Annotated in this window: 49 protein-coding genes, 1 tRNA gene and 1 pseudogene; 35 read left to right on the forward strand and 16 right to left on the reverse strand. The window is 51.4% G+C overall.

Going from position 1 to position 57,671, the window contains the following annotated elements:
• Window positions 1-1,254: hypothetical protein (locus ACLHIL_RS05315; protein WP_411296917.1), on the forward strand; the 1,254-nt coding region annotated here is incomplete at its 5' end.
• 157 nt (window positions 1,255-1,411) lie between these two features.
• On the opposite strand, the gene ACLHIL_RS05320 is transcribed toward ACLHIL_RS05315, so the two are convergent.
• On the reverse strand, window positions 1,412-2,638 hold the full coding sequence (locus tag ACLHIL_RS05320; protein WP_411296918.1) for an Nramp family divalent metal transporter: 1,227 nt from the start codon (window positions 2,636-2,638) through the stop codon (window positions 1,412-1,414).
• Between the two features lie 750 nt (window positions 2,639-3,388).
• Here ACLHIL_RS05320 and ACLHIL_RS05325 point away from each other — a divergent pair.
• Window positions 3,389-3,991 carry an OB-fold protein gene (locus tag ACLHIL_RS05325; protein ID WP_411297004.1) on the forward strand — a complete coding sequence of 201 codons (603 nt, stop codon included), beginning with the start codon at window positions 3,389-3,391 and terminating at the stop codon, window positions 3,989-3,991.
• A gap of 249 nt (window positions 3,992-4,240) precedes the next feature.
• Here the strand turns inward: ACLHIL_RS05325 and ACLHIL_RS05330 are convergent, their stop codons facing one another.
• Window positions 4,241-5,281 carry a LacI family DNA-binding transcriptional regulator gene (locus tag ACLHIL_RS05330; protein WP_411296919.1) on the reverse strand — a complete coding sequence of 347 codons (1,041 nt, stop codon included), beginning with the start codon at window positions 5,279-5,281 and terminating at the stop codon, window positions 4,241-4,243.
• Window positions 5,282-5,458: 177 nt separating this feature from the next.
• On the opposite strand from ACLHIL_RS05330, the gene ACLHIL_RS05335 reads away from it, so the two are divergent.
• Entirely contained in the window at window positions 5,459-6,847 is a 1,389-nt protein-coding gene (locus ACLHIL_RS05335) for a sugar porter family MFS transporter (protein ID WP_411296920.1), read from the forward strand.
• Between the two features lie 29 nt (window positions 6,848-6,876).
• A complete protein-coding gene (locus ACLHIL_RS05340; protein WP_411296921.1) occupies window positions 6,877-7,833 on the forward strand; it encodes a carbohydrate kinase family protein in 957 nt (318 codons plus the stop codon).
• 409 nt (window positions 7,834-8,242) lie between these two features.
• Here ACLHIL_RS05340 and dcd read toward each other — a convergent pair whose 3' ends face one another.
• Complete coding sequence (gene dcd / locus ACLHIL_RS05345; protein WP_411296922.1) at window positions 8,243-8,845, reverse strand: dCTP deaminase; 603 nt, start codon at window positions 8,843-8,845, stop codon at window positions 8,243-8,245.
• Between the two features lie 147 nt (window positions 8,846-8,992).
• Here dcd and ACLHIL_RS05350 point away from each other — a divergent pair, with 147 nt between their 5' ends.
• Both ACLHIL_RS05350 and ACLHIL_RS05355 read left to right on the forward strand, forming a co-directional pair.
• Entirely contained in the window at window positions 8,993-9,184 is a 192-nt protein-coding gene (locus ACLHIL_RS05350; RefSeq protein WP_411296923.1) for a hypothetical protein, read from the forward strand.
• Between the two features lie 485 nt (window positions 9,185-9,669).
• Window positions 9,670-9,743: transfer RNA gene (locus ACLHIL_RS05355), tRNA-Gly, on the forward strand.
• Between the two features lie 207 nt (window positions 9,744-9,950).
• Here ACLHIL_RS05355 and ACLHIL_RS05360 read toward each other — a convergent pair.
• Window positions 9,951-10,149, reverse strand: a pseudogene (locus ACLHIL_RS05360) (phage tail protein); the annotation flags it as partial.
• 114 nt (window positions 10,150-10,263) lie between these two features.
• On the opposite strand from ACLHIL_RS05360, the gene ACLHIL_RS05365 reads away from it, so the two are divergent.
• Window positions 10,264-11,205 carry a restriction endonuclease gene (locus ACLHIL_RS05365; protein ID WP_411296924.1) on the forward strand — a complete coding sequence of 314 codons (942 nt, stop codon included), beginning with the start codon at window positions 10,264-10,266 and terminating at the stop codon, window positions 11,203-11,205.
• Between the two features lie 1,029 nt (window positions 11,206-12,234).
• Here the strand turns inward: ACLHIL_RS05365 and ACLHIL_RS05370 are convergent.
• The 10 genes from ACLHIL_RS05370 to ACLHIL_RS05415 form a co-directional block, all read right to left on the reverse strand.
• On the reverse strand, window positions 12,235-12,492 hold the full coding sequence (locus ACLHIL_RS05370) for a hypothetical protein (protein WP_411296925.1): 258 nt from the start codon (window positions 12,490-12,492) through the stop codon (window positions 12,235-12,237).
• Window positions 12,489-12,719, reverse strand: a complete 231-nt coding sequence (locus ACLHIL_RS05375; protein ID WP_411296926.1) for a hypothetical protein — start codon at window positions 12,717-12,719, stop codon at window positions 12,489-12,491. The genes ACLHIL_RS05370 and ACLHIL_RS05375 overlap by 4 nt, the downstream gene beginning before the upstream one ends.
• Window positions 12,720-13,426: 707 nt before the next feature.
• Entirely contained in the window at window positions 13,427-14,995 is a 1,569-nt protein-coding gene (locus tag ACLHIL_RS05380) for a M81 family metallopeptidase (protein WP_411296927.1), read from the reverse strand.
• A 418-nt stretch (window positions 14,996-15,413) separates the two neighbouring features.
• Complete coding sequence (locus ACLHIL_RS05385) at window positions 15,414-16,073, reverse strand: response regulator (protein WP_411296928.1); 660 nt, start codon at window positions 16,071-16,073, stop codon at window positions 15,414-15,416.
• The gene (locus tag ACLHIL_RS05390) at window positions 16,070-17,233 is read right to left on the reverse strand and encodes a sensor histidine kinase (RefSeq protein ID WP_411296929.1); all 1,164 of its coding nucleotides are present in this window, start codon (window positions 17,231-17,233) and stop codon (window positions 16,070-16,072) included. Before ACLHIL_RS05390 ends, ACLHIL_RS05385 begins: the two co-directional genes overlap by 4 nt.
• A gap of 23 nt (window positions 17,234-17,256) precedes the next feature.
• Entirely contained in the window at window positions 17,257-17,541 is a 285-nt protein-coding gene (locus ACLHIL_RS05395; RefSeq protein WP_411296930.1) for a ferredoxin family protein, read from the reverse strand.
• 30 nt (window positions 17,542-17,571) lie between these two features.
• Window positions 17,572-18,870: an FAD-dependent oxidoreductase gene (locus ACLHIL_RS05400; RefSeq protein ID WP_411296931.1), complete on the reverse strand. Its 1,299-nt coding sequence runs from the start codon at window positions 18,868-18,870 to the stop codon at window positions 17,572-17,574.
• Window positions 18,871-18,962: 92 nt separating this feature from the next.
• Window positions 18,963-20,435, reverse strand: coding sequence for an FAD-dependent oxidoreductase (locus ACLHIL_RS05405; protein ID WP_411296932.1), 1,473 nt, complete (start codon window positions 20,433-20,435; stop codon window positions 18,963-18,965).
• 24 nt (window positions 20,436-20,459) lie between these two features.
• A complete protein-coding gene (locus ACLHIL_RS05410; RefSeq protein ID WP_411296933.1) occupies window positions 20,460-21,377 on the reverse strand; it encodes an electron transfer flavoprotein subunit alpha/FixB family protein in 918 nt (305 codons plus the stop codon).
• A gap of 17 nt (window positions 21,378-21,394) precedes the next feature.
• Window positions 21,395-22,126, reverse strand: coding sequence for an electron transfer flavoprotein subunit beta/FixA family protein (locus ACLHIL_RS05415; RefSeq protein ID WP_411296934.1), 732 nt, complete (start codon window positions 22,124-22,126; stop codon window positions 21,395-21,397).
• A gap of 972 nt (window positions 22,127-23,098) precedes the next feature.
• Here ACLHIL_RS05415 and ACLHIL_RS05420 point away from each other — a divergent pair.
• From ACLHIL_RS05420 to ACLHIL_RS05555, 28 genes are all read left to right on the forward strand, one after another.
• Window positions 23,099-25,378, forward strand: a complete 2,280-nt coding sequence (locus ACLHIL_RS05420; RefSeq protein ID WP_411296935.1) for a Cna B-type domain-containing protein — start codon at window positions 23,099-23,101, stop codon at window positions 25,376-25,378.
• Between the two features lie 782 nt (window positions 25,379-26,160).
• Complete coding sequence (locus ACLHIL_RS05425; protein ID WP_411296936.1) at window positions 26,161-26,508, forward strand: hypothetical protein; 348 nt, start codon at window positions 26,161-26,163, stop codon at window positions 26,506-26,508.
• 109 nt (window positions 26,509-26,617) lie between these two features.
• Entirely contained in the window at window positions 26,618-28,636 is a 2,019-nt protein-coding gene (locus tag ACLHIL_RS05430; RefSeq protein ID WP_411296937.1) for a hypothetical protein, read from the forward strand.
• Window position 28,637: 1 nt separating this feature from the next.
• Window positions 28,638-29,267 carry an ABC transporter ATP-binding protein gene (locus ACLHIL_RS05435; RefSeq protein WP_411296938.1) on the forward strand — a complete coding sequence of 210 codons (630 nt, stop codon included), beginning with the start codon at window positions 28,638-28,640 and terminating at the stop codon, window positions 29,265-29,267.
• Window positions 29,268-30,019: 752 nt separating this feature from the next.
• Window positions 30,020-30,523, forward strand: coding sequence for an adenylate kinase (locus ACLHIL_RS05440; RefSeq protein WP_411296939.1), 504 nt, complete (start codon window positions 30,020-30,022; stop codon window positions 30,521-30,523).
• A gap of 186 nt (window positions 30,524-30,709) precedes the next feature.
• Window positions 30,710-31,333 (forward strand): methyltransferase family protein, encoded by a 624-nt coding sequence (locus tag ACLHIL_RS05445; protein ID WP_411296940.1) that lies wholly within the window; start codon window positions 30,710-30,712, stop codon window positions 31,331-31,333.
• Window positions 31,334-31,674: 341 nt separating this feature from the next.
• On the forward strand, window positions 31,675-32,703 hold the full coding sequence (locus tag ACLHIL_RS05450) for a LacI family DNA-binding transcriptional regulator (protein ID WP_411296941.1): 1,029 nt from the start codon (window positions 31,675-31,677) through the stop codon (window positions 32,701-32,703).
• Window positions 32,704-32,710: 7 nt separating this feature from the next.
• Window positions 32,711-33,610 (forward strand): carbohydrate ABC transporter permease, encoded by a 900-nt coding sequence (locus tag ACLHIL_RS05455; RefSeq protein ID WP_411296942.1) that lies wholly within the window; start codon window positions 32,711-32,713, stop codon window positions 33,608-33,610.
• A gap of 1 nt (window position 33,611) precedes the next feature.
• Window positions 33,612-34,439: a carbohydrate ABC transporter permease gene (locus tag ACLHIL_RS05460; protein WP_411296943.1), complete on the forward strand. Its 828-nt coding sequence runs from the start codon at window positions 33,612-33,614 to the stop codon at window positions 34,437-34,439.
• 19 nt (window positions 34,440-34,458) lie between these two features.
• The gene (locus tag ACLHIL_RS05465) at window positions 34,459-35,730 is read left to right on the forward strand and encodes an ABC transporter substrate-binding protein (protein WP_411296944.1); all 1,272 of its coding nucleotides are present in this window, start codon (window positions 34,459-34,461) and stop codon (window positions 35,728-35,730) included.
• A gap of 55 nt (window positions 35,731-35,785) precedes the next feature.
• Entirely contained in the window at window positions 35,786-36,955 is a 1,170-nt protein-coding gene (locus ACLHIL_RS05470) for an ADP-ribosylglycohydrolase family protein (RefSeq protein ID WP_411296945.1), read from the forward strand.
• Window positions 36,952-38,301, forward strand: a complete 1,350-nt coding sequence (locus ACLHIL_RS05475; RefSeq protein WP_411296946.1) for an ADP-ribosylglycohydrolase family protein — start codon at window positions 36,952-36,954, stop codon at window positions 38,299-38,301. The genes ACLHIL_RS05470 and ACLHIL_RS05475 overlap by 4 nt, the downstream gene beginning before the upstream one ends.
• The gene (locus ACLHIL_RS05480) at window positions 38,294-39,178 is read left to right on the forward strand and encodes a ribokinase (RefSeq protein WP_411296947.1); all 885 of its coding nucleotides are present in this window, start codon (window positions 38,294-38,296) and stop codon (window positions 39,176-39,178) included. The genes ACLHIL_RS05475 and ACLHIL_RS05480 overlap by 8 nt, the downstream gene beginning before the upstream one ends.
• 16 nt (window positions 39,179-39,194) lie before the next feature.
• Window positions 39,195-41,183: a formylglycine-generating enzyme family protein gene (locus ACLHIL_RS05485; protein WP_411296948.1), complete on the forward strand. Its 1,989-nt coding sequence runs from the start codon at window positions 39,195-39,197 to the stop codon at window positions 41,181-41,183.
• Window positions 41,180-42,388, forward strand: a complete 1,209-nt coding sequence (locus ACLHIL_RS05490) for a CaiB/BaiF CoA transferase family protein (RefSeq protein WP_411296949.1) — start codon at window positions 41,180-41,182, stop codon at window positions 42,386-42,388. The genes ACLHIL_RS05485 and ACLHIL_RS05490 overlap by 4 nt, the downstream gene beginning before the upstream one ends.
• Window positions 42,388-43,227: an HpcH/HpaI aldolase/citrate lyase family protein gene (locus ACLHIL_RS05495; RefSeq protein ID WP_411296950.1), complete on the forward strand. Its 840-nt coding sequence runs from the start codon at window positions 42,388-42,390 to the stop codon at window positions 43,225-43,227. The genes ACLHIL_RS05490 and ACLHIL_RS05495 overlap by 1 nt, the downstream gene beginning before the upstream one ends.
• Before the next feature lie 531 nt (window positions 43,228-43,758).
• Window positions 43,759-44,346 carry a DUF1349 domain-containing protein gene (locus tag ACLHIL_RS05500; protein WP_411296951.1) on the forward strand — a complete coding sequence of 196 codons (588 nt, stop codon included), beginning with the start codon at window positions 43,759-43,761 and terminating at the stop codon, window positions 44,344-44,346.
• A gap of 135 nt (window positions 44,347-44,481) precedes the next feature.
• On the forward strand, window positions 44,482-44,820 hold the full coding sequence (locus ACLHIL_RS05505; protein WP_411296952.1) for a hypothetical protein: 339 nt from the start codon (window positions 44,482-44,484) through the stop codon (window positions 44,818-44,820).
• Entirely contained in the window at window positions 44,810-45,247 is a 438-nt protein-coding gene (locus ACLHIL_RS05510) for a hypothetical protein (RefSeq protein WP_411296953.1), read from the forward strand. The genes ACLHIL_RS05505 and ACLHIL_RS05510 overlap by 11 nt, the downstream gene beginning before the upstream one ends.
• Before the next feature lie 2 nt (window positions 45,248-45,249).
• Window positions 45,250-46,302: a peptidoglycan-binding protein gene (locus tag ACLHIL_RS05515; RefSeq protein WP_411296954.1), complete on the forward strand. Its 1,053-nt coding sequence runs from the start codon at window positions 45,250-45,252 to the stop codon at window positions 46,300-46,302.
• Window positions 46,303-46,531: 229 nt separating this feature from the next.
• Window positions 46,532-47,218 carry an ABC transporter ATP-binding protein gene (locus ACLHIL_RS05520; RefSeq protein WP_411296955.1) on the forward strand — a complete coding sequence of 229 codons (687 nt, stop codon included), beginning with the start codon at window positions 46,532-46,534 and terminating at the stop codon, window positions 47,216-47,218.
• Complete coding sequence (locus ACLHIL_RS05525; protein ID WP_411296956.1) at window positions 47,215-48,297, forward strand: ABC transporter permease; 1,083 nt, start codon at window positions 47,215-47,217, stop codon at window positions 48,295-48,297. Before ACLHIL_RS05520 ends, ACLHIL_RS05525 begins: the two co-directional genes overlap by 4 nt.
• Before the next feature lie 534 nt (window positions 48,298-48,831).
• Window positions 48,832-49,176 (forward strand): hypothetical protein, encoded by a 345-nt coding sequence (locus ACLHIL_RS05530; protein ID WP_411296957.1) that lies wholly within the window; start codon window positions 48,832-48,834, stop codon window positions 49,174-49,176.
• 7 nt (window positions 49,177-49,183) lie between these two features.
• Window positions 49,184-49,954, forward strand: coding sequence for a hypothetical protein (locus ACLHIL_RS05535; protein WP_411296958.1), 771 nt, complete (start codon window positions 49,184-49,186; stop codon window positions 49,952-49,954).
• Window positions 49,947-51,002 (forward strand): peptidoglycan-binding domain-containing protein, encoded by a 1,056-nt coding sequence (locus tag ACLHIL_RS05540; protein ID WP_411296959.1) that lies wholly within the window; start codon window positions 49,947-49,949, stop codon window positions 51,000-51,002. Before ACLHIL_RS05535 ends, ACLHIL_RS05540 begins: the two co-directional genes overlap by 8 nt.
• Window positions 51,003-51,695, forward strand: a complete 693-nt coding sequence (locus tag ACLHIL_RS05545) for an ABC transporter ATP-binding protein (protein WP_411296960.1) — start codon at window positions 51,003-51,005, stop codon at window positions 51,693-51,695.
• A complete protein-coding gene (locus ACLHIL_RS05550) occupies window positions 51,695-52,783 on the forward strand; it encodes an ABC transporter permease (protein WP_411297005.1) in 1,089 nt (362 codons plus the stop codon). Before ACLHIL_RS05545 ends, ACLHIL_RS05550 begins: the two co-directional genes overlap by 1 nt.
• A gap of 589 nt (window positions 52,784-53,372) precedes the next feature.
• Window positions 53,373-54,647 carry an MFS transporter gene (locus tag ACLHIL_RS05555; RefSeq protein ID WP_411296961.1) on the forward strand — a complete coding sequence of 425 codons (1,275 nt, stop codon included), beginning with the start codon at window positions 53,373-53,375 and terminating at the stop codon, window positions 54,645-54,647.
• 323 nt (window positions 54,648-54,970) lie between these two features.
• Here ACLHIL_RS05555 and ACLHIL_RS05560 read toward each other — a convergent pair whose 3' ends face one another.
• Both ACLHIL_RS05560 and ACLHIL_RS05565 read right to left on the reverse strand, forming a co-directional pair.
• Window positions 54,971-55,753, reverse strand: a complete 783-nt coding sequence (locus ACLHIL_RS05560) for a response regulator (RefSeq protein WP_411296962.1) — start codon at window positions 55,751-55,753, stop codon at window positions 54,971-54,973.
• A 67-nt stretch (window positions 55,754-55,820) separates the two neighbouring features.
• Window positions 55,821-57,548 (reverse strand): sensor histidine kinase, encoded by a 1,728-nt coding sequence (locus tag ACLHIL_RS05565; protein ID WP_411296963.1) that lies wholly within the window; start codon window positions 57,546-57,548, stop codon window positions 55,821-55,823.
• Window positions 57,549-57,671: the final 123 nt, after the last annotated feature.

Consider the following 57,671-nt stretch of genomic DNA (forward strand, 5'->3'; position numbering starts at 1 on the left):
CCGTCGGAGCATAAGCCGGGGTTGTCGTTGGTGAAGTCGGCGGATAAGTCGGTGTTGGTTGCTGGGGAGACGATTACGTATTCGTTTGAGGTGACGAATACGGGTAATGTCACGGTTTCTGATGTGGTGTTGTCTGATCCGATGGTGGGGTTGACGTTTACGAAGGCGTTGGATCCGACGGTGTTGGCTCCTGGTGGTAAGGCGTTGGCGACGGCGACGTATGTGGTGTCGCAGGCTGATGTGGATCGTGGTGTTGTGACGAATACGGCGTCGGTGTCTGGTTTGCCGCCGAAGGTGGGGGAGAATTCTCCTGCTCGGGTTGAGGCTTCGGGGTCGGTGTCGGTGCCGTCGGAGCATAAGCCGGGGTTGTCGTTGGTGAAGTCGGCGGATAAGTCGGTGTTGGTTGCTGGGGAGACGATTACGTATTCGTTTGAGGTGACGAATACGGGTAATGTCACGGTTTCTGATGTGGTGTTGTCTGATCCGATGGTGGGGTTGACGTTTACGAAGGCGTTGGATCCGACGGTGTTGGCTCCTGGTGGTAAGGCGTTGGCGACGGCGACGTATGTGGTGTCGCAGGCTGATGTGGATCGTGGTGTTGTGACGAATACGGCGTCGGTGTCTGGTTTGCCGCCGAAGGTGGGGGAGAATTCTCCTGCTCGGGTTGAGGCTTCGGGGTCGGTGTCGGTGCCGTCGGAGCATAAGCCGGGGTTGTCGTTGGTGAAGTCGGCGGATAAAGAATCCGCTGGAATCGGAGATACTATTACCTACACCTTTACTGTGAAGAATGAAGGTAACGTGACGGTCCATGACATTGCCATCAAGGACGCAATGCCAGGAGTGAAGTTAGCTGAGCTGCCTAAGACGACGTTGGCACCAGGAGAAAGCGTAGAGACTACGGGAACATACGTGGTCACTGCAGACGATGCCTCCAAAGCCTCTCTAGTTAATGAAGCAACAGCCGTCGGTTCACTTCCGGATAGTTCTACGTTGACGGTTACTTCTGAAGTGGCTAAAGCAACTGTCAAGATCGTTGTTCCGCCACCGGCACCAACCCCAGGTAAGCCAGATCAGCCGGCTGTGCCAATTAATCCTCCGGCTAAGCCAGTTCCCGCACCTGGTGGCTCTGGTGGCAGCCTGCCGGATACCGGTATGCATCTGGGCAACCAGTTGCGCAATGCCTTGCTGCTATTGTTTAGCGGTATTGCAATGTTGTTTGCTGGTAAACGACGTCGGAAGGATACGGAGGTATAGCTTGGGCAATGCGCTCGCGAGGAATATCTGCTCGCTCAAGAATTAAGAGCTGATGCAGAGCCATTCCGTCACGAGCTCATCCCAGGGATCCATTCATTAAAGAATGATTGTGGGGTTCGCATATAACTGCGAACCCCACATCTGTATCTAATAATGATCAGGCCTGCCCGGTTAACGTCAGTACCACAAGAGCGAGATTTAAGCTCACAATTAACGCCGCAATAAGACTGGACACTATGCGTAGGACCCGCCCGTCAGCATATCCGCCCATCACATCTCGTTGCCGCGTGTAGTATGCCAAGGGAACAATAGCGAGTGGTATTCCAAAGGAGAGCACTACTTGGGAGACTACGAGAGCCCAGGTTGGTTCTGCGCCCCACCACAAAATGGCAAGCGCGGGGATAATCGTGATGGCTCGTCGTGCCACAACAGGAACTCGGATATGTAGCAACCCTTTCATAATCTCCGATCCGGCGTATGCACCGACGGAGGTGGACGCTAATCCGGAGGCGAGCAACCCGATAGCGAAAATAACGCCGATCCCTGGCCCAAGGGCGGCAGTAATGGCAGCATGCGCCCCGTCAATCGTATCGGTATCAGAACGACCTGCTAAGGCACTCGCAGCTAAGAGCAACAACGCGATATTCACAGCGCCGGCAAGTAAAAGTGCCCACAATACGTCCCAGCGGGATGCGGATAATAGCCGACGTTTTTCTCGGTCTGTTCGAACTTGCCCGTGGCGATCGTTGACGAGTGAGGAATGTAGATAGATGGCGTGCGGCATGACGGTTGCGCCCAGCATAGAGGCAGCCACTAAAACGGTGTCAGTCCCAGCAAAACGCGGAATAAGCCCGTGGATTACCCCATTCGGCGAAGGGGGCGCGACAAAGAGTGCAGAGACGAACCCTAAGGTAATAATCACCAGGAGAGCGATGATGATGCCCTCAAAAAGCCGTTGCCGCCGTCGGTCCTGAACAATGAGCAAGGCGATAGAAACAGCGGCTACTATCACGCCACCCCATAAAAGTGGCAGATTGAATAACAGGTGTAGGGCAATAGCTCCGCCAATGACTTCTGCCAAATCAGTTGCCGCAGCGACGAGTTCGGCTTGTGCCCACATAGCTAGTCGAGCCGGTTTGCTGAGTCGAGCACCTAAGAGCTCTGGCAGGGAAGATCCTGTGACGATGCCGAGTTTGGCGCTTTGGTATTGCACGATGACGGCCATTGCGTTAGCGAGGACGAGCACCCATACGAGCAGGTAGCCGTAGCGTGCGCCGGCGGTGATATTGGCTGCGACATTGCCAGGATCGACGTATGCCACTGCTGCCACGAATGCTGGTCCGAGCAGAGTCCACAATTTTCCATGCTGAGCTGGGCGAGACACGGTGCTGACTTTCTAAGTAAACAACGACCGGAGGGGCGGTACTCCGATTCCCTCATTGTAGCCGCGCTCCTGCATAGAATAAATTCCTCAGGGCCCGGATGTATGGATTTGAATTGATGGCGGGATTTCACGCCAGACTATGGAGATGAGGGGATATCTGCACGCGGGCGGGGTGCATCGTGGCAGGAGCAGGAATGGTGTAGTGTGCTCTGTGCTCTGTGCTCTGTGCTCTGTGAATTATTGCGTTTAGGTGTGTGGACGGCAAACGTGCGGAAACTAAAGAGGGCACAGAAAAAGAAGCCGGAAAGCAGAATCTGAAAGCAGAATCTGAACGTAGCTTCCGTGCGAGGACGTAGAGCGAAATGGTTAGTCCGTGTGCTCTGTGCCTCTTTTCTGTTCCCCGAAGTTGTGCCGGTACGCGAGAGGCCTGCCCTTCTATCGCCTGACGATTATTGCTGCGGGATGAAAGCACATAGCCTGCTGTGGGTAGCACAAAGAAGGCAAAATCCTAGGAAAGCCCAGGGAAAGCCATGAAATCAAGGAAATAAGAAAGACGGGGGGAGCGAGAAACTCAGGTGGGAAAAGAGAGGAACAAAGAGTAACGGAAAGCAGGAAAGCTAAGAATCCGCGAGCGCATAATACGGACTAGGAGAAGATGAGATGGGAGGAGATGGCACGAACTTCCTATGCTCATATCTCTTAGATCGGTTATAGTGATGGGGAAATGTTCGCACTGTTAAGGAGAGTGTCATATATGGCTACCCCCCCCTCGCAGGTCAGCAGGTAGCGCCTGAAGTTACGGCATCGAATACGGAGGCCAAGAAGCCGTTTTATAAGAAATGGTGGTTTTGGCTGATCGTGGTCATTGCGGTAGCGGTGATTGCCACGCAAATGAGCGGCGGATCGAAGTCCGAGGATCAATCCGGCGCAAGTAGCTCATCGACGAGCCAGACAAGCCAAGATAGTGGATCGGCAACGTCAGAAGATCAGGGTGCGTCAACGGAAAGCGAAACGGAAAGTGAGCAGAAAGCAGCCGCGCCTGAGTTAACCGTCACGGTGACTGATCTGACGAAGGCCTATCAAGAAAACGAATTGGCTGCCGATAAACAGTACAAGGATAAAGTTATCCAAGTCACCGGAAAGATGGACCAGGTGACGGATATTCTCAACCACAAGACTCTGTTTTTAGGTAGCGGCGAGCAGTTTGCAATTCATGGCGTCTCGTGCCCAATTTCCGATGAGCAGATTGATAAAGCGGCAGGATTGAGCAAAGGTGCAGATGTAACTGTTATCGGCACAGTAGATGGATTTGATCAGCTCAATGTCGAGTTGTCGGACTGCGTTATTCAGTAACGGCTAAAAAATACACCTCGGTGCGGTTATCTGTGCGATGTATGGGTACTGCTGAAATCGTGTGCGCGCGAGGAATAGTTAGCGCAGGCGGCAGATAGGTAGCGCAGATATTGCGGTAATGACGGAAGAGGTCTGCTGATTGGCTGCTTCTTCGGGCATTGCGCGTATAGATAGCCGTGTTGGGGCAAATATCGTCGATGTGGGGGTGCAAAACGTTGCGCCCCCACATGTGTTCCTCACATTTATTTTTTATCCCGCCAAAGGCGAGGTTGGCTGGGCACGAACTTCGCCAGATCCGCGCGGGATGAGATGTACTGGTAGTTCAATAAGCTCTGGCTTGCCGGTTACTGTGCCGTCAAGGCGGTCGAAGATTCGCTGTGCTGCCAGAGTGCCAATTTTGGATACGTCTTGAGCGACGGCGGTTAGCGGGGTGGGGAATAGGTCGGCGTATTCAATATCGTCGAAGCTAACGATTGCTACTTGGTCATTTAATCCCAAGCTGGTAACGAAGCGCATTGCTTCTGCGGCCAGGTTGTTTCGGGCTGCGAGGAATGCGGTAACAGGTTCTGGGGCGTGAACCAGGGCGGTGATTTGTTTGCCCAGCCCAGACAGGTTGCGAATATTGGTCAGGTGATAGCTGGGATTTGGCGTGATACCGGCTTCCGTCAGGGCGTCAAGGTAGCCTTTCTGGCGCTCTTGTGCGGTTTGGATGGTTGATAAATCGCCGATGAATCCGATTCGGCGGTGGCCGTGTGCAAGTAAATGTTTGATGGCGAGTTTTGCTCCGGCATAGTTTTGGCTAACGACGGCGTCTGCGATGAGAGGGGTGGGCTGACGATCAATAAATACGACGGGGATTGTATTGGCAACGCCGGTGAGCCACTCTTGATTTGCCCCGACGGAGGCGATGATGAGTCCGTCAATTTGGCGTTGCATGAGACGTTGAACATAGTCTTGTTCGCGTTCGATGTCATCTTCGGTGCTCACTGCCAGAACCATGACGTTGCGTTCATGGGCAACCTGTTCGATGGCGGCGTGAATAACTGAATCGAATTCGTTGGCGACGGAGGAGATGACCAGGCCGATGGATTGGGTTCGCCGGTCGGCTCTGCGCAGGGATCGTGCGGAAAGATCGGCTTGGTAGCCGAGTTTTAGGCAGGCTTGTTTTACTTTTTCTGCGGTATCCTTGCCGACGCCGTATTCCTTGTTAATTGCCCGAGAGACGGTTTTGACGCTCACTCCGGCTAGGGCGGCTACCTCTTTGATGGTAACGCGCTGTTGACGATTCATATCTCAAGTATGCCGTGAAAAAGATTTTAATGAAACTTTGCTATTGACAACGTTTACCATCGTCAGTATTGTTAAGACAACGTTGTCAGATAACGTTGTCTGATCCGTTAACTCCGTCGCACAGCCTCGTATGTGCCACATAATCCATAAACAATCGCACTCGCGAGAGGAAATAAAATGAGCGAAACCAAAGCCGCTCCGGCAAAGGCGAGTTCGCTAGTAAAACGTAGCGCCATTGTTGCCGCTATCGGTGGCCTCATCTTCGGTTTTGACACGGCAGTCATCTCCGGAACAACCACCGCACTTGAAGCCAAGTTTGACTTAAGCTCGTCGGGCCTTGGCTTTACTGTCGCCATTGCAACGATCGGTACCATTCTCGGTGCTTTAGTTGCTGGCAATCTCGCAGATCGTCTCGGTCGGCGCAAGGTCCTATTCATTATCGGATGTCTATATCTTCTTGGCGCGTTGGGAACTGGTTTAGCTCCTACGCATGTCGTACTGCTGATCTTCCGTTTTATTGGTGGTATTGGCGTGGGTATGTCCAGTGTGGTTGCCCCGATCTACACGGCAGAGATTTCTCCTGCCGCAGTTCGCGGTCGCCTCGTTGGGCTGGTTCAGTTCAATATTGTGCTCGGTATTCTGGTTGCCTATGCTTCCAATGCTGGTATCCGTAAGATCTTTGACGATGACGTTGCCTGGCGCTGGATGCTCGGTGTGATGGCGATTCCGGCTGTGATCTTCCTCCTCCTGTTGGCTTTCGTGCCGGAAACTCCGCGCTGGTTGTTTGATAACGGTAAAGACGCAGAGGCGACGCGCGTCAGCCGGGCATTGTGCAATTCCCAGGAAGAATCCGATATGCAGATCGCGGAAATTCGCAAGCAAATGGCAGAGGACGCTGCCGTTGCGGGTGCGCATATCCCGTTCTTCACCAAGCGTTACCGTAAGCCAATCCTTATGGCTTTCCTGATTGCTATGTTTAACCAGCTCTCCGGTATTAACGCCATCTTGTACTACGCCCCAGTTGTTATGCAGCAGGCGGGTGCTTCGGAAGATAGCTCGTATCTGATGTCGATTGCTGTCGGTTTGATGAACCTGGTGGCAACTATGATCGCATTGACGGTTATTGACCGCCTGGGTCGTCGTCAACTGATGATCGTCGGCTCGTTGGGCTACCTCATCAGCTTGGGCTTCCTGGCAGTTGTTATGTTCAAGTACGAAGGTCATTTCAACAGCACCTCGTCGGTTCTCGTGCTCATTGGTTTGCTAGTGTTCATCGCTGCGCACGCTTTCGGGCAAGGCTCGGTTATCTGGGTGTTTATCTCGGAGATTTTCCCGAACCGAGTGCGCGGTCGCGGTCAATCCCTTGGGTCGATGACTCACTGGGTGTTCGCGGCGCTGACCACTTACGCATTCCCGCCGATGATCGACGGTTTAGGTGGTGGAACAGCGTTCTTGTTCTTCTTCCTGTTCATGGGCGGTCAGTTGTTCTGGGTGCTCAAGGTGATGCCGGAAACAAAGGGAATTCCGCTCGAAGAAATGGAATCCCGACTTGGCCTATCCCAGTAAGATAGGTCACGGCAGAGGGGAGAGAAGAGATGAACGGCGCAAATCGACCTGTGTTGTGCCTCGGTGAAGCCCTGGTAGATGTTGTTAACCGCGACGGAGAAGTCACCGAACACGTCGGAGGCAGCCTGCTCAATGTGGCTTGTGTTATCGCTCGGTTGGGCTACCGCTGTGCAATCGGTGCCTGGTGGGGTGACGATAAGTTCGGCAAAATGATCTCTGCGTATGCGGAGGAGCATAATGTTGAGATTGTTCCGGGGAGCGACCATGCTGAGCGCACCACCGTTGCGTATGCCACCCTTGATGAGAACGGGCGGGCCAGTTACGAATTTGACCTGTTGTGGGATGTTCCCCAGCTTCCACCGGCTGACGAACTTCGTCATCTGCACGTCGGAAGTATTGGGGCGACGTTGGAACCAGGAGCGCAGAAAGTCCTGCAAGCGGTCAAACAGATGGCCATTCGGGGAACGGTCTCCTATGATCCGAATGCTCGTCCGGCCATCATGGAATCTCCCGAGCTGGTTCGTGATCGGATAGAGTCCATCATCGCGTTATCAGATCTCGTTAAGGCCTCAGATGAGGATATCCAGTGGCTCTACCCGGAGCGCCCGGTTGAAGATGTTATGCGTCATTGGCTGAGCCTTGGTGCCGGCATGGTGGTGGCAACTCGGGGGCCGTGGGGTGCCTATGCCATGTTGAGTAGCGAACGAGACATGCTCGTCATTGACCCGCTCAATATTGAGATGGTCGATACGGTGGGTGCTGGAGATTCCTTTATGGGAGGCCTGATCTCTGGTTTGTTGGATGCTCGCCTGCTGGGAGGTGCAGAAGCAAAGAATGCTCTGCGGCAGGCGCGTTGGGCTGATGTGCAAACTGCGTTACACCGAGCCACGATTACATCTGGCCTGACGGTTAGCCACTCCGGTGCTTATGCTCCGACGTATGACGACGTGGCACAAGTGCTGGCGGCGAATCCTAAGCTGCATTAAAGCTGTGGGGTGAAGCTCTAGTAAACGCATCGGTCTACGGGTGTTGGGAGACTTGGCGGCATGGCTGCGAGTCTCCCAACATCATTTTGTGTGGAAAGTCGGTTGGTGTTGGGGTACTGCTAAGCAGTTCGTCGGTGCTGCATAGAGGGCAGTGTGGTAAGGGGACAAATGCGGGCGTGCTTAACTGGGTGTTAACGGATACAAAAACTACTAAGAGAGAAGCGCGCCCAAAAAGATAAATTGGAGCTATAGGATCAATAACGCTGTCAGAGGTTTCGCCCTGGAGTTATTGGTTATAGCAGTCGGTTTTAGCGCTCTGAGATGCGCGAGTGTGATTTATGTGCGCCGCGTGCCCTGATTATCTGCAACTAGATAGTAGGGCAACGCATTGAATCGAGATGTGGTTTAGCTACTCGCCGTCGGTAAATACGTGATCGGAGACGTCAATGCGGTGGAAGTTCTGATGCGAACGCGACGCCGTCGGACCCCGTTGACCGTGATAATGCGAGCCAAGTGAACCTTGCCCATAGGGCTGTTTGGCGGCGCTGGAAAGTTGGAAGAAGCAGAACTGGCCAACCTTCATGCCTGGAAGCAGTTTGATCGGCATGGTAGCAGTATTGGACAGTTCAAGGGTGACGTGACCGGAGAATCCAGGATCAATAAAACCGGCGGTCGAGTGTGTGAGCAGACCGAGCCGACCGAGCGAGGACTTACCTTCTAGTCGGGCAGCAATATCGTCGGATAATGTGATGTGCTCATAGGTGGAGCCGAGTACGAACTCGCCAGGATGCAAAATGAAATGCCCGTCGGCCGGTACCTCAACTAGGCGGGTAAGTTCTGGTTGAGGCTCAGCGGGGTCGATAACGGGATACTTGTGATTATCGAATAGCCGAAAGAAACGGTCTAAATGAATATCCACTGACGAGGGCTGGACCATTTGCGGGTCCCACGGTTCGAGCACAATGCGCCCGTCCACCACGGCGGCGGTGATGTCACGATCTGAAAGCAGCACGTGGTTATTGTGTCACGGCTGAGAGCTAGGTGCATCTCGTATTGAGGTATTTGGAATAGGCGAACTGACGGTGCTGGTTATTTGAGTGATAGCGCTGGGTGCTGTTTGCTAAAGAGTTGGTAGTGGGAGGCGGGTTAGGAGGGGGTAATGAGCGGAGAAAGTAAGGTCAATTATGAAAAATGGTCATGCCTCGTCGTGAATACGTGTGCGGGTAGCTTTCTTGGGGTATTGGAAGTAAAAGACGGGGAGGTTTCGTGGTGGGGTAAAGGCAGGGAGATTTCGGAGGGGTTTGGCTGGCGAATGGTAGGGGCAGCTCGTGGCGGGGAAGTGTTGGTGTGAATGGGCTGGGGTAAATGGGCTGGTAGTGGACTGGCTGCGCGAGAGTTGGTGGTGGCAAGTGAAAGGCCTGAAGTCAGCGGCGAGCTGGTGGTGCGGTAAGGAATAGGGCGATAAGGAGTAGTGAAAGACCGCATGAATGGAATATATGTTTCGAGCCTGAAGTGGGCATAGGGAACGCCTTGCGGCATTTTATGCGGTTTTGGGGTGGGCTCGATTGTGAATATGTTTTTTTTGGGGGGGGGGTGAAGGGTGCAGGTAATTTGGGTAAGGTATGTGCTCTCGCGCTGTGGTTAGGCAGTTGGATGCGGATAGCATTTGGCAACTGGGAGTGTAATTACATATGATCGGAGGGTACTCATAAGAGTGCTTGCGCGAATACGCGGGCGTGATTGTGTGGCGTGAAGGCGCTGTGCAGGTCAGGTTCTTGTTCGGCGGATCTCCCCGGTGGGTGTGCTGGCGCGGTGCAAGTGCTTATGAGCTGATCTGCGGGTGTAGTTCATCGGTAGAACGGCAGCTTCCCAAGCTGCAGAGGCGGGTTCGACTCCCGTCACCCGCTCCACTTTCACGTCGTATTTGATAAGCCCCTGGTTGCGTTGGAGTGTTGGCACTTCGCCTCATCCGCGCTCATTCCAAATATCATCACTCGTCTTTTAGAGAGTGTTTTCACCAGATCCTCCATCCCAAACGGAGTGCCTGCCGTCTCCTACTTTAGATCATCACCAACGCCTGGGCCGTAGCCTGATCGCCAGGCAGCGTGGTGAAGCTAGGTGTATATGCCGGATTTGAAGTCTTTAATAATCTCACTCGCGCCGTCGTTTGCATAGAGGATGGCTTCTGCGATTTCGATGGAGAGTTCGGCGCTGATGGATTTGGCGAGTTGTTTTTTGGAGTGGCGTAGGTTTCCTTACCGGAATCGTTTCGGTGATGGTGGCGTAGTAGAGCTCATCTAAATCAATAGCGGCTATGGTGTGGATCCTTTCTTAAGTGTTTGGCGTTGGTGATGGCCCGGGCGGATAGGCAGAGGCTTGGTAGAATTGAGGAAGAACATAGTCAGTGTCGAGTTAAAGGTGACGTGGATAATGACAGTGGACAACACTCCAACGATTGACCAGTTCCGTCCTATCGTTTTGCGGGTTCTTGCTGACGGGCAGGAGCGGTCCTTCAAAGAGGTGTGCGAGCTTGTTGCCATGCACATGCAGCTTCCTGCAGATGTTCGAGCTGAACGGATTGCTTCGGGTCAACAGCGATACGTCAATCGAATTAACTGGGCATGTTCTGCCCTGACTCAGGCAGGTTTAGTGGATAGGCCACGTCGTGGCCATTACCGTATTACAGGCAATGGACGTATTGTTGATCAACGGTCACTGGGTGAGTATTCCGAGAAAGATATGCTTGAATGGCCGGCGTGGCAGTCATATCAAGAAGAGATCATTGAGCGGCGTCACGCACGAGGTGACGCCCTAGAGCCTATTCCCACTGGGGAGGATATGAGTGACCCGCTTGAGGCATTAACTGCAGGTGAGCGTGACTTCAACACTCAAACCGAGACAAAACTGCGTAAACGCCTACAAGAGGCCTCACCAGAGTTCTTCGAGCGCGCTGTTATAGATGTCTTATGGGCGATGGGCTATGGCGGTAGCCACGGAGAGAAACAGCACGTTGGACGTTCCGGGGATGGCGGCATTGACGGAATCATTCGTCAAGATGCTCTGGGATTGTCCAACATCTACATCCAAGCCAAACGCTATTCAGACTCCAACAAGGTCGGCGAACCTGAAATCCGCAACTTTATTGGTTCCCTTGTTGCCAAGGGTGCAAGCCTTGGTGTTTTTATTACAACCTCTACATTCCAGCCTGCCGCGCAAAAGACTGCTGAGCGTTACCAGCCCGGCAAGATTGTCCTCATCGATGGCATTAAGCTGACCTCTTTGATGCTTGCCTACGGTGTGGCTGTTCATAAAGCCCACGAGTTCACGCTCTACGAAATCGATGACGACTTCTTCGACGAAGAGCTCACCTAACCATCTGCAGGTCGCCGTTATTTCGATGGCGTAGTGCTGAATCCTGTATCCGGTTCAAAAAGCACATACCGTCGGCAAGTGATCGTCACAACGGCGTTGATAAGCGCCTTGATGATTCGTTTACGTAGGGGCAAGTTGCCTGTGGTGAACAAAGCGAGGTGGACTTCCTCGACTTGACCTTGATCTCGGAGTGTTGTCTGGGAACAGCTCAAATGAGTCAGTCAGCGGTGTGGCGATCAGATATATGGCAGGTGCTGGGTGAACAAACCAACCTCAAACGGGACACTTAGCCCGTCAGTGACCGCACGCAGCGTTTCGAATCGAAAGTGATCGTTTATGCTTTCACCCGATCAATCGTTGACGTGAGAGCCTGTTTCATCGCCTCGGTCGCGGGTTGGGAGCGGTGGTGTGAGAGAAAACAGTCTGGTTGGCTGATTACTACGTTCGTGTTCGAGAATGTTGATCAATGCATTGGAACGGGCATGGTCCCGATTTAAGTAAACCTGACCTTCACGTTATAAACATCCTGGGAGTTCACTCGCACGGCGGTCGTGCCAAGCCGCCCAGGAGGTGACCTGTGGAACGAGACGGCAGTTTCATGCCGTGTCCGATCGCCACATTCAGGCTGGCGCTGAGAAACTTTCCGAGGTCGAATCAGACAAGTAAGGGCGGTTGCCGGAGCAGGCGAAAAGGTTCGCCGATGCCTGATCAACATGCGTTGTTATCTTCTTCTGATGCTCACTGGTGGTTGGTCTGCCACCCTCCGCAACCTTAGAAAACAACCTGCCAGAATCATCGAATTAAAGATCAAAGACGAAAGGTCATTGCGTTTAAGAAAATACGTCCTGCAGCTCTGCCTAGCGCGATTTTGGCATGGCTTTGTGTGCTCTTGAGCCAGAGCTAAACACAGCTATCACAAAATCTGGCTTCTCTCTAGCTACTAGGTTTAGTCGGTTCTGCACCCACCCAACCCCTTGTAGCCACGGATCACCAAACATCCAGAGATTACTTATGAATACTTTGCTTAGGTCAGAAAATTGCCGGAACCCCTACGGTAAAACGCATGATAATTGCCGTGGCTACTAGGGGGAATAAAAAGGCTGGCCATTTGTATTTCAGTTCCATCTTGCTTATATACGCAGTAGTCGTAATTGCGCTAAAAATAATAAGAGGAATGAGATAAATAGCGTCTTTTTCCTGTGATACTCCTTCAAAGGCTAGCCGACCTGCAACCACCAGTGCGATAGCTATTACGCTGAGCCAGCAATATCGAAAAATAGGCTTCATCTGTTTTCTCCTTGTTTCCGCAGAACCGCTGGAAGCATAAACAAAAGATGAATAACAAGATATGCCACAGCAAATACTGCAAACCAGATGAGCGCATTAGTTACACTCCATCCTGCTGGTTTGACGAGAAAAGCAATAAACATGCCAAGTAATCCAGTCACAATATCTGGAATATGATTTTTTAAATTTTCCATTTTTATGCCTTTTCCAGATTTATTTTTCGTCACTTTGTGCAATCTAGGATTCTCTTGGTGAAAGAATAACTGGTTCGTGCAGAAATGTTAAGGTCTCGGTTACTAACGTTTTGGCGGGCGAGAGCAAGACGAAACTACTTTGTAGAAGAAAAGAAAATCTTTCGTATCCTCAAAATCGCGCCACTAGGCTGTGGCTCCATACGCAAACTAATTGAGCGAATCGGCTGCAAAAGCCATCAGCCGCACCGGGCGAATGTGACGCTGTTCAGGTCGTGGTCAAGTGTGATTAGGCTTAGAAAGGTGCCATTTGACGAGGAAGAATGCAATCGTTCGGTTAATGGCGGAGATGTGCTATTCGGTAAGGGAAGGCTGTTATTCGATAGGAAGAGGCCGCTATTCGGTAGGAAAAGGTTTGCTATTTGGCAGGGGTGACCCAGTATTTAGTAGGGGGACCGGCTTAGTAGTTGTGATAAACCGCTATTTAAGCGTGACAATGAAGCGTTATTTATGTGGGAGGCTGAGCTGTTATTTAAGTGAGATGATGTCACTATTCAGTAGGAGGATGACCGCTACTCATTAGGAGGATGACCCGCTATCTCCCCGGAATTGTAGATGAGTGGGGGGGGCAGGGCCTTTTCGTTAAAATAGAGCCTCTTTTCGTTAAAACGGAGCTACTCCTTGTTAAAAACAGTGATACTTCTTGTTGTTAAAGGTGTCCAATCCGTAAGCCGTTCTAAGGCTTAGCTGTTGCGACTATGAATCTTCAGCTCATTAGATGCCTCAAAATTGATAGTGGATTGAGCTAACGGGTAAACCTCCTGGCATTTCGAGCTGGTGTATCGGAGTCGAGAAAGGTCTTGATCCACAGCGCCAGGCGTAATCGCCATCGCCCATGATCCGGCGGCCTCGGCCAGATCCGGTTCAAGATAACCCATTTTCACCACAATGACGTCATACTCGTCAAAAGTACGGATTCCAGCGTTGTTAAACATTTCAAGCCGTCCATATTGAGTTCGACCTTCAGTTACGATTATGGATACGCCTCCTGTTTGTACGTCTACGTCAAGCAGTGCCGAGCGTTTACCCTGAGGGCAGTGAAAGACCTTCCGCACTCTTGCAGTGCCGGCAAACGGCGATCCATACTGGGGTGCGAGCTTGCCGCCGAGAGAAAAGCTAATTGTTTTCCCTTCTTGGCAGAACGCTGACTGCGCTACCTCTGGGTCATAGATTGCTGCAACGAGAATTCGTTTTTCCGATCCTTTGTTTTGGTGCTGCTTAAATAATTCATTGAGCACAACAACGAGATCGCCAATACCTCCAGCGCCGGTGTTATCGCCAGTATCGGAGATGAAGAACGGTTTTTCCGCTGCTTGAAGCGCTGTTGATACTGCCGTCTCGCAATCAACGGCTGGTCCAACAAACTCGAATGCGTCTTTTCTATCCCAAAACGCATTAGCTAGCCGTATCGCCTCGCTTTGTGCTACCTCGTGAGAGTCTGCGGATACAACTACAGTTCCGCGGCAACGATCCTCATCTCCCCAAGGAAATCCCATCCAGATTGCGGCATCCAGCACTGAGGCATGTGCTTCGCTGCGGTCAATTTCCAGATACAGACTCTTGCCAGGTTCAACAACCGTTGAGGTTTTTTCGCCAGGTAACAAAATGGGTACCGAAATTTTAGCGGTGTAAATTGGACGCTTTGTTTTCAGTGAATCAGTGAGGATACGCGCTGCTCGATAGCGGGTTTCGAGTGCATCGATATGCGGTGCTGTGCGATAGCAAGTGAGCAGATCGCAGGATTCGAACAGGGCGTCGGAAATATTGCCGTGCAGATCCATAGTGGCGCTAATCATCGCCTTTTGACCGACGATTTCTCTAACGGTTGCTGCGAGAGAACCTTCGGCATCGTCAAGACCTTCAACCAATGCGGCGCCGTGGATGTCCAGCAAAACCCCATCCAACCCTTCTTGTGCGGCCTCTGATAGCTTCGAGGTGAATTTATGGAAGAAATCCTGGTAGAAATCGGCTGCTATAGGGCCACCTGGTAAAGCTCGCATGTGAACTAGAGGGATCCATTCCACACCAGGTATTGGCTCGACAATCGCTCCTCGTTCTTGCTCTCTACGTGTTTCACCGGAGGATTCGTCACCGGCAATAAACGGGTAGGAGTGTAGGAGTTCCTTTCCCTCAAGGACGTGAAAATCTGCGCTTCCGGAGCGATAAGGGGTGAAAGCTGATGACTCAATATGAAAACCGCCGACCGCGATACGCATCTTTTCCTCGCTGATTCCACTACGAAATGTATGCAATATTATCCGTCCTTCTACCTGCTGGAAGGCTGAAGCAACGCCGTGAGCTCGTCGTTATTCTGGAAAAATGCAGGTCACATCAGGGAAACCTAAAAAAGCAAATGAACTCATCGCAGTCGATCCTTTGCAGATGCGGGGCATTACCGCGAGGCGTATGACTGATTTTTACTGCAGAGCGGAGGTGTGGCGGGAAATTTGGGATAGCGACGCATTTGGGATAGCGGCAAAGATGGGCTGACGATAAATTTGAGACGGCGGCAAAGTCGGTAGTTGTGGTCAGATCTCTTACCGATTCCATGTATATCCCTGTTTATCTGCCGTTTAGGTGCAGTTTATAGGTGTTTTTGCAGGCCTTCGTGCCCTGAAGGGATGGGGTACTAACTGACGGACAACCCGTAGGCAATCCCCATGTGACTGCCTAGACGATGCCTTTGCGCACTGCATGTACCGCAATTTGCACTCTATTGCGCATGTGCCATTTGGTCATTACTGATCCAAGCCGCTTTTTCACGGTTCCTTCTGAGATGTGGATGCGCTCTGCAATTTCCTCATTGGATAAGCCCTCTACAACGAGGCGTAGCACATCAATTTCCCGAGGGGTGAGTTGAGGATAAGCAATCTTAGGTGAAGAGCATCCAAGTTCATTCAATATGATGTTCGCTGCGTGGCTGGATACTACTGTCTCCCCACGCATTACGCTGCGCAGGTTCTCATGTAACCGATCAGCGGGTTCGTTCTTATTTAAATATCCCCACGCTCCGTTTCTCAGTGCTGCGAAGAGATTATCGCCGAGTTCGGATACCGTCAGCATAACTACTCGAACATCAGGATTATCGCTCGAAATGAGTTTAGTTGCTTCAATACCGTCAATCTCTCCTTCCATTCGTACATCCATCAATATGATGTCTGGTCGTAGGATGGCTGCTTGACGGATGCCGTCAGCACCAGAATTGGCGATACCGACAACGTCGAAATCGTCCCAACGCGAAAGCAAAACTTCCATGCCTTGGCAAAAGAGCACATGGTCATCAACAATGAGGAGACGATATGGTGTAGATGGTTTTTCAGTCAATGTCACCTGGTTAACCCCTCCTCATAGAGCAGTGGCACACTCACAAATACTGTAGTTCCTTGACCTGCTGCGGAACTGACGCGGAACTGGCCATGTATTTGATCTACTCGTTCTTTCATGATTTGCAGTCCGAGCCGTGCCCCCTCGATAGCTTGGACGTCAAAACCTACTCCGTCATCAATAACCTGCATGACTATCCGAGTCGCAGAGCAATCTAACGTAACATCGACGCGATGCGCGTTAGCGTGAAGCAAAATGTTATTCAGTGATTCACGCAGCACACGAGCTAGCGGCGAGGCAATAGCAAGAGGAATCGAGTTTTGTCGATTGCCCGTCACATTCAGTGCAGTTTGGACGTCGGTGCGTTGTGCTAGTGCATTCAGGCGCTCGCGGACAACATCAATAAAATTGCCATCAATCATGTTCGCGTCGCGACGTAGCCCGAGCATAAGACTGCGCAAACCTTGCTGAGCTTCCTGCAGCATTGTTTTCAGCCGGATAATATCTTCATCTAGCCCAGAACAGTCACATTCTTGCGCGTCAATATCGAGCGTCTCAAGCGCTAATCCTAGGGCGGCGAGATCTTGGGAAATATCAGCATGCAGCTCGTCGCCCATTCGGCGGCGTTCAACGAGAGCGCCAATCTCGCGATTGCGTTCACGTGTCTGCCAGGCATAAACAAATTGCCCAAGAATCCTTCCGGTAGTGGCAAAGAAGCGCGCCTGTTCTTCGTCCATGTCGTATTGATCGTCAAAGGTCAATAGGACGGCCCCGAGGTGGCGCCCATCGGCACACAGCGGTAACACTATTCCGGATTCGCTGAACCAATCACGGAAACGCTGCGGAAAAATCTCCCAGGCCTGAGATCCGATGAGTGAGCGAGCCGATACTGGCCATTCCCGTTCATTAATCCACGGCGGGCGTACATGCATCCATGCTGGCATCGTCTCGAAACCTGCTGGGAGAAGGTGTGCTTGTTTATCGCGTAGTAGCACCAATCTCGTCTTTGATAGATCCAAAAGATAGGTTGGAGCGAGCTTTGCGCCGGTTAGAGATTTGAGAATGGAAATGGCATTATCCCAAGATGTAACCGGATTTTCTGACCAATGTAGCATATCGCTGATCTCGATAAGGTCAGTTATGGTGCCGTGCCTAATGGTGTTCATAGTAGCCAATGTACTCAATGAGATTAGCCTTGGCGGAAGGCAATTCCAAACCCACCCCTAGGGTAGTGCCACTTAAGTACACCCGAGGGAACGACTGCCAGGCATGTGCCACATTCAAAACATGCTGCATACCCAACTCCGATTGAGCCATCTGCTTTACGAGAGTAAACGTGGGCTGGGCAGACGTTAATGAGGGTTTCGTCGCTACCTGTTTGCTTGGCGAGTTCTTGATTGACTTCGATATGTGATTCCTCTTCGTCAAGCTGATAGACGTTTGAGCCGATACGTTCCTCAACATTTCCAAACATTAGGGTTTCTCCTCGCGGTAAGTTGGTAAGTTATAGGGCTCGTGTAGCATGCCATGCGTCTTTCGCAATCGTCAGCAAGCCAATTCCTGAGCGTTTGATCGCTCGCAGTGCAATAGAGACAGCGCGCTTACGAGGGGTGGTATCCAAAGTGAATAGCTCGTTAAAAATATCAACGGCAAGTTTTCCATAGCTCTTATACATTCGTTCGTTTTCGAGGAATGCGGGAGTTCGCTGGTACGTTGCCATATCTTGACCTAAGAATGAATCTGCTAATGCTTGACGGTAAACAGTAGTGAGATCTTCCGTGTAGTTTTCATCTGTTAATGCCTGATTAACTATTTTTGCCGCGCATCGAGCACTCTCGGTTGCTAAATCCATGCCGCGTATCGTTAAGCCAGTGTTCAGTGTGAACCCTGCCGCGTCCCCGATTAAAAGAATACCTGGACGTGCAATCGCTTGTTTAACCATTGCGGGGCCGTTCTCGATGGTTAAATGAGAACCGTATTCTAAGAGATCTCCTCCTTTGATTAAGGGTTTTATCGTGGGGTGAGAGAGGAAATAATCGTGGATATCTGAGGCTGATTTGCCGGACGCAACCAGATCGTCTAAGCGCAATACGACGCCTAAAGAAATAGACTCAGTGTTGGTGTATAAAAATGCTCCTCCGCCAATTCCTTGTGTACAGTCGCCCACCATCGCGTAGGCAACGCCATCGTTTTCACTGAGGTGGAATCTTTCTTCGATTTTCTCTTTGGGTAGGCCAATAACTGATTTAACTCCGATTGCAAGATGGGAAAGTTTTTCTTGCTGACGCATCCCAAGCGAACGCGCTACAAAGGAGTTCACGCCATCGGCAGCAATCGTCATACGAGCACGGATTTCGTCACCGTCAACCTCAATACCTTTTACAACGCCGTCTTCCACAATGAGCTTTTCAATGAGGAACCCTGGCATTAACGTGACGCCAGAGTTTTCGGCTTGTTCGGCAAGCCACGGATCTAAACGGGCGCGCAGTACGCTCACCGCATTGACGGGTTCGCCTAGACGCTGATCATAGTAGTCAACCCCGACGCTGGAGGTCTCGTTAATAAAGTGTATGCAGTTGCGAGTGATACGGCGTTCTACTGGCGCTACGTCGGCAAAGTTGGGGAAAATCTCTTCTATCACCCGTGAATAAAAGATTCCGCCGGAAAGATTCTTTGAACCTGGTTCATTGCCGCGTTCGACGAGCAAAACTTCGTGCCCTTGATCGGCTATTAGCTTTGCGCATACTGATCCGGCAACACCAGCTCCAATGACGATTACGTCAAAATCTACTTCTTCAGCCATCGTTTTCCCTTCAAGGAGTAACCCCGGGCAAGATGGAGTGCTTGTTGGTAATTCAGGAAAAGTACCCCGACCTTGCCCGGAGAATGAATGATTTACAGTTCGCCGGCGTGAATACGCGCGTTAATATCATCGGCGCTGAGCCAGCCCGAGGTTAACGCGAAACCGTTAGCTGTGCCGGGAACGGTCAAAGCATAGGCTTCGCCATACATGCCGCCCGCATCACAGCCCACTACATATAGGCCACGCACTGGTTCGCCACTATCGTTGAGTGCCCGCATTTTATCGTCAATACGTAGCGCGCCCATCGTAATCATTGCGCCAGTTTCCATCTTGATGGCGTAGAAAGGACCAGTTTCTACGGCGTGTAAATACTTCGCATTCTTGTGGAACTTACTATCTACGCCACTGTGGCAGGCTTCGTTATAATCTTTGACTTCGCCGGCAAGAATATCCGGGTCAACGCCCATCTTCTGTGCCAATTCGGCAATAGTATCGGCGGATACAACATTTTCGCTATTTTCAGCGTCTGCGGCTATTTCCGTCGGAAGGTTAACGAGCTTTTCGTAGTTGCGCACGTAAATGCCCAATCCGACTTCGTTACCGTTGTTGACCAGATGATCGATCGTTGCTGAATCGAGAACCATCCAATAGAAGGATCCGGGAAGGGCGGCAACAACATCGCCTGCGAAACCGAAATTCAGCCCGACCGTCTCGTCAGTGAAGCGATAGCCCTCGGAGTTTACCCAGAAATATGGCTGCATACCGGCATTATTGGTATGTGACGTGACCGTCTTATTCCGCATAAAGGGGAAAAGTAGTGATGTGCCAATGGAGGGGCTGAGGCTACCTCCAGCCTGCAAAACCATGGTGATCCCATCGCCAGTATTTCCTGGACTTCCTACAACGATGAGCTTTTCGCCAATGGGATGCTTATAGAATTTATTGAACATCTCGGGGTTTGATGCGTACCCTCCAGTACCGACGACGACAGCTTTTGCGCCCAACATGACTTCTTCACCGTCGGCGTCGCAGGCTCGCACGCCAATGACTTTCCCGTCCTCTGTGAGAATCTCCTTGGCCGGAGTTTCAGTGAAAATATCGACTCCGTGGCGTCGCGCATCGGCTTCCAGCAGAAGAAGTAACTGTGCAACCTCGCCTTTTGGCAAGTGCCATGTGACCAGCTCGCCAGATTGTTCTGGGGCGGTAATCGTCACTTCCTCATATTCCGCGCCAATATCCTCACGCATGCGGCGAATTGTTTCAGCCGCATTTTCAACGAATCGGGAGACGAGTGCGGGCTCTGCGCGCCAATGACTGTAATCGAGATAGGTGCGGAATGCTTCGTCTTTCGTGACGGTAATTCCACGTTTTTCTTGTTCATCGGATTCAAAGGCGGCATGCCCCTCAGCGAAAGCAGAGGATCCGCCTAACTGTGGCATCTTTTCTAACAGAGCCACGCTGAGACCGTGGCGGGCTGCGTACACTGCACATGACTGCCCGGAGGCGCCAGAGCCAAGCACAACGACGTCATACTCGGCATCCCACGAATATTGAGTATCTGACATGATGTTAGGGTCCTTTCCCGGTTTCTATTTCGATACGGCTGCAGTTAATGCGGGTAGAACTTCGTAAAGATCTCCGCAGATTCCGTAGTGAGCGTGGGTGAAGATCGCGGCGGCTGGATCATCGTTGATGGCCACTATCGTCTTAGCTCCACGCACACCTTCCATGTGTTGAGGTGCGCCAGAAATTCCTACTGCTATGTAGAGTTGAGGAGAAACTTGCTGGCCTGACCTTCCCACATAGTGGCTCTTATCCACCCATCCCAAATCGTCAGCAACCGGCATTGAGCAACCGATCTCGGCGCCAATTGCTGAAGCAAATTCTTGAGCTAATGCGATGTCATCCTTTGCCTTAAATCCTCGGCCTACCGAGACGATTCGTTCCGCATTCGCGATACCGGATGCGGCAAATTGGGATTTCTGTGTTGATTCACGTTTGAGCTCAGGATCTACATCGGCGTCAATTGTGGTAATTTCTCCAGCTTCGGTGCTTTCCTGCGGGGCGTCAATATCACTGGGAGTTGTTAACGCTACGAGGGTTCCACTACCGGCTAGCGTCTGAATTAATTTGGATTGGATGGTCAGGCAATGTGCGCACCATGAATCCCCATCATGACTGACGTTAAGAGCTCCGCTAACGATACAAGCATTTAACTGCGCGGAAATAGCGCCACCGATAACTCGCCCAGCGGGAGTTTGTGGTAGCACTACGATACGTGGCTGTAGTGGGGTGAGGGCCTTACAGATTGAATCGGTATATGCTTCGAGAGCGTTTTCGGAGTTAAGCCACAGCACGCGAGATACGTAGTGAGAGGCAAACTGAGCTAATTCTTGCGAACCCAGCACGATTGCAACCCTGTTATGTGCAGGAGTGTCCGTCAAAGCTAAAAGAGATCCAAACTGGCGCTGGTCGTCACAGATGATTGCGGTAATTTCAGAATTCACGTTCTCTCCTTCGTTGACTAGAGCAATCCGTCATTGCGTAGCCGAGCGATTAGTTTTTCAGCAGCTTCAGCAGGATCGCCATCAAACATTGTTGTGCTGACGTTTTCCGGAAGCTGGGTGCCGGTAACTTCGATACGTTTTGTGCCGTCGGTATTGAGATCCGAGATGTTTATTTTGGTGATAGGCCGTTTACGGGCTTTTAACATTTCTTTCATTCCCGGTGGGTTCTTTTCTGACGAGGCAGCCGCAATTCCAATTAACGCCGGTAGGGCGACGGTGATCTCCTCGATATTGCTGCCACTGCGACGCTTTACGGTGAGGCTCTCGCCATTGCGGGTACAGGATTCGACTCCAAGTATTGCCCGTATTCCGAGGTATCCGGCGATGGTTCCCGCAACTGCCGCTTGGTCATTGTTTTCGCCGATAAGTACCAGATCGACGTCTCCCATTCGGGTAATTGCGGCGGCTAAGAGCTGAGCGAGATATGCGTGATCGTCAGTGATTTCGGGTTCTGTGATGCTGTAGGTTTCTTCAGCTCCGCGTGCCAAAGCCCAGGATGCATCTCCGCTATCGAACGTAAGACCGCTCAGTGTATCGCCCGGGTTGAGGATCTCCCGAGCGCACGCAATTGCTGCAGCATCGTCGTCACTGGCTACCATCTTGGCATTGCGCCAGTCCACACTTGCGTCACTTTTAATAAGGGCGTCGTCGGGATTGAGCGCCCATTTATAGATGGCAACTATTTTCATACTGACATCCTCATTTCAACGTTGAAACAATGTTCTATATTTCAAGTCTTATGAGCTAAAAACTGACGGGCTAGCCTCAAATGGGTAAATAAGGTAGCCACTTGGCTACTTTTATCGTGGAAAATATAGGCTGACTACTGGCGGTAATGGCGATAGATGTGGGGTTGGTTTTTAGCGTTGGCGCGGGCGGATATTAAATGGTGCGTGCTGGGAAGGTCGGAGGTTCCGCGTATTCTCGTGCTTGGAGCGGCAGATCAGATCGGGTGATCTTGGTTGAGGGCGCACTGCTTGCACTGCTTCGCTCGGAATACCTGCTGACGTTTTATGAGCAGTGGCGAGGCTGGAGGGCGGGAGCGCGCCTAATTAATCTGCTAAAACGCCTAGTAAATGTTTCAGCAAAACTTAATAGCGTGTGCCTCGCATTTCAGGGGTTTTCGTGATTAACCTGGTCTGCCAGGTCCTGATGTGCCATGAGTTAGCTACACAGTTAAGAAATGAACGGGTTTGGGAATCAGTACATGCCCTGTTTGGCAGGTTGAGTGTGTGCTCTGGCCGGCGGGGTAGGTACGCGCCCTATGAAACCTTATATTTAACAGAACATTAAGATGGTTAAATTCCTGATTCGGTGCCTGCCGTCATTTTTTGCCTGTAATGCGGCAATTTCATGTTATGCCCGTGGCGACGGCGTACATAATTAAAAACCGCCCTCGCGGTTCTTTCATAACGCAGATGATTAATCTATCTTCGCAGGTTATGCTGGTGGTGGTTTCCATATACCTGCAACGATTTTTGTTGGCACGGTTGGAATCCACCGGACAGCAATCCAAACAAAAGACAGCACAGCACTGTTAATACGCCGCGTCTCAGGTGTATTAACAAGAAAGGTATTCCGTGAAAACTCACCACTTCCGGAGGAAATGTATCTCAGCAAGGGCGGCTGCGCTAGCGGCACTTCCCCTTGCACTGACGGGGATGATGTCATCTTCAGTCACCGTCTATGCTGATGATGAGGGCGCTGCTATAACCGCGCATGCCACGCAATCCGCATCTGCTCTCATTGAAGCCGAGCTGAGTACACAAGCTCAGACGTCTTTATTGCACTCATCTTCTGAGATGTCTCGTGGCGATAATACTCTTGACGTTAAAACTGCAGGTGACATTGCTGATACGACTGAATCGTTGATGGATGACCCTGTTATTGCTAGCGCTCGTGAGAGCGACGAGATAGCTAATGGCGAGGCAGTGAGCGAAAGTATCAAACCAGGCGAAGCGGGAGCCGCGCCCAATAACGCTGAGCTTTGGTCTACTGACGAGGCGGCGTCCCCACAATCAATGGATCTGTTGAAGCAGTTGGCAGATAGTGGGGCTTTGCCGAGGGAACAGCCTGCGAACAGCGCGTTACAGGCGCGACAGCCAAATCTTAGTGCACCGCAAACACCACAGCACCCAGATACCGCTACCTCGCTGGCAAAAGAGGCAGCGAACGTTACACCGCAAGCAACGCAGTCGGGCAGTACGTTCATCCCGCCGGTCAACAAGTATCCGGAAATTGGGAGCGATGAGTGGAATGCGCTGCCGGAAGCCGAACGCCTTGCTGCCAGTGAGAACTTTTATGGGATGGATCCTAAATATAAAGAGTTCTTTGAACCTCGCGTGCCATCTTCTAGCACAAATCATTTAACGTATCAGCTTTGGCAAAAGCATCCGGTGACGGGTCAGATGGAGCGCGTTCCAGTCACCTGGATGACTGCTGCCATCAATCCAGGGGCAAAGCTGTATGTTTTTATGAAAGTTGACGTGTCGAAGGCGCGTTACGACATGAGCAACGAGACGCGCGTCGGATTCGGTTTCCATTATTGGGGTTCACATCCGGCTGGTGACGGGGTCTATGCTCTCGATCGGAACGACGCTGGAAAAGCGCTCTTTACTTTCCTTAAGCCTGATTCAGTAATGATTGATGGGCAGATCACGAACAGATTTGATGATGCTGAGCGGATCTATGGAACGCATACGACTGATCCTTACCCTGCTCCGGATCGTAGTGAGCCACGTCAGGGGCATAAAGTGATCGAAAAGAAGGTTGCGCGCGGAGCGGTTCATTACATCGCCATCGAATATACAATGCCAGATAATTTTGCCTACGCGGCTTGGTCGCATGGTTCTGGATCGTCGGGGTCAGCGAGTGGAAGTATCGGCGCAAAGGCCCAAGGGTTCCGTGCGTTCCCGCTACCTCGGATTGACGTGCGTTATGTTCTCGATAAGGATTACCGCCAGTCGCAAGGTATCGCAGCTCCTGAATCGGACAGTCCCTTGACGGAGCGTGAACAGATGGCGCAGTACCACGTCATTGCTGATCTGGAAAACAAGCAAATTGCTGAGAAGAGTGCGGTGTTTATGGACGGCGCGGGTGAAACGCTTTTCCCACTGGATACTACATTCCGAATTTCTGGGTCGGATGGGAGCGTCCAAACGCTTCCCTATAAGTATGTGATGTTTGGGCCGGGTGCATACAGTACGGAACGACCTACTTATGAGGGTCTTATTAAAGATATTCCTGGTTATCGTTACGTGGCTGATGATTTTCAAAAGTCAACCGATAAGTTTTATAACGAGGGGAAAGAATCAAAGCTGCCCGTCTTTGACTATGAGTTTGACCCAAGCACAGGAAAGGTTTCCGTTTTCAAGCATTACTACGTCACCTACGAGGCGTTAACGGATGTTCGGGTAGCGAAATCCTGGGTAGGTGATGAAACGAAGCGCCCGGATTCGGTTAAGGTTCAGCTCGAACGCGACGGGGAAGCGCTGGGTGATGTCGTCGAGCTAAATGCAGAAAATAATTGGGTTTATCGATGGACCGAGCTTGAGCGTGATCGTGCCGATGGTGAGCCGTATGTTTATACGGTTGTTGAGGTGGATGTTCCAGAAGGTTTTAGTCTGACAACGGAGCGCACGGTTGGTGAGGATTCCACGACGGGGGTTCCGCTCGTGGAAGTATCGCTGACGAATACGTATATTCCGCCAGAAGAACCGCCGAATACTCCACCTGATACTCCGCCGTCAACCCCACCTGTTCCACCGACCCCGCCTACGCCGCCCGTGACTCCGCCGACACCTCCGGCGACGCCGCCTGCTCCTCCACATCTGGCAAAAACAGGTATTGGTGTGGTCGGTACGGTGCTATATGCTGCGATCATATTGAGTTCGGTTGGAGTTGGCTTTATGCGGTATAGCCGGCGAGAATGGCGATCCTAAAATGCCTCAGTAAGTGTGAAGGGTGGCATAGGCTGTGATTTGCCTAGAGCTATCATCTATCAGGTAGGTATCGAGGGCGGCCTTGTAGCGAGTAATGCTGCGAGGTCGCCCTCGCTACTTTGTGCGTAGAGATGTGCGGTGTTTCAGAACGGAAGGATAATGCCTGACGGGATAAAAGGGCATGGGTGGGCGGTTTTCAGTGTATTACTCCTGGCGAGCTGGCAATTAGTTTTTACGCAGGGGATATGGCTGTGTGTTTGCTGGCTTATGAGGCTGTTTTTTCGGGAAAAGAAGAGGCCTCGTATATGCAGGGTGTGTGTATGAATGTGTGTCGTTAAATTGTGGAGCAATTTTATGGTAGCCTGCATTTCGGACTTATGACTCAGGAAAATCGCATCTATTTACTTAAAATATTTCTCCATTGAAAACAGTGAATTGGGCTTGGAAGCATGGATGGAAACAGGGTAATAATCGCGGAGAGTCGGAATTATTTGCTTATGTACAAAGCTGAGACTAGCTTTTGCATTTTAGCTCAACTTCGACAATGGTAAGCGGGATAGTGCTAATCCCAGTCATGAGCGCGTGCGGATCGTCGTCAGATCTTTCCTTGGGAATTTTCGTCATTGAAAATAGCAGTACCAGAGATTTCTGCTCTATCCTGCATATATAATAGGAGACATCCGAAACTTTCGTAAAAGTATTGACATCCATATTTTGAGTCACTAGATTGTCCTTAACTTTCGAAGATGAAACTTCTAATTTGAGTCGAAGAAGGTGATTGTATGTCCAAGCGAAGAAATGCATATTTTGCAGCATCTATAATTTTTCTGCTTTCAACCATTACCACGGCTTATGGGTTGAGCTATACGGGTACGAAATATGGCAGTGAGATTCATACCAACGGCTCATTTATTTCTCTAAAAGATAATCAGGATGATAATCAGTTCCCGTCAGTTAACTACAGCTTTGATCAAGCGCGCCAAAGCTCAGGATTCTCAAATAAGTCTGGATACAATACAACAGTGACGATGAATGCTCCAGCGGAAGTCAACGGTATTCAGCCTTGTGTCTCGAGGTATTACATTCTTCCGTCTAACTGTGGAGGATGGATCGGTACTCCGCCGAAATAAGCAGGTTATCGGTTAATTTGTCTGACGTTTTGCGCTAAAAATTCAGCGCAAAATGTCAGCATATATCACTATCATGTTTAGGCTTGCTCGATTTAGTATCGCTACTACGGTGGCACTGTGGTTTGCCACAGTATTGATTGTGGTGCTGTGTTTTGCATCGCCCCATTGGCGTCTCAATAAAGCAGCGGAGCGCGCGCCGAACTATTTAGCAGATGCCTCTACTGCCGATATGGCTTTCATCTCCGGTGCGACCACTATTGACGATACAGTGGTTCCTTACTTTATTATCGAGCCACTCAATGGTCAATTACGTGTTCCTGGATTTGGCAAAACGCTTGGACCAGGTGAGGTTGTCATTTCCCCACGTTTGCAGGCGAATGAATCATTGGTAACTGCGCAGTTTGGCAAGATCGTCGGAGTGCTATCCACCGATATTCTTCTTCATGACGAGGAGGCACTCGTGTATGCTCGCCCCGCTGATGGGCAGCTCTTGCGTGACCGAGCCAATTCGGGCGTAGGGGTGGAGTATGGGGCTGGTTTTGGTCCAGATGCTAGATTTCGCAATGGTGAAGTGGTTTACGATTCCTGGTCGCAACTGTTGCCGGGGCTTGCCTGCGTGACCCTGATTCCGCCATTGCTGTTATTGACGATGGCGGCTTTGTCTATCAGCCATATTGCCATGTATCGCAAGTCCCAGATCTTTCAGATCGCAGGGGCTCGATATAGGCAGCTGTGTCGATTAAATCTACGCGAGCTTGGTACGTCGTTTCTTCTAGGTATATTGATTGGGGTTCTTTTCCAGGTATTATTTATTGCTTTTGACGTGCCGTTACCAGTTGATTTTATAGCTAGGTCGGAAGCGATCCGCCCATATCTTTCCGCTCTTTTCGGAGCAGATATCCTCACGGGTATAACCTTGGTGGTCTTATTTTTCCGTCCACAGATCGGGATTACCATTAAAAGTTCTCGTCGGAAGATCGTTTGGTGGCGTTCTTCCGTGTGGTTGGGGTCGTTTGTAGTTGGATTTCTTGTCACTATTATGGTGGCGATCTTCTATCAGGCTATCCCCGATTCGACTGCGCTCATTCTTTTGCTTATGGGTAGCGCGATGATGACCGCAGGGTTTCCGATGGCTTTGTCTTACCTGGTGAAGTTCTACTTCTCTCGTCAAGCTCGTGAGAAAGCGCCACTCACATTTGATCGTTTGCAGTGGCAGTGGGTATCGAGGAATTCATGGTTTGCAACGCGAAGTGGCTCGATCACTGGCGTGATGCTTATTGTTGGAATCTTTATCTCTGGTCTTTATGTCGTCTCAAGTGATAGCCCGTGGGGAAAGAATTATGGCGAGACGCGTGGCAGGATTGCTCAAGTTAATATTGATTGCGAAATGCGCCCAGAGTGTTTTACCGAACTCTTTTCCTCCCTTACTCAAGTAATGCCGGACTCCTTTGTTGGGGCAACGTTCTACGGTGAAAATACTGACGGAGTACTAGGAACTGCAAGGGTTGAGAGGGGAAGGAATAATCTAGACATTGAGCTTGAGCATAGTGTTAATTCCTATGTCCCTGATTCTATTCCAGAAGGGATTGGGCCGGAGGAATCAAATCTAGTGACCTTTTATGTTGCCGACTCTAACGGAGTCGATTTGACTCAGATCGCACCTATTCGCCTTAAATCTGTAGCTCACTATCCGACTGTTGAATGGGTTGGGGCTGGAGATAAAGCAGCAGCTGATATTTATAACTACCATTCTCGTTGGGTTTTGATTTTCTTTACGATAGCCACTCTGCTGTTCCTTAACGTCACACTGGTGAGTCAAGCGCTCCAAGCCCGGAAGTATGCCATCGAGATTAGTGCAATCGTTGCATTATCCGGGGCCAAGGATATGATAAGCCATACGCTGTCCAAACAACATGTGCGCATTGCGATGATTTCATCAATCTTCGCGTTACTTATCGGGGTGTATCTGTCCTACTCTTATGTTCGAGTCTCTCCATTTGAACTCCCACTCGGGTTTATCGCGGCGCTTCTAGCTATGCTGATCCTCGCTTCTTTCGTTCAGTTTATTCATATTTCCCGTGCTATCGCGGCTGAAACGGTCCGTTGGTTACCAGGAAAGGAATCCTAAGATGGTTTTATCTCTTCGGGATTTGGTTATCGGATATACGAGTCCACTGTGTCAGCCGATGACGTTCGATGTTGAGTGCGGGGAATCAGTGGTACTTGTGGGGCATTCTGGTGTTGGAAAAACTACTCTGCTTTCAACGGTTCTGGGAATGCATCGCCCCTTATCTGGGACGGTCCTCGTCGATGGTATCAATGTTCATAAGATAAAATACGACGATCTCGCTCGGCTACGTAGCACAACTATCGGCACAGTTTTTCAGCATGGAGAGCTTCTCTCCACGTACACTGCAGAGCAAAATGTCATCCTGCCTCGATTACTTGCTAATAAGAGCGATAGCCATGTAACCGACGAAGCGATTGAGCTTTTGAAAGAGCTACGAGTAGAACCATCGCGTCTCGGCTCAGATCTATCAGGGGGTGAGAGACAGCGAGTTGCTTTGGCTCGTGCTCTCATTAACCATCCTCGTCTCATTCTCGCTGATGAACCAACTGGTTCCCTTGATCCCAATATGCGTGACGAAGTTATTGAGCTATTGTTTGCGGTTACCCAGCGTAACAATGCCGGACTCCTGATCGTCACTCATGACCCAATCGTCGCTAGTCATGCGGATAGGATTGTTTCCCTTGATTGAAAAACGGTGCTAGGAGTTTTGAGAGCACGAAACGCGGACGGATTGGATGAGAGAAGAGTTTTCGCTTTCATCCAATCCGCCTACATCGCTTATTTCCATTAACATTAAGATTTCTCTATTGGTTTATGGGGTGCGAGATGGTCTAGCTCTGTGGGGATCATGTGTGTTGCTCTGTTTTGCGTCTATGTAACGCCAGATCTTTACACATAGTAAAACGAGAGCTATCGCAATTATCGCTAGCAAGATTATGACGATGGGGCCTGTAATTGTTGCAGCGGTCATTAGGTATCCTCCTCATCAGCGGCTTGTGAGATTTCGAAGATAGGGTTCGCCACTCCTCTATGTTTAATGTGTTTTTAATCAGAAAGTATGTGACTTTCTGATGCGTGCGCGAAGCAAGCTTCGTGTGGAACTAGTGCGACTCTGCACTTCGCTCTTTGACGAGTGTGAGATCTCTCTCATTCGTCATTGTATGCTTGATAGGGGAATAGATCAAGAGAAATTCTAATAATGGCTATATGTGACTATGTAGTATTTCTAAAAATAACCTGAATTCAGGGATAGTAAAGCCGATGTTGTGATGGCGGATAGGAAATGTGGATGGCAATGAGGGCCCTCAGAGGTCGTTCGGGGGGGGCTGAATTGCTGATTTTGCTTTTGGTGTTTTGACGGGCAAGGGGCGAGGTTGCATTTTGCCAGCTAGATTAGATCAGAGATGATTATCATCGTCGGTTTTGCTAAGGGGGGGGCAAATGAGAAAAGTACTTGTCATTGGTTGCCCAGGAGCTGGCAAAAGTACATTCGCTCGCCGATTACATGGAATAGTGGGTTTGCCCCTTCATCATCTAGATTTATTGTTCTGGAACGAGGATAAAACTTTCGTGCCAGCAAGTATTTTCAAAGGTCGCCAAGAGAAGATCCTTAACACGGATAATTGGATTATTGACGGTAACTACGAAAGTACCCTGGAACGACGGCTGCTGTTTGCCGATACGATATTTTTCTTAGACTATCCATTAGACGTTTGTATCGCCGGAGTGAAAGAAAGAAGCGGAAAGTTTCGTCCAGATTTACCGTGGAAAGAAAACGAAAATGACGAGACCTTTGAAGAGCTTGTAAGCTTTATTCGGGATTTTCATAAGAGCGGAAGGCAAAAGATTTCCGCCTTATTAGGTACCTGTTCGGGTAAAGAGGTTTACCATTTCAAAAGTCGCGATGAAGCCACAATGTATTTAAATGCGCTTTGTCAAAAGTAGATTGTGCTTTAAGAGGGGCTTGTGCCTCAGTTCCGTGCAGTATCTCTGAATTTTGGGTAATAAAGCTATCGGAGCGGCTAAGCAAAAACGGGGAGGCAAGTAATGATTTTCCTGTACCTTACTGGCTAGTAAAGGTAATGTTTTACCTAGTTTTACAGGTGAGAGCGACGTTAGAAGCAGGTAAATATGGACATATTTAATATCGATGCGAAAGACATGAATCTGTTTGCCACTTCGCAGGAAGCGTATATCGCCTGTTGTGTGGTGGCGTTGCTGTGGATTTCTGAGCTTGCTATCTGGTTTTATACCTCATTTGCTCAGCGGAAACATAGCCGAGATCTGACGCTTTGGTTAATTATTGGTGCGTGGTGTTGGGGTGTTGCGTCGGGAATAGTTTTCAGAGATACCGATATGCCATCTTGGGTTCAAAATCTGCTTTTCCCTCATATTATTTATTACCTCGGTTTGGTTCTGATCGTTGTAGGTGTTGTGATTCGTTGCCTTGCAGTCATTACTTTGCGCCATGCCTTTACGCACAATGTGCAGACAACCAGCGACCAGCATCTGATTCAAAGTGGGCTTTACCAGTGGGTGAGGAACCCTGCCTACACTGGAAGTATTGTCAGTTTGATCGGTGCCACGTTCGTCTACAGATCGGTGATCGCCACTATATCTACGATATTGGTATGCGCAATATGTTACGGGCTAAGAATTCACGTGGAAGAAAGGGCCTTGCAAAACCAGTTCCACGCTGAATTTATGGATTATTGCCAGAAAGTAAAATACCGCTTGTTTCCAGGTGTGTATTAATGATTTATTGGTGCTTTTCTGCAGACCTGCCGTGAATTCCTGGGAATATCTTTGGCTACAACCCAATTCTTTTCGAAGCGGCCAAGGAAAAAGCCCGAAATCCAAGACGTGCCAATTTGTTATTGGGAAAAGCTGAAGTGGTGCTGGCTTAAGCGGCGATAAGGCCGAGGCGAATCTTATTGTTTATATGCCATTGCTGGGATCAATTATTGTGTGGGGCGCAGGGGTGGCAAGTTTGAAATAGTGCGTATTCGAAAAATGTGCTTGACACGATTCGGGCAGTCTGCAAAACTTCTATCAAGCCAAAAATTGGAAACGTTTCAATTCTCGAAGGTGAGATCATGGCCAGAAAGAAAGTGACCCTAACTGAGGTTGCGGCGTATGCTGGCGTTTCGCTCGGATCTGCTTCGCGCGCAATGCGAGGCAATGGTGCAAGCGGTGCAACTGCGCGCAAGGTCCTTGAAGCGGCCGAGGAACTCGGTTATGTCCCCAATTTGCGGGCGCGTGCGTTGCGCGAAGGCAAGACGATGACGATCGCATTCGCAGTTCCTGATATTGGTAATCCGGCTTACGTCGAGATGATGAAAGAGCTAACAAACGTTCTCTCGCCGGTGGGTTATCGGGTAACCGTGGCGCAGATAGGGTCAGACCCTCGAGATGCAATTGATTTTGTCAGATCCTTTGCCAACGGCTCGGTTGATGCGGCGATCTTGTCGGTGCTTCGTATCAGTGATGAACTTGTCGAGGCACTTAAGAAGAGCGAGATTCCTGTGGTGGTGATCGGAAGTCCGGTGGATGACGGTGACATTGAAACCATAACGACTGATTCTGCACTTGGAATTGGCATGGCGGTGCGGCATGTAGTGGATCGCGGGTGCAAAGATCTCATCTTCGTAAACGGTCCCCTTGATACCCGACCGGGTGCCGCTCGGCAAATGGGTTTCGATGACATTGTGGAACAGCTAGGTTCTGAGATTTCCTCGGCACGGACGATACGGGTTGGAGATTTCAATCTGGAAGCAGGTTCTCATGCTGGAAGGAGGATCGCGCGGCTGTGGGAGGATAAACCTGCTAGTGACGTGAAAAGAGCTGTCATTGCGGCGAACGACCTGCTTGCCATAGGTGTTATGAGGGAGCTTATGAGCGCAGGATTCTTAATTCCGAGAGATGTTGCCGTCACGGGAATGGATGCCATTGAACTGGGAAAGCTCGTCACCCCCACACTGACTTCTGTATCTCTACGAGCGGGGGAGCGGGGTCGCCTTGCTGCGGAATCCCTCCTCTCCCATTTCGATACTCCCACCAAAGTTGCGCGTTCAACGTTCTTGGAGCCGCAACTCATTATTGCTGAATCAACAGGATGGATGTGACAACCAGATGGCTTCTGTAACGTCATTTCGTGGGCGAGAGCGAAGAAAGGAAGCACTCTTTCTTGCGATCCCCTCCTTGATCCCCATTCTGATCTTTTCGGTTGTGCCGCTCATTATCGGCATCGGACTTGCGTTTACGGATGCGCGGCTTGTGCGAAAACCAGAATACAATTTCGTTGGTCTGGATAACTTCCACGATCTTATGTCGAACGGCATGTTCTGGAACTCGTTCAAAATCGGCTTGATTTGGGCGGTTTCCGTCACGTTGTTGCAGATGGTGCTCGGGATGATCCTAGCCTTGCTCCTTAACTCCAACCTTCGCTTCAGCAGCTTTACTCGAGTGCTCGCTCTGATACCGTGGGCGATGCCGCCGGTTGTTGTCGCCATCATGTGGCGGATGCTTTACTCGCCGAATGCAGGCCCGATCAATGCATTCCTCGGGTCGATAGGTCTGCCGGATAGCACAAACTGGCTGGGTAGCTTCTCAACAGCTTTCCCTGCGGTAATCGTTGTTGGAGTATGGGTTGGGATGCCGCAAACGACCATTACGTTGCTCGCTGGTTTGCAGCAGATTCCACCGGAGATAAATGAAGCCGCACAGATTGATGGTGCTAATAATTGGAAACGATTCCGACACGTGACACTCCCGTCCCTTACTCCGATTATTGCGGCCATTGCCTCGCTTAATTTCATCTGGAATTTCAATTCGTTTTCGCTTGTTTATGTGCTCACCGAAGGCGGCCCAGGAGGTCGCACCATGCTGCCGATGCTTTTTACATATATCGAGGCATTCAAGAACCGAAACATCGGATACGCGGCGGCAATGGGTCTCGTTCTAGTAGTCATCGTGACAATCCTGCTCGCGCTATACCTCAAACTTCAGCTCCGCGAAGACAAGGAGAAGTAAGATGAAACAGGTTACGCGCGCCAGCCAGTACACGCTCCTCGTCGGGTTTATCGTATTCCTTGGTTTTCCCCTTCTGTGGCTGATCTCGTCCTCATTCAAATCATCTGGCGAGCTCAATTCGCTATCGGTCAACCTCATACCTCAAGACTTCACGGCATCCAACTATTCGGTCGCTCTTGAGAAGCAAGGAATTATCAGGTCATCGTGGAACTCGCTCGTTGTCGCTCTCGCGTCAACTGCTCTCGTCGTACTCATATCCATGCCTGCAGCATATTTACTGGCCAGATACAAGGGTGCAATACGGATGATTGGCACCGGATGGGTCATGATTAGCCAGGTGTTCCCAGTCATCCTGATTATTCTTCCGCTGTTCCTCATTCTGCGGTCAATCAATCTGGCTGACTCTCTGATCGGGCTCACTCTTGTGCATACGACCTATACCCTCCCGTTCGCGCTGTGGATGCTGCAGGGATACGTGGCAAATATTCCGATTGATCTTGAGGAAGCGGGAGCGATTGATGGCGCTTCGAGATACCAGGTACTCAGGCAAATTGTCTTCCCGTTACTGGCACCCGGAGCTGTCGCGACTGCGCTGTTTGCTTTTGTCTCCTCGTGGAACGAGTTTTTCTTCGCTCTCGTTCTACTCCAATCTCCAGAAAATTACACACTACCAATCACGCTGAAGATGTTTATCGGTGGTGAGGGCAAAGTGGCCCTCGGTCCATTAGCGGCTGGCTCGGTTCTTGCCGCTATTCCATCCATCATCTTCTTTTCAATCATGCAGAGAAAACTAATCTCCGGGCTAATGTCCGGCGCGGTCAAAGGCTGACCGTAAAGAGAGGAAAACCATGCGCACATACAAGATTCTGATAACGGTGATGGCGGCGGCAATTGGCCTTGCCGCCTGCGGTGCGGACGAAAAATCCGCAGAAGGAGAGCCGATCCGGCTTAGCTTCCAATCGCTCTCCGATCAACCAGCCACAATCGAGGTAACGAAACAGATTGTTGACACCTGGAACAAGGACAATCCCAATATCCAGGTTGAGATCATTCCTGCCGGCTGGGACGGCATCTACGACAAGCTCATAACGCAGTTCAACTCTGGGTCAGCTCCCGACATCATCCATTATGAGGCTGCTTCAATCATCCCCTTTGCTCGCGATGGATACCTCGCAGACCTCTCTGGACTCCTTGATAAAGACTTTGTCGCCGATGTCCCCAAAGGGATCATGGAGTCAGTGACCGTGGATGGGAAAGTCGTTGCCGCGCCAACAGAACTCCAGTCCTACATGGTGTTTGCTAATAAGAGCATTTTGAACAAAGCCGGAATTGAGATCCCGCACGGCGAAACAATGACCTGGGATGAACTGCGGAACATTGCAAAAGCGACGACAAATGCAGATACCTACGGTCTTGCCTGGGGGCTCAAGTCGCCTACCGCTGCAATGATGGCTATGGGCCCGCAATTCGACGGCAACTTCTTCGAAGGCACTGGGGAAGATGTGCGTATCAACGTGGGCGAAGGAGAGCTGGCTATTCCTAACATAATCCACGACATGGCCTACGTGGACAAGACCCTTTTCCCGCTATCTCTAACCCAATCGGGTTCTGAGGTGCTAGCTAGCTTCTACGCCGGCAAAGTTGCCATGACGATCCAGGGCTCTTACCAGGCCGCCAATATTGCGGTAGATGCTCCCAAAGGCTTCGATTGGGTCGTCTTGCCTCCGCTCAAGGGCACGGCAGGTGCTGGTCAATCAGCAAACCCGCAGACTCTCTCGGTAAACATTGATTCTGAGCATGTCGAAGAGTCGGCAGCATTTATCAACTATTTCGTAAAGGCGGAAAACCTTGCCACGATCAACAAGGCAGATGCTCTCATTCCGCCTTCGCAGTCGGCTCAAAAGCGTATGACTGAGTCCCTTGGCGGCGACGACAATTGGAAGACCATTCTCTCCTCAGGTCAGTATATGGTCTCCGCTCCCTACCTCTTTGCGGACCACTACGCACAGTGGAAAGACACAGTTGCCACCCCGGCCTACCAGAAGTACTTCGCTCAGGAAATTGATGCCGCACAACTCCAGGAGGCCTTGACCAGCGGGTGGAACACTATAACCCACTAGGTAAATAAAAGACGAAACTGCTGTATTAAAACCGCACAGAAGAAGGGTCACATCAATGGGAATCCGCGAAAAGTCACGAGCCGTCATCGCCGGTGTGGCTGTCGGAGATGCTCTCGGCGGCGCTACCGAGGGATGGTCGCCGGAGCAAATTCGGCAAAGGTGGGGCGGTCCGGTTACCGGAATAGTTGAGCCCTACTATTCGGACTGGAAAACAGCGCGACCTATCGCCCCCTACCACAAGGGCGATGGGCACGTGACCGACGATACGCTTATGACCAGGATTCTCATTGATGTGTACGCCTCAGTCCGTCGGCACTTAACTGCCTACGATATGGCGTCGGAAATTGTCCCAAGGTTGATTGGCGAGGAAGTATGGATCCCTGAACTGGAGGAGTCGCGAATCCCTCTGCAACGGCTCTTTCTCGCGGAGAAATGGATTGTAACGCGGCTCCACTATGGTCATATTGATCCCCGTGAAGCGGGAGTCGGGAACATCGTAAACTGCGGCGCTGCAATGTATATGGCTCCGGTGGGAATCGTCAATGCGGGGGATGCTGCCGGGGCTTACGCGGAGGCCATTGACTTATCTGGAGCGCACCAGTCGTCATACGGCCGGGAGGCCGCCGGTGTCTTTGCTGCCGCTGTTGCCCAAGCGATGGTAGCTGAATCAATAGATGAGGTTGTTGATTGCGCGATTGAGCTTAGCCATGATGGGACGCGACAGGCGATCATTGCGGTTGCGGAGTGTGCGCGCTCCTTGCGATCTGCCGGCCTCAACTCGACCAACCTAGCTGATATTAATTCTGCTCTACGTGACGCGATACGCCCCTACGATACCGTCGGAGATGCATACCGAGAAATGAGCTCCGACGCCCGCAGACCGTCGCGAACCAAAGCAATCGAAGAACTTCCAGTGGCTCTGGGATTATCGCTTGTTTATTCGGGAAATACCCGAGATGCTATCGTCTGTGCGGTTAACTATGGGCGCGATTCGGATTCGATTGCCGTCATGACGGCAGCAGTGTGCGCAGGACTCACTGGTCTTGAATCTATTCCAAAAGATTGGATCGATGATATTGGTGCCGCAAGTCAACTAGACATTCTTGGCCTTGGCGACAAGATCGCTGATGCGGCAAGAGACATTATTGAGGCTGATGTTGCCCGTCTTCGCACACTCCTCGAAACAAAGCTCAATTTTGAAACAGTGCGGGGAGTCCTATCGTGAGATTAACCTGGGCGCAGCCTGAAGATCTTGTTCCGCACGAGTTTGTTGCTCTGCGTGAGGAAGGTGTGGATACTACTGAGTTTGAAAAGGTATGGGTTGATGCCGGCGGATCCCTCATCCCAGAAGTATCTGGCGCGTCTGCCGTTGCCGCTCCAGTCGAGCGACGAGTAATTGCGCGGAAGATTCTTCATGCCCTACAGGACGTTGAGAGCCCAGCGAGAACCGAAGCGATTTATGCTCCATATCGCGCTGCTGCTATACGAGAGCCGCGTCCAATAAGCCGAGCAGATTATGAACGTCGGGTTGCAGGGGCGTGGCACGGCAGGCTGGTGGGATGTCTGTTGGGTAAACCCGTCGAGAAAATTCCGCGCCAGGGGGTCGAGGAAATCGCACGTGCCACTGGAAATTGGCCAATCAGCTCATATTTCACTGCTAAGGGCTTGCCTGAGGAGATCTCCGTGCGCTGGCCGTGGAATAGGCGTTCCCGGCCGACGAGCCTCAAAGAGAACATTAACGGTATGCCCGAGGATGACGACATTAACTATCCGCTCCTCGCTCTGAGTCTCCTCGAAGAGAAAGGGCCAGACTTTACCAGTGATGATGTGGTTAATCTCTGGCTTGCTAATCTCAGTGCTGGTCGCGTTTTTACTGCGGAACGTGCCGCTTACCGCAATATTCTCGATGCTCGGCCGGTACCAGAGTCTGCTATATACATAAATCCGTTCCGTGAATGGATTGGCGCTCTCATACGAGCTGACGTATTTGGCTGGGTTAATCCGGGTAATGAAGCGAAAGCAGCGGAGATGGCGTGGCGAGATGCGCGAGTATCCCACACTCGTAATGGTGTGTATGGAGAGATGTGGGCGGCTGCCTTGACCTCCTCCGCCATGACTGCTGATAGCGCTGAAGAGGCAATCGAACGATCTCTCACTGTTATCCCACCTACGTCTTTACTGGCACAGGCAGTGCGTAGCGGAGAGCAGATAGGTCGCGACGCGGGCACCCTCAGGGAAGGTCTTGATCGGCTCCATGCTGATTTCGGTCACTATCACTGGGTCCACGTCCTCAATAACGCGGCAACGATCAGTTTCGCTCTCACCGTTGGAAAAGGAGACTTTACTGCCTCAATTGGGGCTGCCGTATCGGCGGGGTGGGATACCGATTCGGTGGGAGCCACGGTTGGAAGTGTGGCCGGTGCGCTCGGCGGTACTGCCAAGATTGACCGCGCCTGGACCGACCCTATCCACGGATTCTTGCGCACATCGCTTCCAGGCATGAACGAGATTCACGTCAGCGAAGTTATTTCACGCACTATTGATCTCGGGGAGAGAATTTCTCATGTATGACGTCATGGTTATCGGTAGTTCAAATCTGGATACCGTTCTTAGCGTTCCAACTATTCCTAAACCAGGAGAAACAATTCTGGGATACACCATCGATAAAATTGGTGGTGGCAAGGGTGCCAACCAGGCGATTGCTGCCGCTCGAGCCGGTGCTAAAACTGCATTTCTTTCTGCTTTTGGTCAGGATGAGGCGGGCGCAATGCTGCGCGCTGCGTTAGAAGGTGACGGGATTGACGTCTCCTCCTCGGTGAGTTCTGCCCAGCCGACTGGCGCTGCGTATATTGCCGTATCGGAAGATGGCGAGAATTCAATCGTCGTTATTGCTGGCGCAAACCAATCAGAGGAACTTTTAGAGGGCGCTAAGGATCTCGAAATAGAAGCTCGCGTTATTCTTTTCTCTCTTGAGATCCCGATGCGTGTTGTACAGGCGGCACTTGAGCGCGTCGGCGATGCGAAAGTCATCATTAATGTTGCGCCGGTTACTGATCTTCCTGCGGATGTGGCGAGACGGGTTGATGTGCTTGTTGTTAATGAGCATGAAGGGGCTGCGCTCGCCGAGCATACTGATCGGGACGAGATTATTGAGATCCTCGGTGCGACGTATCCGGCTGTGGTTATGACTCTCGGCAAGAACGGGGCCCTTGTTGCTGAGCAGGGTAACGAGAACGTCCTGATCGAACCGTATGAGGTTTGTGCCGTAGATTCGACCGGGGCAGGAGATACGTTCTGTGGATACCTGGCTGCTGGTCTTGCTCGTGGTGACACGCTAGTTGAAGCTGTTCGGCGCGCAACTATTGCGGGAGCGCTCTGCGTAACGAAAAAGGGAGCTCAACCAGCGATCCCATACCTTGATGACGTAATCAACGCCGAAGAGCAGTAGTGGAAAGAGTAATGCTGTGGTTATCAGGTATTCATTTGATTCGCTCCAACCCCGACCTATTGATCTGCCAACAGAGGTACCACTTGACGATGAGGCTGATCTTTCGGTGCTTGATGAGGCAAAGATTCTTGCTGCGCCCGCCTCACGGGCCGACGTTGAGCGGTGGCGGGATCAGATTGAGCGGTGGCGAGAAGAAGCTAGGAGTAGGCTTTGCTATTCCGGGGCTCAATATGACCGGATAGAGAGCCAGTGGGCGCAAACATGTTTTGCTGTGGCGCAGGTATGGCTGTGGGATGAATTGCTGTACTCCTTTGAGGATCATGTTTTTACGCCACAGAAATTCCTGGCGGATGCTCGGCAACGGTTGGGCGGGTTAGATGCAGTTGTCCTGTGGCACGCGTATCCCGTTATTGGTCTTGACGACCGGAATCAATGGGACTATTACAGGCAGATCCCCGGCTTAAAAGAACTCATAGCACAGTTCCATGCAGCAGGAGTGCGGGTCGGTGTTGACTACAACCCGTGGGATACCCAAACGCGAAGAGGAAAGGCGGATGTTGAAGAGCTTGCTGCTCTGGTAGCAGATCTGGGAGCGGATGCGGTATTCCTTGACACCCTTAAAACGGCGGAACCCGAGCTTGTTGAGGCATTAGAACGGGCCAAGCCAGGCATTGTTCTCGAAGGGGAATCGCGCGTCCTGCTTGCCCGCATTGAAGACCACGGCGCCTCCTGGGCGCAGTTTTTTGCGGATTCCCCAGTACCTGGTGTGTTAAAGAGCCATTTCTTCGAGCGGCGCCACATGCTCCACCATGTTCGACGATGGCACCGCGACCACTCCGAAGAGATCCAGTCGGCCTGGGTGAACGGAGTGGGGCTCATGATGTGGGAGGTTGTCTTTGGTGTCTGGGTTGGATGGAATAAGCGCGACCGATCAACTGCTGCCAGGATGTTGACACTTCAGCGATCTTTATCGCATTTCCTTCTTGAGGGACAGTTCACGCCGCTCGTTGAATGTGCTGACAATGCAGATGACAAGTTGGTTTTTGGCTCGTCGTGGAAACGTGGAACGGACACCTTATATGCCTTGGTGAACAGGTCCGAAATCCCAATAACGCTTAAACCCATCCGAGAAGAAACTGGAATCGTACAACTTGATCTCATGACTGGTGCAGTGGCACAACATCTTGCGATTACGATCCCTGCACGAGGAATCGCCGCGGTTATGACCAGTCAGGGAGAAATAAATCCAGACATGATTGAGCTTGCTAGCGAAGTTTCCGCGATTGAGTTATCTGATGATGCGCGGTTCGAACATCGGAGAGTCCATCGAGTCCATGAATCCAGCCGTTCAAAGAATACTGGCGAATCAGGTGTGCTCATTGAGCCTGGCGAGTATGTACTGACGGTTCGTTATCGGGGTAGGGAAACCGGGATGTATGACGGAGCGCCATACGTTGATGAATGGAAACCTCTCGTCCCACGCCTGCATGACCCGCGAACGCTCGAAAGAGTGACCACCTTGGATAATCCGGTTATTGTTGCCCAACATGAAGTGACGAATGACGAATTCCTGCACTTCGTCCGCGAAAGCGGATACCAGCCAGCCGTATCCAATCGTTTTCTCCTCCATGTGAAAGACGGAGTTAATGGGCGTGGTCACGAGCCGGTGTGTTTCGTCAGCTTAGAAGATGCTCGCGCGTACTGCGAGTGGGTGGGTGGCCGTCTGCCTACCGAAGATGAGTGGCAGATAGCCGGAGATAAACAAGGATTCCAGCGCCTGGAGCCGCACGTATGGAATTGGACGGAATCAGAATATTCCGACGGCAGGAGTCGTTTTGCCATCCTCAAGGGTGGATCCGATGCGCAATACGATGAATCGGAGTGGTACTTCGATGCGGGCGTGCGTCCCCCGGATTTCTCCGCAAAACTCCTCCTCATGGGATTGGGGATGTCTCGATCAGAACGTATTGGATTCCGAGTTGCATTTGATAGGAGAAACAAGTGAGTGTCTCAAGAAATCGCGAGGATGGGCCACTATCGGGATTGACGGTGATCGACGCATCAACCTTGTTTGCCGGGCCACTTGCCGCCATGCATCTTGGTGATTTTGGTGCGCGCGTCATTAAGGTCGAACATCCCTCCAAGCCGGATCCATCTCGGGGGCATGGTGCTGCGAAGAATGGCGTCAATCTGTGGTGGAAGACTCTGGGCCGGAACAAGGAATGTGTGACCTGCAATCTTTCCTCTCCGTCAGGGAAGGACGTATTCCTCCGACTCGTTGAACGAGCGGATGTTCTTATTGAGAATTTCCGTCCGGGGACCCTTGAACGCTGGGGATTGGATCCGGAGGTTCTTCACGAACGCAACCCGCGTCTTGTTCTCGCCCGTGTCACCGGATTTGGTCAGTTCGGGCCGTATGCTCACCGACCTGGCTTCGGTACGCTTGCCGAATCGATGAGTGGATTTGCATCCATGACGGGGGAGCCCGATGGTCCGCCGACATTGCCTCCGTTTGGGCTAGCTGACGGGATCACTTCCCTTGCCACAGCCTATGCCGTCATGACTGCTCTTCATGATCGCGACCGCACAGGCAAAGGCGGGATTGTTGACCTCTCGATTCTCGAACCCATGCTTGCAGTTCTTGGTCCTCAAATTTCGCGTTGGGATCAGCTACGTACAATCCAGCCTCGAACCGGCAATAGGTCAAGCAATAACGCTCCAAGGAATGTGTACCGAACACGTGATCGGCAGTGGGTCGCAGTGTCAACTAGTGCTCAATCGATAGCCGAGCGCGTTGTTGATCTCGTTGGGCGACCGGATTTTATCTCCGAACCGTGGTTCGCCACAGGTGCGGGTAGGGCAGCGCATGTAGAAGAACTTGATGAGGCTGTTGGATCGTGGATTGCCCAGAGGGATAGGGATGACGTCATTGCGGCCTTCACGCAGGCTCAGGCTGCCATTGCCCCGATTTATACGGCCGAGGATATCGTGAATGATCCGCAACTGAATGCAATTGGTGCCATCCAAAAGATCGAAGATAATGATTTTGGTCAGATGCTGATGCAGGGTCCTCTCTTTAGATATTCAGAGAAGGATGCGACCATCTCTTTCACAGGCAGAGCGCACGGTGCGGATACGGATAGCGTCCTTGAGGAACTTGGTTTCAATAAAGCGGATATAAATATTCTTCGTACCGAAGGAGCAATCTAGTGGTAGCGCCCATGCGAGACGAGTACGTTCACGCAGTTCCTCTCACCTGGCTTTACGTACCTGGTGATCGCCCTGACCGTATTATTAAAGCGCTCGCAACGAAAGCGGATAGGGTCATTGTGGATTTGGAGGATGCGGTTGCTCCGCAGAAGAAAGCCGAGGCGCGTAAGAATCTTCACCTTCTCAGTGAGCATCCAGATCGCCCCACTGAAATCCGCATCAACGCGATCAATAGCCCCTGGTTCGACGATGACTGTATGGTCGTGCAACAACTTTCGCATGTTTCGGTGCGCGTGCCTAAGGTCGAATCCCCGGATCAGGTCTGCCTCCTGGGTGAGAAGCTCCCAGGTAAATCCTTGACCCTGTTGATTGAGTCTGCCATTGGGGTTGAGAATGCTTATCTGTTAGCCCAAGCCTCGCCCTCTGTCGAGTCGTTAGGTCTCGGTGAGGCAGACTTACGATCTGATTTAGGGGTTAGCGATCCAGCGGGATTATCGTGGGTGCGCTCTCGTATTGTTGTAGCGAGTCGGGCTGCTGGATTGCGTTCCCCAGCGATGTCCGTCTATCCGAATGTGAGAGATCTTGACGGGCTAGCGCTATCCTGCGCTCAGGGGCGAGATCTAGGTTTCGTTGGTCGAGCTGCAATTCATCCTAAACAATTGGAGACTATTCGCCGTGCGTTTCAAGCCACTGCAGAAGAACGTGAGCGAGCGCAACGCATTATCGGCAGTGTTGCTGGAGCGGCTCAGCAGGGGAGCGGTACTTTCGTTTTAGAAGACGGAACTTTCCTTGATGTTGCGATGGTGGAAGAAGCGAGGCGAGTGCTCGGAAGAGTTTAGGTTTCCGCTTATTTCTGCTCGTTTTCGCTCATGTTTCCGCAGTTTGTGGATGTGCGTCAGGAGAGGCTATGCCGGCGGGCATAAGAACTAGGGGTGTAAGAACTAGGGGTATAAGAACTGGGCTCTGATGGGCGTAAGAGCTAGGCTCTGGTGGGTTTTGCCGAGTTTATGTTGAGGTTTACGTTGAGTTGCTTTACCCGTGCCCTGTTTTGATGAGCTGGTTGCTGGTTTTTGATGGGGCATGCGTGCTTTACGGCTCTCGTCATAGCTCGCTTCGCTACGGCAATTACGTCGTTTTCTGGTCAGCTCATTACGCCATTTCTTCGTAACTATTCTGAATCCTCGCGCCGTGCTACAAGGTTGAGGTATGGGCATTTAATCCACGCATCGCCTTTTAAGAGTAATAGCATTGGCGAAAAGAGGAGAACGCTGCCTTGCAATCTTTATTTCATGGCTTGTTGATATTGTGCAGGGCTAGTAATAAGAAAGTAGGAAGAAAAGGAATTCGCGTTAAGGGATAGCGGAGGGCACATGGTGTTTGAGGTCAGTAATTTACAGTGGACGCGAGAGCCGAAAAATTACGTCATTTCCCAGGATAAAATAGAGATCGTTACCGAACCGCATACTGACTTATGGCAGCGCACCTACTACCATTTTCGCAATGACAATGCCCCAGTGTTGCAGATGTCTACCCGTGAGAAATTCTTTTCCTTTGTTGTGAGGGCAGAGTTCTCTGATAGCTGCCATCGTTTCGATCAGTGTGGCGTCGTGCTTTATCTTGATAGCGAGAACTGGCTTAAAGGTTCTATTGAATATGAAAACCAGCATTTTCAACATTTAGGTAGCGTCGTAACTAATAATGGCTACTCGGATTGGGCGACGACGGAGATCCCTGCTGATGTTAAAGCTATGTGGTATCGCTTGAGCCGTCGGGAGGACGATTTCTGTATCGAATGTTCGGCGGATGGCGTCGTATTTCAGCAGATGCGCGTATGCCATCTCCATGCGGCTCAGGATGAGATTCGCTTTGGTGTGTATGCGTGTAGCCCAGAGGATTCTTCATTCCGTGCCGTCTTTACGGATATGGATGTGATGGAATGTCAATGGCTAGCGGCATGATGGTCAGTCACCGGACAAAGATGTATAAACATATAAAAGCCATGACATCGGATCAATCATTGTTTATTATGGGATGAATCCTGCAGGGCATCTCTTCGATGGGGAAGAGATAGGGGGATAGGGAAGAGGTTTGTGATGACGCTACATGCACGCTATCCGCGCCTCGCTGTGGGGCTTGCCCTTTTCGGTCTTCTCGCCTCAGGATGTACAGATAATAGCAATCCCTCGTCGGGCGACGATACAACGCATAAACAGGAATCTACCCAAGCGGTCAATACGCCGGCATCGCAGGATTTTGATTACAATTCTTGGAAACCGGCGACGCGGGTCGCCCCTGTTGTGCTTGATGATCAAGCTTTAGCAAAGGCTCGCCTGGAATGGTTAGAACGCAATCGGGCGACGATTAATGCTGGTAATGGGGCGCAGATTGAGCCGCCGCCTCTCGTCCGTTACCTGGAACTTGGTGAGACGTGAACCTGTTGCGCAGTGCATTAAAGAGGCTGGTTATGATGTGCGGCTATCCCCAGATGGCCATGGTTTCGCATATACGCATCAACCGCCGGATCTTTCAACACAGATGTGGACGTGTTTAGCCCAATACACCCCGAAAGAAGTGTTATATCCGACAGGAGCGGATCAGGAATCTGTAATCTACGACTATTACACGACGTTCTTTGTTCCGTGCGCTGAAGCCCAAGGTGTCGTTTTCTCTGGTGAGATTCCAAGTAAACAAGCCTGGTTAGCTTCCTTGCATGGCGATTCAGGGACTCCGTGGCATCCGGTGACCCCTGGGTCAACGTGGTCTACGGAGAGCCAACACGAATTTGATGACGCTAAATTAACGGCACTGTATAAGGCCTGCCCATCCTCCCCGCCAGCTAGTGCCTTATACGGTGAATGAGCATGAAAGCGAAACGGGTCCAGCTCACACTGCTTATAGTGTGTGCGTTGCTCTGTGCTTTTTGGGCGGGAAGTGTTGTCTCGCGAGCCGGAATGACGAACGATGGCAGTAACGCCGAACCGACTTATGCCAAAGTGGCTAAGGGTGCTCTCGGTAAAGAAGCACATATTACCGTGATGGCTCAACAGGAAATCCGAGATTTTGGGATCAATCGGCTCGCCGGAACGTTGACGTTTTTAGCAGCAAGTGGTGAGTTTAAGACGGGAGACGTCCTTTATAAAGTTGATGGGCAGGAGGTTCTTGCTCTGCCAGGAACAGTTCCGTTTTATCGGGATCTTGCGCGAGGAATTTCTGGCGAGGATGTTGCGCAACTAAATGTGGCTCTTCGCGAACTTGGATTTTCGCCTGACGAGGGATCGGAGTTCGGTGCGCGCACGCAAAGCGCAGTGCGTCAATGGCAAGAAAACCGTGGGCATCCGGTAACTGGCTCTATTATGCTCGGTGAGGTTATCGCGATCCCAGCATTGCCGGCGGCGTTGACCTTTGATCCGACAGCGCATATTTTAGGCGCATCGCTGGGCGGCGGTGAACCGATGTTTAAGATGCGGCAGGGAGAACCACAGTTCAAAGTGGTGTTAACTGCGCATCAGTTAACAATGATCGGAGCAGACGTCCCCATAGCGATCAGCTATCAGGATCTCACCTGGCACGGAATTATCGGTCAAGCAACGACGGGTGAGGATGGTCAGATTACCGCACCCGTCACCCCTGCGGAGGGCACTTCGATATGCGCTCAGGATTGCGGGAGGCTACCTGCGTCGGCAGCAGTCAACCTCACCGGATTGGTCACCATCGTTCCGCAACAGAGTGGCTTAACTGTTCCCATTTCTGCGCTGCAACTAGAAAACGGCGGAAACGTCTACGTTATGCGTCGGGCAGGTAGTGCGGATGAGAAGGTTCCCGTCAAACTCCTGGGAAGTCAAGACGGAGTAGCCCTTATAACGGGAGTGAACGACGGCGACGAGGTGCTCATTGATGGTAAAGCTAAGCAATGAGCTAGTTAGTTGGCTGCGCAGAAACCGAAATAAAAGCTCGCACACACATCTGAATGATGAGCCGCATACGACCTCGTGCGATACGTTGCCTAATGCCCCATGCGCCGAGCAAATTAATAAATCAGCTCTTGAGCTGGCGGATCCTCCACTTGAGTTGGCTCAAGAGCTGTATGCCGATCCGGTATGTAGGGCGCCTGCTGATTCGCGACCTATATCTGTTACTACGCCCGTGAGCGAACCGAGTGGCGAAGCGCTGAGACGATCGCATAATGAGCCGGTCATCTGGGGTGTTGAGGATCTGTATTTTTCTTATAAGCCGCATCTTCCTGAGCTGTTTCATGGGCTGACGCACACGTTCACGCTTGGCGCTATTACGGCACTAACAGGAGCTTCCGGTCGAGGAAAATCAACTCTGCTCTATATTCTCGGCTTACTATTGCGGGCTAACTCTGGGCGGATAATTCAAGGCGGCGTTGATATAGGGCGGCTTAAAGATTCTGCCGCTTCCCACATACGCGCACGCGATATTGGTTTTATTTTTCAAAGTGCGGAACTTGATCCGGCTGTGCCGATCCTGCGTTCGATTATTGAACCGGGGATGTATGAGGGGCGTCCCTTGGAACATTTGCTTACTCGCGCTCGCGAACTCTTAGAACAGTTCGGGCTTGGCGAACTTGCTGAGCGTCACCCTGGGCAGATCTCGGGTGGTCAAGCGCAACGAGTGGCGGTATGCCGCGCCTTAATCTGTGAGCCACAGATTATTCTGGCTGACGAACCGACGGGAAATCTGGATCGGGAGAACGCGGCCGCTCTTTTGCGAGCCTTGACGGAGATTGCTCGTTTGGGAACCACGGTTGTTATTGCCACCCATGATCCTTTTGTTGTGGAGAACGCCGACGAGGTGCTTGCGCTATGAAGTTATCTCGGATTGTTGTTTTGGGAATGCAGACGGCTCGTTCTACGCCGGTGACGTCTGGGCTTATGGTGATCATTGCTGCTCTTCTTTCGATGTTAACCTTGGTGACTATTGGGCGTGCTACTGCTGCCGAACAGGAACTTACCGAGAAAATAGAGCGGCCTGCGGCTCGCGTGCTCACCGTTCGAGATATTGCTAATGCTGGTTTTATTAATCCATTGACGTTGGAGGCGGTGTCGCACCTTTCTTCGACGGAGGTCGTGGTTGGGATGAGCGCTCCGATAGATATGCGAAATGGCCTCCTTGAGGGAGCGACGCCAGTTCCGATATGGGAGGTAACTAAACCGGAGGCGGTTGCCACGCTGACGGCGGGGCGGTTACCTCATGCCGGGGAGGTAATTCTTTCCGAATCAGCCACGCATCTCCAGCGGATTAGTCAGCCGAGTGGCTATATCACAGGTGCGGAGGATCGGGAGTACGCTGTTGTCGGATTTTTCAAAGCGAAACCAGGCTTTGATATTTTCGATTCCGGTGGAATTGCCGGTGCTGGAGGTGAGCCGGTAACTGGATTAATCGGTTTAGTGAAATCTACTCGGCAGGCTTCGAGTTTTCAGCAGGACGTGCTCGGCATACTTGGTTCGCCCGCGCGAGAATCAGTTATGGTGGAGTCTCCGTCGGGGATACGTGCGGCGGCGGATGCTGTGACCGTTGATGTGGCGCGGTATAACCGAAGTACTATTCTCATTGCTTTTGCTTTGGGCGGGTTGCTCATAGCGGCAACGGTTTTAGCTGATGTGCTCTTGCATCGTCGCGATCTGGGGCGGCGTCGAGCGTTGGGAATAAGTCGGGGTGATTTGACCCTGCTGACGATAGTTCGCACGATAACGCCAGCAGCGCTTGGGGCTTTTATCGCCTCGGGCGGTATCGTCGTGTATTTTCTCAATCGTGGGGTGTGGCTTGATGTCCCACTTATTGTTTCGAATTTTGTTCTCTGTATTGGGTTGACGGGGATTGTTTCGGCGTTACCTGCGGCGTGGTCGGCGTCGCGCGACCCAGTTGCTGTGCTGCGCACGCCCTAGCAGGTGTAATAGCGCGGCTGTGTTTTGGGGTGGGTCGTGTCGTGAAGTTCTACTTTAAAAGTTGTGCTTTAAGGCGCGGCTTTAGGCAGCGTGGTTTTCGCTATTTTTCTTTTATCTGCCTGACGTTTCCGCTGTCCTTTGAATATTTGGTAGAACTATGGATCCACGCAAAGTAACTCTTCCTTGGTTCTATTTTTGTAAAGAGGTCTATTTCTTTTCGGGGGGAGGGGAGAAAAAAAGAATGTGCCCCGTGGACTGGAGGGGAAGGATTTAGCGGATGAGAGCGGCGATCCGGCATTATGATGGATCATCATTAGCGGTTTGATAGCTGACATTTACGGAATTATTTATGCTGTGGGCGGGATTTCTCTTTATTAGCCCACAGAAGCTGGTGTTGAGTGCGCTATCTAAACTCGGACCGTGGGTATTTGAAAACGTCTGTTGATCTGCGGCTAAATTGGAATATCAGTAAAAGCATTGTAAAAGGGGTGTTGGTATGATACTGTGACTCAAAACACAACGAGGTGTTTTGTGGTGAAAGGGCACATCATGAAGAAACTCCTATCAGTTCTTTGTTCGGGGATGATGGTAGCTGCCGCCTTTATGTGCTCTGCTGCTCCGGCCCACGCGGCAACTGCTACTATTACGAAAGTCTGCTCGACAAATGCGATTGTTACTGCGGTTTCTGCTGTGCCAAATCCGGCGAGACATGTTCATACCTATGTCGCTTCATCTGGAGCAAAGCAGGTTGAGGATTCTAGAACAATGGTGATTCGCCATACGTCTGGATCGGGATATTACCGGGCAACAGTAACCCTTAAAACAAGTACGCATGAATCCTTTACCGAGTATTCGGCAAGCTGCCAGACGATTGGCTAATGAGCTAATGGTGCGGTTTTCATTGGCGAGAAAGCAACTCTTAGTAGGTATTGCTGCGGTGGGAGTTCTGCTTTCAGGGTGTGGCGGGTCGGATGAGAGTCCGGCTGCCACGCCTACCATTGTCGATAGTCCAGCAGTGAGTGTGCAGCAGGGTACGGCTACCGCTTCGAATGGAAATAAAACCTATACGAACGCACCTGATGTGATTGTCGGAGAGGATGGTCAGCGCTCTTTCCCGACGATAACTACTCAGGAGACTCTGGACCTGATGTGGGAACAAGCTCTTTCTGATATTCCAGAGGGAACACCCATTCCAGAACGCCCCCAGGTTGATGTTGTTGTAGTTAAAGATCCTGAACAAAACAAATCTGGATACGTTCAATGTATGGCGGATTCCGGATTTCCGGGATTCACAATTTCTGATAGTGGAGTCAGCTCGCCAGAGATTCCGGCTGGGCAAATTGCGGCATACAACGTGGCTGACTATATCTGTACTGCTAAAAATTTTGTTCCGACTCCGGCACCCATGGATGAAGCGGATATGAATCGGCTTTACGATCATCAGATCAATTATGTTATTCCATGCTTAGAAAAATTAGGGTATCGAGTACACAATTTCCCCTCGCGTCAAACTTTTGTTGATCGCTATTTTGCGGAGCGTCAATATGAATTGGCGACTGATCTAGTGGGGCTATCTCCACAGGAGAGCGCGAAATGGGCTACCGAGGATGAATCTGTTTCATGCCATGCCTATCCGCCGGGGTTATGGGATGAGTAAATCGGCGCTTTTTCTGCGCATACTCGGTGCTCTCCTAGCGCTCGGAGTGGTTTTCGGCGCGGGATGGTGGGCGGGAAGCGCCACCTTTGGGTCGCGATCCACTGATCCTGAGGTAGCGCCTCCAACGTATGCTGAGGCCCGCCAAGGGCATGTTGGGCGTGAATATAGTTTTGGTATCACCGCTCGCCTGCCAATGGCTCCCGTTGCGGTTAACACTCTCGAAGGCGTGATCACTGCGATTGGTTCTCCTGATGTTGCGCAAGGCAGCCTGTTATATCGGGTAGCGCAAACTCCTGTCATCGCGGTGCGTTCACAGCTTCCGTTTTATCGTGATCTCAGTGAAGGCGCCCGAGGGGATGACGTACATGCTTTGCAGCAGATGCTTGTTGACTGTGGGCTGCTTGCAGGCGCTGATGGAGTCTTTGGGGCGGGCACAACCCATGCCCTGAAACAACTGCAGTTATCCCGTGGTGGGGAAGCGACAGGAGTTGCACCGCTGGGATCTTTAGTGGCTTTCTCGACGCTCCCTACGCACATCAGTTTTTCACCGGATCTACGTATGGCCACCCTGATAACTACTGGCGCTACGGTCATCTCTGCCCCGTCGGCGCAACGGGATTTTATTATTAGTGCCAATAAACAACAGGTTGAGTTTGTGCCTGTAGGGGCTGAAGTTGTGTTCAACTATGGTGATGCGTCATTTAATGCGGTGGTATCCCGCGTTGAGCCGAATACCTCAGGGGAGGGCGTAGTTGCCTATCTTTCCAGCTCTGATGGTGGGAGCGTCTGTGCGGATCGCTGCGATGTTTTGCCGACGCTCCCGGAAGTGACGATGTTAGGGGCAGTACATCCAGAAAAGTCGGTGGAAGGAGTGGTGATCCCAGCCGCAGCAGTTGTTACATTATCTGATGGCAGTACAAAGGTGCTGATGAGTGACGGTGAAGAACGCCAAGTGACGATCCGTGGCTCTGGTCAGGGTCTGGTTGTTGTTGAGGGCGTTGCCGTCGGAGAGAAAGTAACACTCGGTGTTGAAGTAGTGAGCAGATAAATGCTCAGTGTTCGCGATTTATCATTTTCTTACCCGAAGTCTGACGAGAAACTGTACGACGGGCTGACTCACACATTTGAAGAGGGCAAAGTTACGGCTGTTACCGGGGCATCGGGCTGTGGGAAATCTACCTTGCTGTATATTCTTGGGCTAATGTTGCGCCCAACAAAAGGCGGGGTATATGTGGATGACGTTGAACTCTCCGCTCTTTCGCATGCCGATCGCGCTAGGGCACGCGCACAGACTTTCGGATTTGTGTTCCAAGATGCGGCGCTGGATCCAACGCGCACAATCCGTGATTGCGTCATTGAGCCAGCCCTCTATGCTGGGTGGAAACGCTCTGTCGCTGTCGCGCGAGCACAAGCTCTTTTGGAACTTACTCAGGTTTCTTATCGAATCGACCATAAAGCCAATGAGATTTCGGGTGGTCAAGCTCAACGTGTGGCATTAGCGCGGGCGTTGGTGAATGATCCTGCTGTCATCCTTGCCGATGAACCGACCGGAAATCTTGACCGTGCCAATGCGTCAATCGTGCTGGATGTGTTTTCCCAGCAGGCGCGTAGCGGGCGCACGGTTATCGTCGTTACGCATGATCCCTTCGTTGTCGATCATGCAGATCTTATTCTTGAATTAGATCACCTTGACGCTTCCACTCCTGATTCGACTACCCGCAGGGAAGTGGGGGCTGAGTGATGAGAGGGCGTGAGCTACTTCGAGAAATCCTTGTTTCAACGCGAGCATTGATTCTATCCTCGGCAATGATTGCCGGTATTGCCATGATTATTTGCCTGTCGGCAATCTTGACGGTAGGGCGGTCGGCGGCGGCCGATGCGCAGCTCCTTGCGCGTCTTGATGAGGCCGGTACTCGCTCATTTTCAATTGTTGATAGCAACAATATTGGGTACCTCAATGATCCAGTTTTCTCGGCGATCGAGAGTTTATCGACGGTTGAGGACGCCTACGGTTTCTCAGTTGCCCGCGACGTCGTCAATAGCCATATTGGTGCTGGGAGTAACGCGGTAGCGGCTCGGGTAGTAACCGGAAATTTGCCGGATGCGGTGCGTTTAGTTGAGGGGCGTTGGCCTGCAGATGGAGAGGGGATTGTTGATATTGACGCACAGCGGGCGTTGGGAATGATCGCGCCCTATGGGTCGGTGACTTTTACGGCGACGGGGCGAGAAGTGGCCATCGTCGGGCGTTATGAGCCGGTTGTTAAGCTGGATAATCTCTCGTCGGTGCTCGTTGTTGGTGGTGGAGAGGCTCCGCAGATCATCCAGGTAATAACACGAAATTTCGCTGATATTGACCCTACGATGACCTATAGCTCCCAGATTATTGCTGCGCACACTGCTCAGGCGGTGCGAATTCAATCGCCGACCTCGCTCGGTGAGCTGGCGCATGCGGTTACTGGGGATTTGGCCAATTACTCAACGGCAATACTGTATGGCGTTCTTGGGATTGGGGGAGTGATTTGTGCGCTGGTGGTATTCACGGACGCGCTCTCGCGGCGCGGTGATTTGGGGCGGCGCATGGCTCTGGGGGCTACGCGCTCTGTGATTGTGGGATATACCGTTGGGCGCACGGTACTTCCGGCGCTTATTGGTGCGCTGATTGGATCTGTTGTGGGGCTGGTGGCTACGTCGGTCATGGCGTATCCGGCGCCGATAAGTTTTGTGGCAGGAACGGCAATTCTTACTCTCATCATTATGATGATCGCGGCAATCCCTGGGGCGTTGTGGGCCGCTAATCAGGATCCGGTCACTGTGCTGCGCACGCCCTAGCAGGTGTAATAGCGCGGCTGTGTTTTGGGGCGGTCGTGTCGTGAAGTTCTACTTTAAAAGCTGTGCTTTAAGGCGCGGCTTTAGGCGGCGTGGTTTTCGCCCTATGCGGAGAACGTCACTGGGCAGATGATATGTACTGACGTGAACAGTGCAGGCATGGCTCTGCCGCAGGATGTGTTGTGATGACGATGAAGATGCCAACTTATATTCGCAGGGCTGCCTGCTATATCCGATAAGCGCGATCTAGGCGCGACGTCTAGATCAAAATTTGAGACAGTCCAGATACATTCGTATGCCGCTACTGCAGGGAGCGTGATAGGGCTTTTTATATAGGTGTTATATAGGTGAACTGCGATATGCGTCGCCGAGTTTTGTGGAATACACCTGAGGAGTGAGTGCTCTTTATGCCAGGGAGATCCGGCAACGTCGGGCACTTATATATTACAGTCAGGATAATCCTAAGCGCTTCCTAGCACATAGGAGTAGGAACAACAGAATAATAACTGCTGACGGAGAATGCTGCCGTGCAGCGAAGTCGCACATGCGAAAAAGAAGTGCATAGTTCGGGGGGGGGGGGGAGAGAGACGTCATGGGAATATTGAAGAACAAGATGCCCAAAGATTACTATCTATGGTTTACCGGCGGAACCGTTTTTAGTTTAGGCTCATCCATTGAACAGACGGCCGTCCCGCTCGTGGCATTTGCCGTCACCCAGTCAACCAAAACGGCTGGCGTTATCTCGATGGCCGTCTCAATCGGCTGTTTGATAGCGATGATCCCCAGCGGGGTCGTCGCTGATTACTACGATCGCCGCAAAACCATCATGGTGCTTGGAGCGCTTGACGCGATCATCGCTTTCATCTTGGCTGCCCTGATCTACACCGAGAAAGCTAATTTGATCTGGCTGGTCGTCCTCGGATTTATCGCGGCGGTTATTGGAACAGTGGTGGGCGTAGCGAATAATGCCCTCTTGAAAAACATCGTATCGACTGAGCAGTTCCCGACGGCGATGTCCTTAAACGAGGGGCGGAGCGCTGCCGTCTCGATTATTGGCGGTCCGATCGGTGGCGCGCTCTTCGCCCTGTCCCACGCTTTGCCGTCGGCCGTGTATTCCTTCAGCGCGTTAATTCGAGTGTTCACTACGAAATTTATTAAACGTTCGGAAGGTACGGCTCCTCGGATCGACAATAACCACATTAAAATGTTGACCGCTGGTTTGCATATCGTGGTCAAAGAGCCATTTTTGCGCAGCCTGACGATCATTGCGGCTCTGTTGAATTTTGCGGGAGGGGCAATCTTCCTCGCCGTCATTCTCGATCTGCAGCAACGCCACACTCCGCCGGCACTTATTGGCGCTATCTTTACGGCGATCAGCGTCGGAGCGCTGGTGGGTGCGCCGCTAGCAGGTTTCCTATTGCATCGAGTACCGACGGGGAAGCTAATTGTATTGGGTTTCATTGTTGAAGCAATCGGCATGGCACTACTTGCGGTTAGCTCGAATGTATTTTGGGTAGTTGGATGCATTGCGGTGGCCTGCATTGCACTGCCCTGTATTAACGGTTCGGTTGAGGGAATTTTGATGGCGTCTGTGCCCTCTGAGTTCCAAGGTCGAGTCGGATCGGCTGTGAGCTTCGTGGCTTTAGCTATTGCGCCGCTGGCTCCGCTCGCTGCGGGATTCCTTCTGGCGGGCTGTGGGCGCGAATGGACGATTCTAATTAATAGTTTTGTTTTTGTTATCGCACTTGCGCTCGCGGTAGGTATGAGAGCAGTGCGGTCAATCCCGCTTCCAGAAAAGTGGGACGAACATGCGAGCAGTATTCGAGAGCATTGCGAAGCCTTATCGGGGAATAGTTCTGCACGATAAAGGAGGCGCTGGGTTTCCAATGCGAGAGGAAATTTAGCTGATATACGCCAGATGGTAGTTGATAGCTGACATCTGATAGCTACATCGGCTAGTCGATATAGGCACGTGATAGCGGCTAATCGATACTCACATGGGCTGTTATCTGAGTAAGAAGATGTATGGGCTATTCGTCATCGCTTTGAGTAGGTAGTTAACGCGGATACTGTGCAAATGCTGAGAGAGCAACGGTTACAGGCATGTGCTGGAGGAACATGCCAAAAATGGTGCGTAGTGCGCGTTTAATCTTATGCCACGTAGCGCGACCCGCGATGATAGGTTATGCCTTACGATCCCAGGTAAGAGTTCCGGCTAATAGTGTTAGGGGAGTGGCCGACGTAGCGCTTGAAAACCCGCGTGAAATATTTGTAGTCAGAAATTCCTACTGCTTGGGCCACCTGATAGACCTTCATATCTGTTGAGGTCAGCAAATAGACCGCTTGTTGTATGCGGTACCGATTGACGTAGTCAGCCAGCGTCGTGCCCACCTCGGCTTTGAACTGCTCATTCATATAATTCACCGACATCCCCACATGTGCTGCCACGTCGCGAAGCAAAATGCGCTGAGCAAAATGTTGGTGAATAAAATCCAGGATCTGCCCAATAGTTTTCGACCAATGACCGTCAGCGGCTGTGTGAGGCAGCGCGTGAAAATTGAGGGCTTGGTGTGCGATATGGTCGGTATCCCTACTGCGAACTGCCATAATGTGTTCGCGCAGAGTATCAATACAGGCAGCGAGCTCGTCGGGATTAACCGGCTTCAAAATATAGTCGAAAACGCCTAGCCGTAAGGCTTGCTGAACTAAAGAGAACTCGTCATACCCACTCAAAATAACAGTGGCAAAAGAGGTGCGATCCTTAACGTTTTGAAGCATCTCCAGCCCCGTCATGACCGGCATTTTAATATCGGTGATGACGATATCGGGCTTTACGTGGGTAATCAGCTCAATGCCTTCAGCGCCATCGGAGGCTTCCCCGACGACGTGGCAATCATGTGCCGCCCAGTCGATAGAAAAACGTAAACTGCGCACGATCAGGCTCTCGTCGTCAATCAGCACAACCTTCAGCATTTATTTCCTCTCTCCCGATATGCGCTCACTATGAAACATCCTTAAACTGCCATATTCGCTACAGGTACTAAACCAATAACGGTAAGTTCAGCCGCACGCGCGTCCCGCAACCGACGGCAGAATCAATCGTCAAACCCAGATCGGGTGTGCCATCAGGCGTATCATTTTCGCAACCGTATAGCAGTGAGATCATTCGGTGGACGTACACCAAGCCCAGGTGATTGCCGTCCACATCAGGCTGAGTGAGGGCGTGGCGGATCTCGGCAATTTTCTCTTGGCTCATGCCATCGCCGTCATCGTATACCTCGATTTGTAAGACCTCATTGACGGCGCGAGCCTGAATACGGATGGTTAGTTCTTTGGTGCGGTTACCTCCGTGCAGTAACGCGTTCTCAATGATGGGTTGTAAGAGAAGACGTGGTACGCGCGCATCGGCAATATCCGCTGGAATCTCAATGCTGTATTTGAGCCGGTTTCCCCAGCGCATCTGCTGTAATCGCAGATAGGTTTCCATCAGTTCGGCGTCCTCGCACAGTGGTACTTCCGCGTCGGATTCATGGATGCAATAGCGCAAGAATCGAGCAAATTCTTGGGTCATTTGGATGGCAGACTCAGTGTTTTCTGCGATCTGGAACGCCAAAATATGCAGGATATTAAAGACGAAATGGGGGTTGAACTGGTTGGTTAAAACCTTGACGCGCAAGGTCTGCTCGGATTGGACGAGTTGCCGGTTGCGTTCCAGTAGCTCTTCAATGTGGGAAAAACTCTGATTAAATGCGGCATATAGATCGTTGAATTCTGTGAATTGCCCTGGTGGTAGCCGGTATCCGGGGCCTTGTGCAGACCATTGGTTGATTCCTTGAACCACGTCATCAACGACGGAATATAGGCGATCTGCCTGGCGTTTGGCGACGATGAGGGTCAATGCGAGGGCTGCGATTGCTAGCAGGATCATGGCGGTGAGGGCATATCCGCCGATGGCGACGAATAATGCGGTAGAGGTCATGGCGTAGCATTGCATGCCCCGGGGACCGCTGGCATGTTCGCGGAAATATGAATGGCCGCCGACGTCAACCGCGCCCCAGCGGGTAGGGTGCATTTGGAGTTTGGCGATGGCGGCGTCCTCGTCGGAGTGTTGGCTGAGGGATTCCCAGGTGGGCGAACCCCAGATGATGGTGTTGAACTCATCGGTTATCACAACGGTATCTACGCCTTGCTCAGCGACGACGTTATGTACGCCGACTTCCCCGATGGTGGCCATTAAGACGGGATCGCCGGTGGCGGCGGTGTATGCCAAAACGCCGATAGTTTGGTGCGGAGAAAAAAGTTTGCTTTGCAGTTGCCCAGTAGCTATTTTCCCTGGATGGGCGATTGCGGTACGTGCGATCTGGTTTTCTTGTTGGGTTTCGCGGAGAAGTTGGCGATTTGGTTCGTAGAGAGTGCTGAGCAGTTCCCCTCCTTGCGCGTCGAGGATCGTCAATGTTGATCCTTCGGGCCAGGTTTTGATGATGGGGTAGATGAGCTGGTAGATGTGCTGACGGCTGAGCTCGGTAGAGGCGGTGGCGAGCTGGTGTAGAGCTGGTTCGTTGGAGAGTCGAGTCAGATCGGATTCGATTTGGTCAGTGGCGGTATCGAGAAAATGGCATGTTTGGCGGGCGCTACGGGAGAGGACTTCGTGGGTGGTCCAGGCGAGGATTGCACCAATGACGAAAATAGCGACGAGGAGCGTGACCCCGACGAGAAGCATGGCGAAGCGAAGAAAACCTGCTTGGGCGTAATCCCGGTATCTCTTCACGTATCGTTCTCCTCGGTGATGGGGGGAGGCGGCTATAGCTCGCACCTGTGTGCAAGTTTAGCTATAGCCGCCGTGGCTCGGGCGCTTCGTGCCAGATTAGCTGGCTGGCTAATTCGCGAATTA

Origin of the sequence: Trueperella sp. LYQ143 (assembly GCF_046599595.1) — a bacterium.
Taxonomy (GTDB): domain Bacteria; phylum Actinomycetota; class Actinomycetes; order Actinomycetales; family Actinomycetaceae; genus Trueperella.

Bases quoted from the DNA above. Each gene is read 5' to 3' on its own strand.
- ACLHIL_RS05335 (WP_411296920.1), top strand. From the start codon at position 5,459: ATGAGCGAAACCAAAGCCGCTCCGGCAAAGGCGAGTTCGCTAGTAAAA.
- ACLHIL_RS05405 (WP_411296932.1), bottom strand. From the start codon at position 20,435: ATGTCAGATACTCAATATTCGTGGGATGCCGAGTATGACGTCGTTGTG.
- ACLHIL_RS05435 (WP_411296938.1), top strand. From the start codon at position 28,638: ATGGTTTTATCTCTTCGGGATTTGGTTATCGGATATACGAGTCCACTG.
- ACLHIL_RS05400 (WP_411296931.1), bottom strand. From the start codon at position 18,870: ATGGCTGAAGAAGTAGATTTTGACGTAATCGTCATTGGAGCTGGTGTT.
- ACLHIL_RS05440 (WP_411296939.1), top strand. From the start codon at position 30,020: ATGAGAAAAGTACTTGTCATTGGTTGCCCAGGAGCTGGCAAAAGTACA.
- ACLHIL_RS05450 (WP_411296941.1), top strand. From the start codon at position 31,675: ATGGCCAGAAAGAAAGTGACCCTAACTGAGGTTGCGGCGTATGCTGGC.
- ACLHIL_RS05350 (WP_411296923.1), top strand. From the start codon at position 8,993: ATGAGCGGAGAAAGTAAGGTCAATTATGAAAAATGGTCATGCCTCGTC.
- ACLHIL_RS05550 (WP_411297005.1), top strand. From the start codon at position 51,695: ATGAGAGGGCGTGAGCTACTTCGAGAAATCCTTGTTTCAACGCGAGCA.
- ACLHIL_RS05525 (WP_411296956.1), top strand. From the start codon at position 47,215: ATGAAGTTATCTCGGATTGTTGTTTTGGGAATGCAGACGGCTCGTTCT.
- ACLHIL_RS05515 (WP_411296954.1), top strand. From the start codon at position 45,250: ATGAAAGCGAAACGGGTCCAGCTCACACTGCTTATAGTGTGTGCGTTG.
- ACLHIL_RS05560 (WP_411296962.1), bottom strand. From the start codon at position 55,753: ATGCTGAAGGTTGTGCTGATTGACGACGAGAGCCTGATCGTGCGCAGT.
- ACLHIL_RS05540 (WP_411296959.1), top strand. From the start codon at position 49,947: ATGAGTAAATCGGCGCTTTTTCTGCGCATACTCGGTGCTCTCCTAGCG.
- ACLHIL_RS05390 (WP_411296929.1), bottom strand. From the start codon at position 17,233: ATGAACACCATTAGGCACGGCACCATAACTGACCTTATCGAGATCAGC.
- ACLHIL_RS05330 (WP_411296919.1), bottom strand. From the start codon at position 5,281: ATGAATCGTCAACAGCGCGTTACCATCAAAGAGGTAGCCGCCCTAGCC.
- ACLHIL_RS05460 (WP_411296943.1), top strand. From the start codon at position 33,612: ATGAAACAGGTTACGCGCGCCAGCCAGTACACGCTCCTCGTCGGGTTT.
- ACLHIL_RS05480 (WP_411296947.1), top strand. From the start codon at position 38,294: ATGTATGACGTCATGGTTATCGGTAGTTCAAATCTGGATACCGTTCTT.
- ACLHIL_RS05365 (WP_411296924.1), top strand. From the start codon at position 10,264: ATGACAGTGGACAACACTCCAACGATTGACCAGTTCCGTCCTATCGTT.
- ACLHIL_RS05425 (WP_411296936.1), top strand. From the start codon at position 26,161: ATGTCCAAGCGAAGAAATGCATATTTTGCAGCATCTATAATTTTTCTG.
- ACLHIL_RS05465 (WP_411296944.1), top strand. From the start codon at position 34,459: ATGCGCACATACAAGATTCTGATAACGGTGATGGCGGCGGCAATTGGC.
- ACLHIL_RS05555 (WP_411296961.1), top strand. From the start codon at position 53,373: ATGGGAATATTGAAGAACAAGATGCCCAAAGATTACTATCTATGGTTT.
- ACLHIL_RS05500 (WP_411296951.1), top strand. From the start codon at position 43,759: ATGGTGTTTGAGGTCAGTAATTTACAGTGGACGCGAGAGCCGAAAAAT.
- ACLHIL_RS05340 (WP_411296921.1), top strand. From the start codon at position 6,877: ATGAACGGCGCAAATCGACCTGTGTTGTGCCTCGGTGAAGCCCTGGTA.
- ACLHIL_RS05445 (WP_411296940.1), top strand. From the start codon at position 30,710: ATGGACATATTTAATATCGATGCGAAAGACATGAATCTGTTTGCCACT.
- ACLHIL_RS05395 (WP_411296930.1), bottom strand. From the start codon at position 17,541: ATGTTTGGAAATGTTGAGGAACGTATCGGCTCAAACGTCTATCAGCTT.
- ACLHIL_RS05455 (WP_411296942.1), top strand. From the start codon at position 32,711: ATGGCTTCTGTAACGTCATTTCGTGGGCGAGAGCGAAGAAAGGAAGCA.
- ACLHIL_RS05505 (WP_411296952.1), top strand. From the start codon at position 44,482: ATGACGCTACATGCACGCTATCCGCGCCTCGCTGTGGGGCTTGCCCTT.
- ACLHIL_RS05420 (WP_411296935.1), top strand. From the start codon at position 23,099: ATGATGTCATCTTCAGTCACCGTCTATGCTGATGATGAGGGCGCTGCT.
- ACLHIL_RS05415 (WP_411296934.1), bottom strand. From the start codon at position 22,126: ATGAAAATAGTTGCCATCTATAAATGGGCGCTCAATCCCGACGACGCC.
- ACLHIL_RS05370 (WP_411296925.1), bottom strand. From the start codon at position 12,492: ATGAAGCCTATTTTTCGATATTGCTGGCTCAGCGTAATAGCTATCGCA.
- ACLHIL_RS05535 (WP_411296958.1), top strand. From the start codon at position 49,184: ATGGTGCGGTTTTCATTGGCGAGAAAGCAACTCTTAGTAGGTATTGCT.
- ACLHIL_RS05545 (WP_411296960.1), top strand. From the start codon at position 51,003: ATGCTCAGTGTTCGCGATTTATCATTTTCTTACCCGAAGTCTGACGAG.
- ACLHIL_RS05470 (WP_411296945.1), top strand. From the start codon at position 35,786: ATGGGAATCCGCGAAAAGTCACGAGCCGTCATCGCCGGTGTGGCTGTC.